The sequence below is a fragment of the Komagataeibacter oboediens genome, assembly GCF_003207815.1.
Classification (GTDB): domain Bacteria; phylum Pseudomonadota; class Alphaproteobacteria; order Acetobacterales; family Acetobacteraceae; genus Komagataeibacter; species Komagataeibacter oboediens.
This window is the reverse complement of sequence record NZ_NKTX01000003.1, coordinates 115,167-172,837: the sequence shown is the minus strand read 5'-3', so window position 1 is coordinate 172,837 and position 57,671 is coordinate 115,167. Positions and strand designations below refer to the sequence as shown.

Here is a 57,671-nt window from a genome sequence, read left to right as displayed (position 1 = left end):
CGGCGGCTGGAAATCACCCGCGCCATCGAATGTCAGGTGTGTCTTGGTGGATGGCGACAGGTCGGCCGAACCGCCGATCATCCACGGATAGTTCTTCGCGATTTCGTTCAGGACCTTGCCCGAACTTGCGCGTGAGGCGACACCCTTGGCATCCGCGTCGAATACCGGGATGTCCTTGTCCCATCCTTCGGGCAGCGTCCCCGCGAAGATGTGATCCAGCTGTGCGGCCTCGGCCGGATATTTGGCGCGGTAGGCGGCGAACAGTTCGTCCCACGCCTTCGACGCGGCAGCGCCACGGGTGGCGATGCCCGCCTGGAAATGTTCGGCCACGCCATCGGGCACGTAGAAGTCCCTGTCTTCCGGCCAGCCATAGAATTTCTTGGTCTCGCGGATTTCCTCGACACCCAGCGGGGAACCGTGCGCTTCCGCCGTCCCGGCAAGGTGCGGCGCGCCCCAGCCGATGATGGAATGGACGATGATCAGCGTAGGCCGTGACGTTTCGGCCTTCGCTTCGGCCAGCAGGCGACGGAAATCGCCCGTATCGTTGGCGTCCTTGAGTTCCAGCACATGCCAGCCATAGGCCTCGAAGCGCTTGTGCACGCTTTCGGTAAAGGCGATCCGGGTCGAGCCTTCGATGGAGATATGATTGCTGTCATAGATCCATGTCAAGTTGCCCAGCTTCAGGTGGCCCGCAATGGACGCGGCCTCGCTGGCGACGCCTTCCATGTTGTCGCCATCACCGCACATTGTATAGATATGGTGATCGAACAGCTTGAATCCGGGCCGGTTATAGTGCTCGGCCAGCCATTTTTCCGCGATCGCCATGCCAACGGAATTGCCGCAGCCCTGACCCAGCGGGCCGGTCGTGGTCTCGACACCTGCGGTATGATGGTATTCGGGGTGGCCGGGGGTGAGCGAGTCCAGCTGGCGGAACTGCTCGATATCCTCCAGCGTCAGCGCGGGACGGTCATTGCTGACCCCACCAGGGCGTATGTCGCGGATGCCGGCCAGATAGATCAGCGAATACAGCAGCATGGACGCGTGGCCGATCGACAGCACGAAACGGTCGCGGTTGGGCCATAGCGGATTGGCCGGGTCGTAGTTCAGCACATCGCGCCACAGCGTATAGCCGACGGGAGCAAGCGCCATGGGGGTGCCGGGGTGGCCGGAATTGGCTTTCTGCACCGCGTCCATGGACAGTGTGCGGATTGTGTTGATGCACAGCGTATCGATATTGGTGGGCATTGCGCCACCTCCTTCAGGTGCCATCAGGGGGGATGTAGTCAGGGAACGCATGAGAGACCGGCCTCCTTACAGCCATGGTCGTTGTCCTGATCGGGCCGGGCCTGATGCCTGAACACGACAACCTTTCTTGTTTTTCTTTCCACACCACCAGCATCCGGGCCACCCGGCGGCGGACAGCGCGGGACGCAGGGAAAAAGGCTTTTTACGGCACGCACCTTCTCACGACCTTCGGGACGGAACAAGCCATCTCATCAAGCCGTTACCACGTCCCGGCCGGCAGGGGGCCGCGCCTTGCCATTGCCCTATAGCAGCGCGTGGCATCCCGCACGGTTGCCCCCCGTCACACATACGGGCGGAATTTGACATGCCGCCCGACCTTCCCCACCAGATCAGGGGTCGTGCCCGTCGGCCGATGGAGACCACGCATGCCCCAGCTACCCGCCAGCGACCACACGGATGGCACCCGCTTTTTCAATCCCCCCGCCATCCGCCCCGACGCCACGCCGCCGGGGCGGATGCGCCGCCTGTCCATCCTGAAATGGCAGTGGAACCGACCGAAATCGGACTGGCCCAAATGGATCGGGAACCCGCCGCCCAAAGGCGACCCGCATGCCCCGTCTGCGGCGGCAACGGTACAGGTGACATTTATCGGGCACAGCACGTTCCTGATCCGCCTGCCCCGCCCCGACGGCACGGCGTTGAGCATCCTGACCGATCCCATCTTCTCCATGCGCTGCTCGCCCTTTTCCTTCATGGGGCCAAAACGTGTGCGCGCGCCGGGACGGGGGCTGGCCGACCTGCCGCGCATTGACGTGGCGCTGGTATCCCATGCGCATTACGATCACATGGACCTGCCCACCCTGCGCGCGCTGGCGCGGCGGGGGGATGACCCGCTGGTGGTCACCCCGCTGTGCAACGCCCGCTTCATGCGCGGGACCGGGCTGCGGCGCATCATGGAACTGGACTGGTGGCAGTCCGTGGCCATACCGGGCCTGCAGGTGACCTGCACCCCCGCCCGTCACGGCGCGGCCCGCACTCCCTTCGATCGCAACAAAAGCCTGTGGGGCGGGTTCATGCTGCATGACGGGGCGGGGCACCGGCTGTTCTTTGCTGGCGACACCGCGCACGGACGGCACTGGAGGCTGATCCGCGAACGGCTGGGGGCGCCGGACATCGCGCTTCTGCCCATCGGGGCGTATGACCCGCGCGCACTCATGGCAGGCGTGCATGCCACCCCCGAGGAAGCGCTGACAGGCCTGCGCCAGCTTGGGGCGAAGCATGGCATTGGCATGCATTTCGGCACGTTCCGCCTGACGGATGAACCCATGGATGAACCCGTGCACAGGCTGGCCCGCGCCGTGCAGGAGGCCGGCCTGCCCCCCGATACGATGGGCGTCATGGACCATGGGGAATGCCGCGACATTGCATGGCGGCAACCCGATGATGCGTGATTGCCCGATGTTCTTTTCAGCCGAACCGTCCTATGATCCGCCGCATCTGACGGGACCGGCCCCCGCCCCCGTTTTCCGCAACCCGACCCGCGAGGCAGGCATATGAGCAAGACAATCGCCAGCGGCGACCCCGCCGCCGCCGCACCCGAATCCTTCAGCAACGCGGAAATCGAGACCCTGTTCCTGTCCGCCGCCCGTGATGGACAGACAGACCTGGTCAGCGAATTCCTGAATGCGGGCATTAACCCCGATACCCGCAATGACAAAGGTTACACCGCGCTGATCCTGGCGGCCTATAACGGCCATGCCAAGACCGTGCACGCCCTGCTGGCGGGTGGGGCCAACCCCAACCTGCAGGACGCCAAGGGGGCGACCGCGCTGGCCGGTGTGGCGTTCAAGGGCGACCTGCCCTGCGCACGCGTGCTGGTGGAACATGGGGCCGCGATTGACGTGCCCAATTTTGTCGGCCGCACGCCGCTGATCTTTGCGGTCATGTTCAACCGGGACCCCATGGTGACCTTCCTGCTGGATCATGGCGCCAACCCTGACCTGCGTGATGGCGAGGGGATCAGCGCGCGCATCTTTGCCACCCGCCAGGGCAATACCGCCCTGCTGTCCGCCATGAACCGCCCGGCGCCTGCCGGGGCCTGATACCCTTCTTTTCCTTACTCCCGCGCGCCCGTGCCCACACCGGGGATGGGCGCGCGCCTGTTTTCATGACCCTGACAATCTGGATTTCACCCTGATGAGCCGTTTCTGGAGCCCTGTCGTCCATACCCTGACCCCCTACGTGCCGGGGGAACAGCCCAGACTGGCCAACCTGATCAAGCTGAATACCAACGAATGCCCGTATGGCCCGTCGCCAAAGGTGCTGGAGGCCATTCGCGCCGCCACCAACGACACGCTGCGCCTGTATCCCGACCCCACGGCGCAGGCGCTGTGTGCCGCGATCGCGCGCGCGCATGATGTCCCGGTTGACCACGTTTTCGTGGGCAATGGATCGGACGAAGTGCTGGCCCATACCTTTCAGGGGCTGCTCAACCACGAAGACCCCCTGCTGTTTCCCGATATTACCTACAGCTTCTATCCTGTGTACTGCGGACTGTATGGCATAAGGCATGAGATGGTGGCGCTGGATGACGCCATGCGCATCGATACCGCCGCCTATCGCAGGCCGTGTGGTGGCATCATCATCCCCAACCCCAACGCCCCCACCGGAATCGCGCTGGGGCTGGACGCCATCCGCACCGTGCTGGAGGACCACCCCGACGCGGTGGTAGTCGTGGATGAAGCCTATGTCGACTTCGGCGCGGAGACGGCGATTGCGCTGGTGGCGCAGTACCCCAACCTGCTGGTCGTGCGTACCCTGTCCAAGTCCAGCGCGCTGGCGGGACTGCGGGTTGGATACGCCATCGGGCAGCCCGACCTGATTGCGGCCCTGACCCGCGTGAAGGACAGTTTCAATTCCTATCCGCTGGACCGTCTGGCGCAGGCAGGCGCCATCGCCGCGATCGAGGATCGGGAATGGCTTGCAAACACCCGTGAGAAAATCATAAACTCCCGGAACAGGCTGACCGACAGCCTGGGAAAGATGGGGTTCGAGATCCTGCCATCACAGGCAAATTTCATATTTGCCCGGCACCCGGACCGTGACGCCGCGTATCTTGCCGCCGCCCTGAGGGAACGGGCGATCATCGTGCGTCATTTCCGGACCCCGCGCATTGCACAGTGGCTACGCATCACAATTGGTACCGATGCTGAATGTCAGGCCCTGATATCGGGACTGGCCGATGTGCTTGCGCTGAACGGGGGTTAGGTCCCCCGGTTCATCACGTACCTGCGCCTGCTCAACCTGCCATGACCGCAGGCAGGGGTCAGTGCGTGCTGTCCGTCTTTCCACACCCCGGTTAACAACCCATTTCCTGGACCCGAGGTCCACAGGACACTTATCATGCGCGCATTCCACGGACAGATGTCCGACAACCAGCCGATCCGCCGCACGCTTGCTGAAAAACAGAAACAGCTGCGCGACCTGCGTGAAACGCTGGCCACCATGAAATCGCACACTTCTCCTGCCTTGCGCGAAAGCGTGCAGAAACGCATCCGCCAGCTGGAAAGCGAAGTCAGCGCCGCCCCCGCCCTGAAAACAAACGAACGACGCACCACAGGCAGCCCGAATGGCACGGATCGCCCACGCAGCCCGCGCCGTCGTCCCGAACGCAGTATCTGACAGAATGAAAAAGGCCGGCCCCATCGGGTGCCGGCCTTTTTCATATCATGCCGCCTGTCTGACAGACCCTAAGGCCCCGTGCTGTCAGGATAGGGTTTCATGGATGCTGCCTTTTTCAGAAGGGCGCTTCCTGAAGCTTTTTGAAAATAGCTTCACCAAAAACTTTTACTCTTTTCCCGCAGCAATCATCGGTCATTTCCTCTTCGGACCATAAAAAACGGGCCTGCTTTGCAGCAGGCCCGCTCTCCACCCGTCCTGAAACAACGGGACTGATAACCGATGGGGCAGGATCAGTGACCGAGCGTCACTTCTTCCGCCACGTCACCGCGCGCCGCAGCCGCATCGATGTAACGACGGGCTTCAGGTGAAACGGTCAGCACCAGCGTCATCAGGGCCGAAGCGACATACAGGCCGGAGAAGATCCAGATGATCCCCTCGATCCCGCGCCAGTTTTCAAACCACGTCACGATGGCCGGGCCAACCCACGTGCTAGCGCCAGCACCCAAGCCAAGGGCAGACAGGGCAGCTGCCTTTTCCTTCGGGCAGATCTGCGGCACCAGGCCGGACAGCGGCACGAAGGCAGCAATCGTCGCGCCATACAGCGCACCCATGGCGGCAGCGATGGGGAAGTTGCCAGGGAACATCTGCGGCACGTAGTAGAACAGCGGCACCGTAATCGCGGCACCAACACAACCGAACAGGGCGACAACCGTACGGTGACCCAGACGGTCAGCCGTGATGCCGGACACCAGGTTCACCAGGATGTTCGACAGGAAGATGATCGAAAGGAGCTGCAGCCACTGCGACAGCGAGAAACCGATGATCTTGGTGAAGAACGCCGGCATGATGACCAGGAACGCATATTCGGACGACGTGTTGATGGTCCGCACGATCATGGCGATGAACGTCTTGGGCTCACGCCACAGGATGCTGATCGAACTGAAGAAGATCGTGGCCGGCGGCGTACCGGGGGCCGCAAGGCGCCTGGAACCGATCGGTTCACGCGTCATCAGCAGGGCCAGCAGGCCACCGAACATGACCAGCGCCAGCGAGGACCAGAACGTCGCCATCTCACCGATCAGAGGGATGGAGAAGCTGGCGAACAGCGAACCCAGCGTGGGCAGCCCGCCGGAGAAGGCGAACCAGAACCAGCCTGCGGCCGAACCCAGCTGACGCGGCGGGGTCGCGGCGGCAATCCATACAAGGAAGCCATAGGTGAACAGCGGATAGCCAAAGCCACGCATGGTGTAGGCTGCCAGCATGATGGGATAGCTGTTGACCGCCACGCCAAAGGTCAGGAACAGGACCTCGAACACACCCCAGATGGCGAGGCCGATCCACATGACCCGCTTGGGGCCCCACAGGTCGGACAGCGGTCCCGATGCCCATGAGGACAGCGAGACGGTCACACCATAAATGGTAAACAGCAGCGCGGTATTACGCGACGAAATGCCCTGCCCCTCCAGATAGGGGGCCAGGTAGCCGGCCTCGACACCATCACCGATCATGAAGAACAGCAGGCCGACAAACCCCCAGAACAGGGGCGCCGGGATGCCAAGCCTATCAGCTATGGACGTTGATTCGGACAGATTGTCTGTCTGTTTCAAGGGGAGATACTCCTCTTTCACAGGCAGCCGACACGAAGATGAGGGGCTCCACCTCATTGTGGAGCGTCGATGCAGGCTGCGTCCACACCGTCCGGTTTTCCGGAAACACCAGTGCGGAACCTCAGTTTCACAAGTTCGGGTGTGCAATCACCCGGACCGGCTACAGCAATGCGGGAACAGAAGAACGGCGCCAGCGCCAAAACGCCAGCGCATCATGCCTGGCAAACCTGCTTCCCCATACATATCACCGGCCAAAAGTCGTCAATCCAGCAGGAAAACGCGCCTGACGGCACGAGTTGCATAACAATACCAATGAAAAAACACCCGGCCCTACCCAAAAAAGGGCACAACCACGTGATCTCCCATCACCGGAAAGACCAAGAATTGGCTGGATATACGAAATCGTTGCAGTTCCGAACGATTTCACAGTGATCCGATAGTCTTCAACCTCCGAACGGATACAAAAAATATATTCAGTGATGGCAATCTATACTAAAAAACTCTCGAGAATGTAAGGGAAATCTCGAATTTTTGCCGCGATTCGGATTTTTCCCTTATTATATCAAGAGATTTCAGGTCATATTTTTATGCATACAGTATATGCATCACGCCCGGGCGCCATCTTTCGCCATGGGTGGGTTCCTGCCATAGTCGGCCTTTCACCTGCCCATACGGGCGGGGCCGCACCCCGGTGCGGTACAGGCACTGCCTGCTGCATCCTTTCATGCCGGGGCATGGACAGACGGAAACGGTTACGGTGAACATCAATTCCATACGCCTTGCCGCATTGCCGGTTGCTTTGCTGCTTTCCCCCGCGCTGGTCTGCGCGTCCGCCCATGGCCAGAGCCTGGCCACGCAGAAGGTACAGCGCGCGATGGAAGTCCTGCGCCTGAAGCCGGATCTGGCCAGCAAGGCATGCCTCGACAAGCTCGAGGACCTGCACAAAATGGAAAAGGTCATCGAGGAAGCCAGCGAAAGCGCACACAACCCCAACCTTTCGCTGGCCCACGATGTCATGGAATCCGATTACGAGGACGCAACCGAATCCTGCGTGCCTGATGCGGCCAAACTGTGTGCCAACCCGGGCAAACTGGCCAGCGCGAACCAGCAGAAGCTGTGTGAATCGCTGGATGCGATCATGTCGGTCGATGGATCTGATGAAGGCGAGGAAATCGCCACCCCGCCCGAAGGCACATCCTCCGACTGAAGGACGTGCCCTGATGGGGGATCAGGAAAGCTGCGCCAGCAGGTGCAGCCCTTCCGCATTGCCCAGAACGGCTGATTTCTCGGCCCGGTTCAGTTCCCGCATGGCGGTGGCCAGATCGGGGGCCTCACGCAGTTTCAGCAGCCCCACCAGCAATGCCGAATTGATCGGGTCGCCCGGCCTGCGGGGTGGCGGCAGCATGATTTCGTGCACCTTGAGCAGCCCGGCCCGCGCCCGCAGCGCCATCACCGCGTCCTGCACCGGGCGCCCGGCCATCTGCACCATATAGGTCAGCGCCGCCTGCAGGACCGGCGGTGGTGCAGTTTCCTCGGGAATCAGCAGCAGATGGGCGCGCCGGAAAGCCTGCCCAACCGCCGCACTGCCCGTCAGCACCGCCAGCGGTATGGCGCAGACCAGCCCCAGCGTGACCGGCAGCATCCACAGGAACAGCGGCAGGGAGACACTCCACGCCGCCACCGCCAGCGCAATGCCCAGTATGGTATGGACAGCATACAGCCGGGCGTTCTGCATGATCTGCAGCCCGCCCGCGTCACGCCGCTGCGCATTCCAGCCCGAGTCGCGACCCAGCAGGATGGACATGACCCCTGCCGTCTGGATGATCATGGCGATAGGGGCCACCAGCCCCCCTACCACCGTTTCCACCACGATGGACGCCGCCGCGGCGAACGCGCCACCACAGCCGCGCCGCAGTGGCCCGTCAATCAGCAGCAGCAGGTAGGCCAGTATCTTGGGCGCCAGCAGCACGCCCATGGTGCCGATGAACATGTATTCCGCCTGAACCGGGTCAACATGCGGCCAGTGGGGGTACAGCAGCTTGGTATCGCCAAAATATTCCGGCTTGTAGAAACGGTTCTGCAGCGAAACCACAATCCCCACCAGCAGGAAGACCAGCCAAAGCGGCGACGTGACATACGACCCGATGCCCATGAGCATATGCATCCGGCTGATCCAGTGCAGGCCCCGCGCGGACACCACCTTGGCATGCTGCAGGTTGCCCTGGCACCACCGCCGGTCGCGAATGGCGATATCGGTCAGGGACGGGGGGCTTTCCTCATACGATCCGGCCAGGGCCGGAACCATGTGGATGGCCCATCCGCCCCGGCGCATCAGCGCAGCCTCCACGAAGTCGTGGCTCATGATCGCGCCGCCAAAGGGCTTGCGCCCCGGCAGGTGCGGCAGACCTGCCTGCTCGGCAAAGGCGCGGGTGCGGATTACCGCGTTATGGCCCCAGTAATTGCCTTCCGATCCATGCCACCAGGCAATACCGTGGGCGATCAGCGGACCGTACACCCTTCCCGCGAACTGCTGCATGCGGGCAAACAGCGTCTGCCCGTTGACAATAACCGGCAGGGACTGGATCAGCGCGACACCGGGATTGCGTTCCATGGCCGCCGTCAGCCGCACGATCACGTCGCCCGACATGACGCTGTCGGCATCCAGCGTGATCATCTGCTGGTAGGCCGCGCCATAGGTGCGCACCCATTCGCCGATATTGCCTGCCTTGCGGTCCGTATTGACCGCACGCCGGCGGTAGAACAGCCGCCCGCCCCAGCCGGTGGCGCGGCACAGGGCCATGTAGGCCGCCTCCTCCGCTACCCAGACATCCGGGTCGGTCGTGTCCGACAGGATGAACACATCAAACGCCCGTTCCTGCAGGGTTGCAGAAAGGCTGTCTATGGTGGCGCGCAGGCCCGCCATGACACGGCCCGGGTCCTCATTATAGGTCGGCATGAGCAGCGCGGTGCGGGTGGTCAGGCGCGGCAGCGGACCGCTGCGTTCAATCCCCAGCCCCAGACCGCCATGCGTCAGCATTGACGCAAACCCGGCAAGGGCTGAGGTAAAGGCCAGCGCGATCCACAGGAACAGCATCACGAACAGCACCAGCATCACCATACCGGCCACGGAACGCTGCACGGCATTGAACACCAGATCCATTTCGTAACCGGCCAGCCCCGTCATGGCGACCGCGCCACCAATCACCAGCAGGCGACGCAGGTGAATCAGCCGCCATTCGGTGGGCGGCGTCGGGCTGCGTCCGTGCAGGTCGGGCGTTGCCGCCAGCGGATGGACCGGCATCTCCAGCGGGGCCGCGGGCGGCAGGGCACACCAGCCCTGCGGCAGCAGCGGCGCGGACTGGCCCGCCGCCGGACCGGGTGGCGCGTTTGCGGCTAGGGTGTCCATCGATAGACCCATTCTTCCGACACAGGACCATTATCATCGGCCAGCACGCAGTTCAGTTCCGCCACCTTCGCATCACCAGGCGCGAATTCGAACGTGCTGCGCCAGCCATGGATGGGGGGAACGGGTTCGACCACCACATTGCGGATCTCCCCTGCCGAGGTACGGCACTGCAGGTGGAAATGCGGCTTTTCGGGCAGATTCTCAAAAGGCGTGCCGACAAAATCGAGGTCAAAGAACCGGGTATGCGAATCATCCGTCGCATCCCCCACACGCGTTGCGGAAATACGTGCCAGCTTCGTGGGCCACGGCGTATCCCACCCCCAGTACATCCGGTAGGTGAACACATATTCACGCCCCGGCGCCAGCGCATCCTGCGGCCGCCAGAAGGCGACGATATTATCGTTCACTTCATTGGGTGTCGGGATTTCCACCAGGTCCACGGCGCCCGCGCCCCAGTCCCCGATCGGCTCGATCCACAGCGAGGGACGCTTTTCATAATTCAGCGACACGTCCTCGAAATCGGTAAAGGCGCGCTTGCGCTGCATCAGGCCAAAACCATGCGGGCGCACGTCACTGAAGGCCGAGAACTGCAGGTCACGCGGGTTGCGCAGCGGACGCCACAACTGCTGGCCACTGCCCGTCCACATGGACAGGCCTTCGCTGTCATGGGCCGCAGGCCGCCAGTCATCAACGCGCGTCCGGTCATTCGCATCAAAATAGAACATGCCCGTCAGCGGCGCGATTCCGGATTCCGCAATGGCCTTGCGGGGATAGAGATAGGACTGGACATCAAAGACCGTCGTCTCGCCGGGACGGATGGTAAAGCGGAACGCCCCCACCAGAGACGGACTGTCCAGCAGTGCATGGATGACCACGCTATCCACGCCAGCCTTGGGCTTTTCCAGCCAGAAGGCGCGAAACAGTGCGAATTCCTCCCCCTTCGGGTCACCGGTCCCGTTGGCGAACCCGCGCGCGGACAGGCCGTAATTCTGCCCCTTCGCCACGGCACGGAAATACGACGCGCCGAGGAAGACGCAGAATTCTTCCATCACGCCCGGCGTATTGATCGGCGCGCGCAGCCGCAGTCCGGCAAAGCCGATATCGTCATTCACCCGCAGGGCAGGATCGTTATAGGTGAACATGTCGGGATTGAAGGCGATGGGACGTGACTGACCATCAATGACTTCATTCATGTCGATGCGCGGTGCATACAGGTAACCACGCGGAAAGAATTCGACATCGAAACCCAGGTTCTCACCATGCCACAGGGCCTGTTCCGAACGGAACGCGATGGAATTGTACTGGTCAAAATTCAGGTTACGCAGCGCAGGGGGCAACGACTGGGACGGGGCCTGATATGCCTGCTGCGACAGCTGGTGCGCCAGCGTGCGCACGGTCGTGGAATCGAAATTGCCGCTCTGGGTGGCGCGGGCACGCGGCGCCACGGCCATACCCGCCACGGTCATGGCGGACAGGGCGGTTCCCGCTTTCATGAAATCACGTCGTAACACTGAGTTTAACTCCAGTTCATTTTTCTTGATTTACTGTCGTGCCACATATTCACGCTCATTAGCGTAAAAGAATGCCGGAACGTTCGTGATCGGGGCAGCCTATGGCTTTTTCACGGCGGGGGCGAACACATGGCGGCCAATGTTTCCAGCTGTCCCTGCACGGCGTCCCGCCCCGCTTTCTCGATATCACGGTACAGCCGCACCACGGCTTCCCCCTCGGGCGAAAGGCCCGCCCCGCCGCCGCCGCCGGGGCGGGCGGCCACCAGCGGGCGCACGAAGGTCGTGTTCATCGCTTCGACCAGCAGCCACGCACGGCGATAGGACATGCCCATGGCCCGGGCGGCTGCCGAAATGGACCCCGTCTGGCCAATCTGTTCCAGAAGCTTGATCTTGCCATGCCCCAGCAGGGGCGAGCCGTTCGCGTCCACGCGTAACGTCAGGCGCATTTCTGTCATGGTTTCCAAACTCCCGGACTCAGCTATATCATTGCCCCTTCTACCGGAAACGACTGCACCTGAAACGGATTTTTCCCGCCCATGTCCCTGCCCACTTCCCCTCCCGGGTCGCCAGCAGGCCCATGGCGGCCCATGCAGGCGCACGATCTGCCCGCCGTCATGGCGCTGGCGACCGCCATGCACCCCGGCTGCCCTGAACGGGCGGACGTTCTGGATGAACGCCGCAGGCTATGCCCGTCGGGCTGCCTCATCCTGCCCGACGCACAGGGACGCCCGGGCGGTTATGTCCTGAGCCACCCCTGGCGGGCAGCCTGCCCACCCGCGCTGGACACCTACCTTCACCGCCTGCCCGGACAGGCAGACTGCTGGTACCTGCACGACATCGCCATCACCCCGTCCCTGCGCGGGCATGGCGCGATGCATGCGGCGCTGCGCATCCTGACCCGGCACGCCCTCAATCATGGCATGAACCAGATAACGCTGATGGCGGCAGAAGGCGCGCGCCCGGTCTGGACGCATATGGGGTTTACCCCCATGCACGGCATCCCGCCGGACATCACCGCAACCTACGGAGCCGATGCCTGCCCCATGCACCGTGCCATTCCCGGAACGATACAGGCATAAAAGCCATTTCCGGCTGTCTGAACAGCCCACTGATGCAACAGTCCACAGGTTCTTAAAGGTGGTTCTGGTAAAGAATTGCCTAAAACACCCTCGAAAATGCCGCCTTTTTTGAAAAAAGGCGGCACCCGAAGACTTTTATTATTTTTTATTACTCAACTGTTCCGGGACAGTTTCTTATACAGGCAGACTGGCCCGCACGCCGCGATCCCGAATGGCCCTGCGCGCGGCAACAACTGCCGCATCCAGCGCGGTGGTGTCCATGTCCCGCCAGCCATCAAAGGCCGGCAGCCTCAGGCCCGCCTCAAGGTCGCGATCATTGACCAGCGCGATCTGGTCCGCATCCAGCGTGGGTTCGATGGGCGTATAGGTCTGTCCCTTTTCATCCTGCCCACGCAGCATTTCCAGATAGGCGGCAATACCGAATGCAATCCGGTCAAGGTCACGCCCGCTGTCCAGTGAGCGACGCACGGTATCGGTCCAGAACACACGCACCTTGGATGCGCCATCGCTACAGATCCGCAGCAGCGTATCGGCCACGGCGCGATTGGAAAACCGGCTGAGCAGGCGCTTGCGGTACGCATCCAGATCCACGCCTTCCGGGGCGACGATCTGCGGCATCGCGTCCTTCGTCCAGTAGGCGTTGGCCAGACGGGCCAGATCGGCATCCTCCACCGTTTCATGCGCGTAGCGGTGGCCCAGCAGCAGCCCCGTCGAGCCCAGCAGCAGATGGGCGGCGTTGAGCATGCGCACCTTTACCTGTTCATACCCCGCCACATCGTCCACGAACTCGACACCCACCTGTTCCAGCGCGGGGCGACCGTTGCAGAACCTGTCCTCCAGCACCCACTGGCTGAAATCCTCCGCCAGCACCGGCAGGTCATCATCCAGCCCGCTGGCCGCATTCAGTGCGTCGCGTGTGGCACTGTCCACGCCAGGCGTGATGCGGTCGACCATGGAACACGGGAAGGTCACATTGGCATCGATCCATTCAGCAAGATCCGGATCCAGCGCGCGGGCATAGCCCACGAATGCCTCATGCGCGACATGGCCGTTACTGCGCAGGTTGTCACATGACAGGACGGTAAATGGTCCGGTCCCCGCTGCGCGCCTGCGGCGCAGGCCCTCCACCACGTAACCGAACACGGTCGCGGGGCGGCGGGGGTTCTTCAGGTCAGCCTGCACGGCGGGGGTATCAAGGCGGAACTGCCCGGTTTCCTCATTGATGTTATAACCGCCCTCGGTGATCGTCATGCTGACGATACGGGTCTGCGGGTCCGCAAGGCGGGCCAGCACGGCTTCGGGATCAGCAGGGGCAAGCAGGTACTCACGCAGCGCGCCAATGATGGATACCGTACGCACGCCACTGGCCGCGACTTCCGTCAGGGAATACAGGCAGTCCTGCTGCCTGAAGGCATGGGCCTTGGCTTCGCCACGCGGACCACCGCCCAGTCCCACGCCCACGATCCCCCACTGTGCCTGTCCCGGCAGGGCGAGGCATTTGTTGACGTACCATGCCTCATGCGCGCGAAAGAAGTTGCCGACACCAAAATGAACGATCCCTCGTCCCACGTCCTCCCGTTTGTAACGCAGCGGCTGGACGCTGGCGGGAAGGTGATTCAGGGTTTTTTCATTCAGCATGGTGTCTGTTGCACTCCTTGATTGTGTCTTCGCGCGCCCGTCCTATTGCTTTGCAACCGCGTTGGTTGAAACAGGATCAAACGCCGTCTCGGCCACGAACGGATGCCCCGACAGGGGGAACGGACCACCATCGGTCCGCCCGTCCGACCAGATATTGCGCACGGCCAGCCGCATGTCGGCATGCAGCAGCCCGATGGCGAAACGCATGACAGGGGTCCAGTGTTCCCCCTGCTGATCTTGCTGGTCCAGCTGGTCCAGAATATCGCGCATTCCCTCATCAGGCAGCGCGTGCCCCCGGCGGGACGCGGCCATCGCATCGCAGCGGTCGGCCATCTGGCCCAGCATCCGTGCCAGCATGTCACGCTCATGCTGCAGGACATCGCCCGTCCGGGCTGTTTCCCCTTCCACGGCGGCGCGCGAAATAAAGATAGCATCCGAACGGATTCGACGCAAAAGTCCCGGCAGGCGCACCACCAGCGGGTCGTGGCGTGTCAGTGACCCGGGGTGTTCGACCTCGGCCTCCTGCACGCCGTCATTTATGTCCTGCAGCAGGGAACGGCACATGACATCCACCGTGGCCAGCGCGTCATGGTCGGGATGCTGGTGCAGCGCGGTGCCCAGCAGGTCCGACAGGCGACGCAGCAGGCTTGCGGCATTGCGCAGCACTTCACGCCGCGCCTCGTTCCGCAATACGAAAAACGATACCGCGAACGACACCACGACACCCGTCATGATCGAGGCGATTCGCTGCAGCGGTCTTGAAAAGGGCTCCCCCGTGGCGGGAAACAGCAGCACGACCATCAACGTGACAATGGCCACCCGCATCTTGGGCCGCAACGCCACCAGCACCGCCAGCGGCATGAGCATGACCCAGAACACCATGCCCACCGACAACGCGCACCACTGCTCCAGCGCAATGGCCGACATGCCCGCCGCTGCCCCGATCAGGGTGCCCACGATCTGTTCACGCCCGGTGGACAGCGTCTGGGTCAGGCGTGTCTGGGTAATGACGATGACCGAGGTGATCAGCGCCCAGACCGGTTCATCCAGATGGATGATGGTGGCGACAATGCCCGACAGGATGAGCGAGACGTTCATCCGCACGACCTGCCGCCACGTTCCCCGCCGCATGATGGACAGGAAAAGGTTCTTCAGGCGTTCATACATACGGCTCAGTGCCCGGTGCCATCCGGCAGGGGAAAGGGCACCCAGCGCAGGCCGTCTGAATTCTGTACCAGGAACAGCACGGTCTTGCGGTGCTGGGCACGGGCCGCGTCAAGCTGGCGGCGCAGGTCGGCCGGCGTGTTCACGGCCGACTGCTGCACTTCGGTCACCACGTCGCCGGGGCGCAGGCCACGCTCGGCAGCGGGGCTGTCATCGGTCACGCCAGTGACCAGCACGCCCTTCTGCCCTTCCGCCATGTTGTACTTCTGGCGTGCGATGTCATCGATCTCGCCCACCGTGAAGCCCATGCCCGTAATCGCCATGCTGCCCTGTGCCGGTTTTTTGGCGGGTGCCGCGGCGCCATCGGCCTTATCGGTCTTTTCCTCGGGCAGGGCGCCAATGGTGATCGCCACATTCATCTGCTGGCCCTTCCGCCATATCCCCAGATGCGCGACACTGCCACCCGCCAGTTCCGCCACAAGGCGCGGCAGGGCGCGACCATCGATATCCTTGCCATTCAGGCTCTGGATCACGTCGCCGGTCTGCAGGTGGGCCATTGCTGCGGGCCCCTTCGGCTCGACCCCCGCGATCAGCGCGCCATGGGGGCTTTTCAGACCCAGCCCATCAGCGATTTCCTGCGTCACGTCCTGAATGCGCACGCCAATCCACCCACGCGTGACACGGCCATGGTGACGAAGCTGGTCGATGATACCCTGCGCCTCGGCCGAGGGAATGGAAAAGCCGATCCCGATCGACCCGCCCGAAGGTGAGAAGATGGCGGTATTGATGCCGATCACCTCCCCGTTCAGGTTGAACAGGGGGCCACCGGAATTGCCCTTGTTGATCGGGGCATCGGTCTGGATGAAATCGTCATACGGACCCTGTTCGATATTGCGCCCGCGTGACGAGACGATGCCCGCCGTCACCGTGCCCGACAGGCCGAACGGATTGCCGATCGCCAGCACCCAGTCCCCCACACGGGCATGGTCGCTGTCGCCAAAGGGCACGGCAGGCAGCGGTTTCGGGCTGTCCACCTTCAGCACCGCAAGGTCGGTGCGGTCGTCATGGCCCAGCAGCCGTGCCTTCAGCACGGTGTTGTCCTGCAATGTAATGGTGATCTGGTCGGCATGGCGCACGACGTGGTTGTTGGTCACGATCACGCCCGAGGGGTCGATGATGAAGCCCGAACCCAGCGCCTGCATCTTGCGCGGCGGTGCGTTGGGGGTGTCCTGGCGGTTCATGAAATCGTGGAAGAATTTCTCGAACGGCGAGCCTTCGGGAAAATTGGGCACCTGTGGCGTGCTGTCGCCATCATCGCCATCATCATCGTCCTCGCCGGGGCGCACCATCTCGGTGGTGGACACGTTGACGACGGCGGGCAGCAGCTTCGCCGCAAGGTCGGCAAAACTGTCGGGCATGTTGCGCCCCTCGCCCGGCAGGCGCAGGGGGGCGGTGGATGCGGCGGCCGGAACAGGGGCCGGGGCGGGATCAGCCGCCTGCGCGGCATGCCCCCCAAGGGCCGTCACCAGCCCCATGGCAAGGCAGGATCGGGAAAAGGCAGCGGCGCGAAAGGACATGGGACTCATATATCCTGCTGAACTGGATCGGACGCAGCACCTATATCACGCCCTTCACGCGCGCGGAAACCATGGCCTCAGTTCCGGCATAACGGCGCATGCGCGGGCAGGCCACCCGACGCGGGGGGCGCGGCCCTGCGGGCACGGGCCAGCGCACGGGCGCGTTCGCGGTTGCGCGCCACCCACAGCAGCACCACAAACCCCGCGACATTCACCACCACCTGCATGATCCAGCCCGCGCCAAAACTGGTCAGCAGCAACCGGGCATACAGATCCACCAGCGTCCCCGCCGTGAAGATCTCAAGCGAATGCCGCCCGAACAGCGCCATAAGCTGGCCACCACGCGTTGCAGCCAGCGTGGTCGCCCCGGGCGAAGACTGCACCAGATAGAACAGCGCCAGCACATCCAGCAGCCGCCATGGGGCCAGGATCATCTTGTCCGGGACCGCCATGCTGACGGGCCGCAGGTCGGCAAGGCCCCAGTCCATCCACGGAAACGACTGCACGAAGGAAAAGACCAGATACAGCCCGCAGGCCGCAGCCAGCACGCGCGAACGCGGCAGGCTACCATCATGCCGTCCCGCCAGCCGCGCCCCGCATACCCCCAGTATGAACAGGAACTGCCACGCCAGCGGGTCGAAATACCACCCGTCAGGGTCCAGCCAGTTGGGAAAGTTCAGGCGCGGATCAAGATTGACCAGCAGCCACACGGCGGCACTTACCCCCAGCACAACCGGCGTCCCCACCCCGCGCAGCAGCGCGTACAGCGGCGCAAACCCCAGCAGCAGCACAATATAAAGCGGCAGGATGTTCAGGTTGCCCGGCAGGGCCTGCAGGGACAGCACCCGCCATGCCGAATCCAGCCCGTGCGCCAGTTCTGGTTCCAGGAAATCAACCGGCACCGGCCAGAAATGCCGCCATATGCGGATGGTGGAAATACACACCACCACCATCACCATCTGGAAAACATAAAGCTGCCAGCACCGCCGCCCGATACGCGCCAGCACCGACATAACCGGCTGTTTTCTGTCAAACGCACGGCCATAGGCCAGCCACGAGGCATAACCCGCCAGCAGCACGAACACCTCCGCCGCATCGGCAAACCCGACATTGCGCATGGTGAACCGGTTCAGCACGTCCTGCGGGATATGGTCGATACACATCATGAGCAGCGCAACCCCGCGCAGCGCGTCAATGCGATGATCGCGCCGGTGGGGCGTTGCTGCGTGCGAAGGGGAAGCGCCCATCGTATTTCCTGTCAGCCCGAACGGTGCACAAGATGGCTGCAACCATCATGGCGCAGCGAGCGTAAAGCAGCAAACCGCGCCGCGTGCCATTCCCGCCATGGCAGGGATGCCACGCATGCCGGACATGGCACGCGGATGCAGTGCGGACAGAGGCTGCCCACCGTTTCATGACTCGACCATCACGGGCCGCCCCTTCTATACCCGCACGGGTCACACAGCCGCCAGCAGGGAGCGCACAACCATGACCAGTCCCGACCGGACAACCATCGAGACCGTGCTACACCGCGTGCGCACCGCGGATCATGCCACCAGTGTTGCGGATATGGGCAGTCTGGACGCCTTCATGATGCGTGATGGTGTCCTGCATGTCGCCATCGCGACCGACCGCACGCGGGCGGGATCATTGCAGCCACTGCTGCCTGAACTCGAACGTGCCCTTGTCTCGGCAGTTCCCGGCTGCACGGGGGCCAGCGTCATCCTGACCGCGCACCGTCCGGTATCGGCACCGCCCGCGCCACAGCCCGCCCCCGCAGGCGGGGGGCACCGCCCCCTCAACCTTGGGGGGGACAGGGCGTCCCGTCCGGCCACCGGCCCGCTGCCGCCGGGCGTGGGCGTGGTCATTGCCGTGGCGTCGGGCAAGGGTGGCGTGGGCAAATCCACCACGGCCGTCAACCTTGCCGTCGGGCTGGGGCTGGAGGGACTGAAGGTCGGCCTGCTGGATGCGGACGTGCATGGCCCTTCCCTGCCGCGCATGATGGGTGTTGGCGACCAGCCCGAAGTCCGCGATGGCCGACTGATCCCGCCGCACAAATGGGGCATCAGCGCCATGTCGATCGGCATGCTGGTGGATGAAAGCAAGGCCATGATCTGGCGCGGGCCGATGGTCATGGGCGCGATCGGGCAGTTGCTGGGCGATGTGGAATGGGGCGCGCTGGACGTTCTGGTGGTGGACATGCCGCCCGGCACGGGGGATGCGCAGCTGACACTGGCGCAGAAAACCGCGCTGGCTGGCGCCGTGATCGTCTCCACCCCGCAGGACATCGCCCTGCTGGACGCCCGGCGCGGCGTGGCCATGTTCGAGAAGATGAACGTGCCGGTGCTGGGGGTTGTGGAAAACATGTCCTATTTCTGCTGTCCCAACTGCAACCACCGCACCGACCTGTTCGGCCATGGCGGCGCACGGGCGGAAGCGGAAAAAATGGGCGTGCCGTTCCTGGGGGAAATCCCGCTGCTGGCCGATATCCGCGCCAGCGCGGACAATGGCGCGCCAATCGTCATCGCTGCGCCGGACAGCCCGGCGGGACAGGCCTATCGCGCCCTGGCCCACACGGTCGGGGGCGCACTGCGCCGGCTGCTGGAACAGAAGGGAAAAGCCGCGCGCTGATCGGGGTAGTACGTGTTACGACATAGGGCGACAGTCTCTTTTTTCAGTCGCCCCACCCCCATTGGCCTGATCCATGATCGGGCCGGGTGCGCTGCATGAGACACCGTGATTGATCAAATAACAAAGGTTTTCCGGGTACCGCCTTTTTTCAAAAAGGCGGCGTCTCCCGCAGCTTTTTAAAAAATCTTCACCAGAACTTTTGATTTCCAGGATGATCCGCAGGCAGGTTTTTACAGCCTGCGGTCGCGCTTGATCCGGTCCCATGCCGCATTGATCTGGGCAATACGGGCAGCCCCCTGTGCCTGCTGTGCGGGGGTTGCGCCACGCGCGGTCATGATATCGGGATGATGTTCGCGCACCAGCCTGCGCCAGACCACGCGCACTTCCTCATCGCTGGCATCGCGGGAAACGCCAAGCACGGCATAGGCATCGACCTCGCTCACGCCCGGACGCGCACCGCCGTCACGCGCGCGGTCCCATGCGCCGGGGCTGAGACCGAACGCCTTGTGCACCCCGCGCAGGAAGGCTTCCTCACGCGTATTGACCTCCCCATCCGCGCGCGCGATCACGAACAGGGATGCCAGCGCCTCTTCCAGCATGCCGGTCTTGTTGGCAAAGGCACGGCCCAGTTCGGTGGCGAAGGCGCGGTAGTCATCCGTGCGCTGGCGCGCGCTGTCGAACAGGCGGCCGACTTCCTTCATGTTTTCGGGTGGCAGGTGGAAACGGCGCTTGAAGGCATCGATTTCGGCCCGGTTCACCGGCCCGTCGCACTTCGCCATCTTGGCGGACAGGATGATGATGACCAGACCATACATCTGGTCACGCTTGCCCATTACCGCCGCCATCTTGGCCGCCATGAAGGTCGCGGCCCCGTTCGGGTCCGCGTTCAGCCGGGGGCCCCAGCGGTCGGTCCATCCCCCCACCGGGGTTTCCAGCAGGGAACCGTTATCCGCCGCATGGCCCAACGCCGTGCCGACGACAGCGCCCATGGGGCCGCCAACCGCGAACCCCGCAACGCCACCAAAAAGTTTTCCCCAGATTGCCATGCCCCAAGGCTAGCACGGATGCCCGGTCAACCCAACTGATCTTCCCTGTCCGTACCAGCAATTTCCGGCAATGCAGGCATCCATTCCCGCAATGCCTCCACCCGTAGTGCGGACGCCAGCGGGCGGTCCGGCGGGCGCCCCGCGTCAATCCGGCCCACCAGGGCGGCAAGGGCCAGGCCGCGCTTCTGCGCGATCAGGTGCAGGGCGTGCCAGAACTCCGGCTCCAGCGCCACACTGGTACGGTGCCCCGACAGGTTGATGCTCCGCTTGCGCAACAGGCGCGCGCCGCGTTGCGCGGGCAGGGGCATGCCCATGTGGTCCGTCACTGCGGCAGCCTCAGCGTGGCCCAGCGCGCGGCATCCGCCACCACCGGGTCGGGGTCCGCGCATAATGCCGCAACACTGGGGCGCAGGGCGGCCTGTCCGCTATTGCCGATGGCCACTGCCACATTGCGCACGAAGCGGCCCCGGCCGATCCGCTTGACGGGGGAACCCGAAAACCGCGCGCGGAAGCGCGCATCATCCAGCGTGGCAAGTTCCCGCAGCGCCGGTGCGCGCAAATCATCGCGCGCGGCCAGCTTCATGTGATGCGTGGCCGTGGCGAAGCGGTTCCACGGACACACGGCCAGACAGTCATCACATCCGTAAATGCGGTTGCCCATGGCGGGGCGCAAAGCCTCGGGAATCGGGTCGCGGTTTTCAATGGTAAGATAGGAAATGCACCGTCGCGCATCCATTACGCCGGGGGCCGGAAACGCATCCGTCGGGCATGCCACCAGGCAGCGCGTGCAACTGCCGCACCCCCCGCCCGAAGAGGCCGATTGCGGCAGGTCCAGCGTGGTATAGACCTCGCCCAGGAACAGCCAGCTGCCATGACGGCGCGAGACAAGGCTGGTGTGCTTGCCCTGCCAGCCAAGGCCCGCGTTCTGCGCCAGCGGTTTTTCCATGACCGGGGCGGTATCGACAAAGACCTTCACCTGCGTGCCGTCCATGCCCTGCCGCCGCCCCTCGTTCACCACGAACTGGGCAAGGTGCTTGAGCATGCCCTTGACCACGTCATGATAGTCCCGGTTACGGGCATAGACGGAGATATTGCCCGCATCCGGCATACGGGTTGTGGCCAGCGCGTCCCCTTCGGGCGCGTAATTCAGGCCAAGGGCGATGACGCTGCGCACTTCGGGCCACAGCATGCGCGGGTCGCCACGCTGTTCCATCCGCTGCGCCATCCAGCCCATGCTGCCCGCGAATCCGTTTTCCACGAACATGGCCAGGCGCGCACGCGCCGCCTCATCCAGACGGGCTGGCGCGAACCCCACCGCGTCAAACCCCAGATCGCGCGCATGGTCGGCAATCCGCGCCGCCATCCGCACGGGATCAGGGCCGGATGACGCGCCCGCCATCAGGCCACCGGGGGGATGTCGGGAAAGGGCATTTCATCACCACTCCAGTCATCCATCGCCCACTGCGCGCGCAGGTGGTCGGCATGGGCGCCAAACGCGCCATCGACAATCGCCGCCCGCATGCCGCGCATCAGACGCTGGTAATAGGCAAGGTTATGCCATGTCAGCAGCATCGGCCCGAGGATTTCATTGGCCCGGAACAGGTGATGCAGGTAGGCGCGGCTATGCCGCGAACAGGCCAGACAGTCACAATGCGGCGAAATGGGCCGCGAATCGGTGGCATGCCGTGCGTTGCGCAGGTTCAGCGTGCCACGTTCGGTATAGGCGCGCGCCGTACGCCCCGCGCGCGTGGGCATGACGCAGTCGAACATGTCCACGCCCCGTTCCACGGAACCGAGCAGGTCATCGGGCGTGCCCACACCCATGAGGTAGCGCGGGCTGGCATCGGGGATCAGCGGCACGGTGGATTCAAGGGTCGAGAACATCAGTTCCTGCCCCTCCCCCACCGCAAGGCCACCAATGGCGTATCCTTCAAACCCGATTCCCGTCAGCGCCCTGACGCTTTCGGCCCGCAGTTCCGGCTCGGTCCCGCCCTGGATGATGCCGTACTGTGCGTAGCCGGGACGCTGGATGAACACGGTGCGGCACCGCTCGGCCCAGCGCATGGACATGCGCATGGATTTTGCGATTACCTCGGGGGCAGCGGGCAGCGCAGGACATTCGTCAAAGCACATGGTGATGGTGGCATCGAGCGCGTGCTGGATGTCGGTCGAGCGTTCGGGCGTCAGCCGGTGCTTTGACCCGTCAATATGCGAACGGAACGTCACCCCGTCCTGATCCAGCTTACGCAGCGGCCCCAGCGACATGACCTGAAACCCGCCCGAATCGGTCAGGATCGGCCCCGGCCAGTCCATGAACCGGTGCAGCCCGCCCAGTTCACGCACCCGTTCGGCCCCGGGCCGCAGCATGAGGTGATAGGTATTGCCCAGCACGATGCCCGCCCCCGTGGAGCGCACGCTGTCCATCGTCATGGCCTTGACGGTGCCGACGGTGCCAACTGGCATGAAGGTGGGCGTGGGCACACTGCCATGGGCGGTGTCCAGCCAGCCGGCACGGGCGTGGCCCGCGCGGGCTTCGGGCCGCCAGCGGAATGTGGTCATGGCAGGTCTCCTTCGGTGCGGTGCAGCAGGCAGGCATCGCCATAGGAATAGAAGCGGTAGCCGCTGGCGATGGCATGGGCGTACGCAGCCTTCATGCGGTGATAGCCGCCAAAGGCGCAGACCAGCATGAACAGCGTCGAACGCGGCAGGTGAAAATTGGTCAGCAGCATGTCCACCGCGCGGAAGCGGTAGCCAGGGCGGATGAAGATGGCGGTCTCCCCATGGAAGGGATGGACGATACCGTTTTCATCCGTCGCACTTTCCAGAAGCCGCAGCGAGGTGGTGCCAACCGCCACGATCCGTCCGCCCGCCGCACGGGCTGCGTTGATGCGGGCTGCGGCATGGGGGGAAATCGTGCCGCGTTCGGCATGCATGCGGTGGGCGGAAATCTGTTCGCTGCGCATGGGCAGGAACGTACCCGCGCCCACATGCAGCGTCAGCGTCTGGCGGATCACGCCCGCCGCATCCAGCCCCGCCAGCAGACCGGGCGTGAAATGCAGCCCCGCCGTGGGGGCCGCCACCGCGCCACGATGCTGTGCGAATATGGTGCTGTAGTCCTTGCGGTCCTCGTCCGTGGGGCCTTCGGGCCGGGCGATATAGGGTGGCAGCGCCAGATGGCCCACATCATACAGGAACTGGTCGAACGCCGCCCCTTCCGCGCTGAAGCGCAGCGTCACGTCACCGCCCTCCCCGCGCGACACCACCTGCGCCGTGACGGGGGACGCGCCGAAGGTCAGCGTATCGCCGGGACGCAGGCGGCGGGCGTTGCGCGCCAGCACGTGCCATGTGCCATCGGGCAGGATACGGTCCAGCGTGATGCCGATTTTCGCATCCCCCCGCATGGCCGACAGCTGTGCCGGGATCACCGCCGTGTCATTTGCCACCAGGATGTCACCCGCGCGCAGGCAGCCCGGCAGGTCGCGCACATGGCGGTCCCTGAAGGGGCCATCCACCGGCACGTCCAGCAGTCGCGCGCTGTCACGCGGGCGGGCGGGATGGTCGGCAATGTTTCCGGGCGGAAGCGTGAAGTCGAAATCAGAAACCAGGTCCGTCATGCGGCCCCCTTTACGGAATCCGCACCATACTTGCCAGCCCGAACTGTCACCTTCGCAACAAAGCGCCCGGTCATATGCCCCATGCATGCCGGTGTTGGACAGACGCAGCCGGGGAAGCCAGAATGAGACAGCGATTCCCGCATGGGAATTCCCGTGCCCGGTCCAGGCCGGGCCAGTAAACAGATGGAGAATGAAGCCCCATGTCCTATGCCCAGCTTGATGCCGCCCGCATTACCCGCGCCTGCCACACCGCGCTGCAGGTGCTGGAATCGGTCGAGGAAAAGGACCGCAACGAAACCTACCAGCGCAAGACACTGATGATCCAGCGCATCGAGGCGCTGGCCCGTGCCGCCGCCGAAAGCAAGAACGGCGATCAGGTTATTACCCTGACATCGGAAGAATTCTGGCTGATCAGCCAGAACTGGTAAACTTCACCCGATACCCGGCCTACGTTGACCCCGATCCGCGCGGCCCGCCGCGCGGAAAGCAGGAAACCGACATGACCTTTACACTGACAAGCCGTTCCTTCCGCGATGGCGACCGCCTGCCTGCGGCACAGGTATTCGACGGGATGGGCTATTCCGGTGGCAACATCTCGCCGCCGCTGGCATGGCAGGATCCGCCTGCCGGCACCAAGAGCTTTGCCATCACCATGTACGACCCCGATGCGCCCACGGGTTCGGGCTGGTGGCACTGGGTTGTCATCAATATCCCCGCCAGCGTGTCCTCGCTGCCCGCGGGGGCCGGGTCGGGCGACAACAGCCTGCCCGAACCGGCGGAAATGACGCGCACCGATTTCGGCGGCAATGTCTATGGCGGCGCCGCTCCCCCGCCGGGACCGGATCACCATTACATTTTCACCATCCATGCACTCGATATCGAACGTATCGAACTGCCCAATGATGCATCGGGCGCCATGGTCGGATTTGTCATCAACCAGCACAGCCTCGGTTCAGCCAAACTGACCGCCGTGTTCGGCAAGCAGCCGAAATAATGATTCCGCGCCGCGCGTGAATGCGCGGCAGCAGGAAAGGCACGCGTTCATGATTGCCCCGCATGGGCGGCGCGTGCCACCAGCACCCTGATCCGGCCAGCCAGTCCGACCTGATCAGGACATTGGTGCGCCTCCCGCCTGCATGGGCACGACCATGCCCTGTTCATGCCCGGCGTGCGCACCAGCGGCCGGTTGGGCCGACATCTGGCCAACTACCGATCGGGTCGCCGGCGCGGATGCAGGCGGCGCGGTCACAAACCAGCCGCCATGCGGCCCTAGCCCTGATAGGATGCAATTTCGATCAGGTTGCCATCGGGATCGTGACAATAGACAGAGGTCACCGGTCCCAGCGCACCCAGACGGGCTACCGGCCCCTCGGTCACGTGCACGCCGCATTTTTCCAGATGTTCAATGACATCGACACTGTTCAGGGCGGTGGTGAAACATAGGTCGTTGGTACCAGGCAGCGCGTCTTCCGCCGTGGTCCAGCCTTCCGCGCCATGGGGGCGCAGGTTGATCTTCTGACCGCCGAATTTCAGGGCCGTACGGTTGTTGCGCCCGTATTCCTCCCGCTCCATGCCCAGCACGCGCTGGTACCACGAGGCCGAGACCTCCAGGTCACGGACACTCACCACAAGGTGGTCAAGACGATCGACGGTAAAACGCATGGCGCTCACTAACCTCCGGTTGTCCGGCCCGACAGGCGGGCCGGACGCACCGCAGGGATACGTTCAGCCGGTCAGGCCATCATAAAAATCATTACCCTTGTCGTCGATTACGATAAAGGCCGGAAAATTCTCGACCTCGATCTTCCACACCGCTTCCATGCCCAGTTCGGGATATTCCAGCACCTCGACCTTGCGGATGCAGTCCTGCGCCAGACGGGCGGCCGGGCCACCGACGGACCCGAGGTAGAAGCCCCCATACTCCTTGCACGCGTCGCGCACGGCCTTCGAACGGTTGCCCTTGGCCAACATGACATACGAGCCGCCAGCCTTCTGCAGCATGGCCACATAGCTGTCCATGCGCCCCGCCGTGGTGGGCCCGAACGAACCGGTGGGCATGCCTTCGGGCGTCTTGGCCGGGCCTGCATAATAGACGGGATGATCCTTGAGGTACTGGGGCAGGCCCTCACCCTTTTCCAGCCGTTCGCGGAACTTGGCATGGGCAATGTCACGCGCCACCACCATCGTGCCGGTCAGCGACAGGCGGGTGCGCACGGGATACTGCGACAGTTTGCGGCGGATCTCGTCCATCGGCTGGTTCAGATCGATCTGCACCGCCTCCCCATCCAGATCGTCATCCGTGGTTTCGGGCAGGAAACGGGCGGGATCGGTCTCAAGCTGTTCCAGAAAGACGCCATCGGCCGTGATCCGCGCCTTGACCTGACGATCCGCCGAGCATGACACGCCAATGCCCACCGGCAGCGACGCGCCATGGCGCGGCAGGCGCACCACGCGCACGTCATGGCAGAAATACTTGCCGCCAAACTGCGCGCCAATGCCCAGGCGCTGGGTCAGTTTGTGGATTTCCTCTTCCATCTCCAGATCGCGGAAGGCATGGCCATGCGCGCTGCCTTCGGTCGGCAGGCTGTCCAGCCAGCGGGTGGAGGCCAGCTTCACGGTCTCAAGGTTCTGTTCAGCCGACATGCCGCCAATCACCACGGCAAGGTGGTACGGCGGGCAGGCCGAGGTACCCAGCGTGCGGATCTTGCCGTCCAGCCATTTCAGCAGGTGTTCCTTACTGGACAGCAGGGCGCGGGTCTCCTGAAACAGGAACGTCTTGTTGGCCGACCCGCCGCCCTTGGCGATGAACATGAGGTCCATCTGCTCGGCATGGTAATCACCTGGCGTTGCCGAGATATGGAACTGCACCGGCAGGTTGGTGCCGGTGTTCACTTCCTCGAACATCGAGACGGGCGCCATCTGGGAATAGCGCAGCGACGTGCCGGTATAGGTATCGTATACCCCGCGGGAGAAGGCCTCTTCCTCATTGCCATCCACCCACACGCGCTGGCCCTTCTTGCCATACACGATGGCGGTGCCGGTATCCTGACACATGGGCAGCACGCCACCGGCCGCGATACAGGCGTTCTTGAGCAGGTCCAGCGCCACGAAGCGGTCGTTTTCCGACGCTTCGGGGTCCTTCAGGATTTTGGCAAGCTGCGCCAGGTGCCCGGGGCGCAGCAGGTGCGCCACGTCATTGAAGGCCCGGGCGGCCAGCGCGGTCAGGGCTTCGGGCCGGACATGGACCACCGTGCGGCCACCGAGGACCGAGGTGGTTATCCCCTCGATCTCCAGTTTCTTCCACGGTGTGTCATCATCATGCAGCGGGAAAAGCGGGCCATAGACAAATGGCTTGCGCGTGGGTGCGGATACATTCAACGGACGGTCTCCTGCCTTTTCTCCCCCGGATTGGTTCCGGGTGGCGGCGTTCAGGTTCAGGGCGCGCCCGGCGCATCCGGCGCGCCCGGATGGTAGATGTGGCTCAGCCCGGTCCCCCCGGTCCCCGCTTGCGGAAGGCGGCGAGACTGACAACCTGCGAGCCCTCGTCCTTCTCCGCATCCTTTCCGGTCGGTTCGGCGGCCGTCCCGGCCTTTTCCACCGTGTCCGCTGCTGCGGCGGGCTGCACCGGCACCACGTTGGGTGCATCGGTCGCCACCGGCGGCTGTTCGGGAACGGTAAAACGCAGGGCCAGGCGGATATGCGGGTCGGCAAAGGCGGATACGGCCGCCACCGGAATCACCAGCGTGGAGGGAATCCCCCCGAACGACAGCCCGACCGATATGATCTGGTGCACGCGGTCAACCTTCAGGTCCCAGAACTGGTGCTGAAGGACAATGGTGATTTCATGCGGGTACTGGGCGCGCAGGCGGTCGGGCATTTCCACACCCGGCCAGTCAGTCCGGAATGTCAGGTAGAAATGATGATCACCCGGCAGGCCATTTCCCGCGGCGTAATCCAGCGCGCGCAGCATGACCTGGCGGTAGGCATCCTCGATCCAGGAATCATAGGGCATGAGGCTGTCGGGAATGGCGGCATCAAAACCGTTTTCCTCGTCATGATCATCGGACATTTCGGACTTCTCCGTACATCCGCCCGGACGGTTTCCCCGCCGGACCGGATTTTTGCAGACATGCGGGTTCGGGCCACGCCGTGCCACAGCTTCAAGCTGTGCGTCAAACTTCAGGGCATGGCAAGCCGCTGGGGTCGGGCATCCCTTCACGAAGCGGATACCGCGCCATCAATGTAACATGAACGGAAGAAAAGGTGGGAGGGCTTCTGTTGCCCGGTGCCCTCCCGAACCGCGCTTATCGCTTATGCAGCGACAGCGAGCACCTCAGTGTTATCATTGGCACTTGTAATTTAGCCCGATAACGGTGGTACAATGCCGGGCAAAAGGCGGGTCTTTACCATGCGTGTCGAGCCTGTTTCGTCCCCATGTTCCCCCGGAGGGAGAAAATTGGTGGAGACGCCGGGTACCGCCCCCGGGTCCACAACACTTATTCCACGCGCCGTTTATCGCCATAGCCAAGGGGCAAGCCCCTCCGGCACTTTCGGATATAGGGACTGGCCGTGCATCTGACAAGAGGCCACGCAGTGAGCCATGGACGTCTCCGACGGAATTTCCGCCGCCTGCCACCGGACTGATATTTTTTTTGTATCCACGGCACCGACCCATCCGACCGGATGCAGAAAAAATATCCTGGTCCCGTGGCCCGGCTGCATGGACGCCGAACGCTCAGCGGGCCGTATTTTTTTCATTGCCGCCAATGGTCTTGCCGTATCCGGCCCGCGCCATGATGCAGCCGCAAAGACGGCCCACAGCGACATGAGCAGATCAGGCCACGCGGGCTGATGGGGTGGGCCAGCGTCTTTATGTGCAATGACCCATATGATATGCCCCGCGTCCTCATGCTATGATCGATACAGACGGGACGGGACGGCACATGTTTTCCACTGAGCAGAAATCGGCAATCGACGCAGCCCGCGCCGGATGGGCGCAGACCCGCCGCCTTGTCGTGCCCGCGGTGGAAGACGTGCTGTATTCCCCCATTCCGGTACTGGAGACGGGCTTTGTCCGCGCGGTGGACTACATGGGCGGCGATAGCGGCATCGTGCAGGGCGCGCGCGTATCCTACGGCAAAGGCACGCGCAGCACGTCCGACGACCGGGGGCTGATCCGCTACCTCATGCGGCACCGCCACACCAGCCCGTTCGAACTTGCGGTGCTGAAACTGCATGTGCGCGCACCCATTTTCGTCACCCGGCAGTGGTTCCGTCACCGCACCGCCAGCATCAACGAATATTCGGCCCGCTATTCGGTGCTGGAGAAGGAATTCTACTTCCCCCGCCCCGAGGACATCGCCGCCCAGTCCACGAACAACAAACAGGGCCGCGCCGACACCCTGCCGCCCGAGCAGGCGCAGCAGGTCCTTGATATCCTGCGCGATGACGCATCACGCTGCTACGATCATTACCTCGACCTGCTCAACGAGGACGAAAACGGCGAAAAGCGCGATCCCGACCGTCCGGCCATCGCGCGCGAACTGGCGCGCATGAACCTGCCGGTCAACATCATGACCCAGTTCTACTGGCAGATTAACCTGTGGAACCTGCTGCACTTCCTGCGCCTGCGCGCGGACAGCCACGCGCAGTACGAAATCCGCGCCTATGCCGACGCCATCCTGCAGATCGTGCAGAAATGGGCGCCGCTGACATTCGAGGCCTTTACCGATTACATGCGCGACGCGGTCCTGCTGTCCGGTCCGGCGCTGAAGGTGCTGCGCGCGGCCATGGGGGGCCAGCAGGTCGATCCGGCGCAGGCCGGCCTGTCGAAGCGCGAGATCCGTGAACTGGCGGAGATGTTTCCCGAAATCGCGCCGAAGCTGGTGCGCTGACCCCGGCGCGACAGTCAACAAATCGTGATACGGTGCCACCGCGCCTGTGTCCTGACGTTGAAGACATTGTGGATTTTACGTCACACTCAGCGCGGCAATTCTGCCAGCATCCCCTTTCATATGGCCGGTTCAGGGCTGGCTTTGTCCCATGTGTCCCATGCAGGGCAGACACAATATGCCCTCATCCCGTGGCAAGCGGATTGCACAACAGCAATCCCATGCTAGAGAGTGACGCAAGAAAGGGGCGTCATTGCCCGGTTCGGGATTCTTGCAAACGCATTGGGCCATCCCGCCATGCCAGCATGGGGGGCAAGCGAATACAGAGGGAAGCGGAAACGAGTATGCGCGCAGAGACAGGATCGAATTCTTGGTCGTCCCGCCCGTTCCCGTCCCCGCGTCGCTCGACGCTTCGCGTCGCGGGGATGGCACTTGGACTGCTCGGGCTTGCCTCATGCGCGACGCCGCCGCCCAAGGACCCGGACGCACTGGCTGAATACAAGGAAGCCAACGACAAGTACGAAAAGCTGAACCGCAAGAATTTCGACCTGACCATGTGGGCCAACAAATACACCCTGCGCCCGGTGGCAAAGGCGTATATCTGGGCCGTGCCGCGCCCACTGCGCAATTCGATCGGCGGCCTGTACCAGACCATGAACGAACCCGTTGTATTCTTTAACGACGTGGGCGCAGGCAAGCCCCGCCGTGCGGGTGACGCATTCGTGCGGTGGTGCATCAACATGACGGTGGGCATTGGTGGGCTGATCGATGTCGCCAATTATGCCGGCTACAGGCACCACGACAACGATGCCGGCCTGACGCTGGCGACGTGGGGCGTGCCATCCGGTCCCTACCTGTTCCTGCCGGTGCTGGGTCCGTCCTCGTTCCGTGACGGTGTCGGCTATGGCATCGACGTCGGGCTGTCACCGTGGAACTATGTGCCCCGTGGCTATGGGCTGCTGACCTTCAACTGGGCCTATAACATCATGGGCACCATCAACGGCATGGCCACCAATGTTGATGCGCTTGATCAGGTCATGAAGGATTCGCTTGATCCCTACGCCACCATCCGCAGCGCCTACCAGCAGCAGCGCAAGGCCATGGCGGAAAACATAAAGAACGACCATCGGGCCACCGTGCCCGACTGGTACCACAACAGATAACCAAAAGGGACATAGCGATGCAGACATCCTTCCCCCGTCGCCACGCACTGGCTCTGCTGGCAGCGACCGCCGCCGCCATGCCTGTTGCTTCAGCATGGGCGGTTGATGCCGGCGCGCAGGCCCGTTCCTTCGTCACCATGTTTGGCAGCAAGCTGGTTGCCATCGTCAACAGCGGTGCGCCACTGGACAGGAAAAAGCAGGATATCCTGCCGCTTCTGGAACAGTATGTGGATGTGGACGCCATCGCACGCTACTGCCTGGGCCGTTACTGGCGCACCGCCACGCCAGACCAGCAGGCACGCTACATCAAGCTGTTCCATCAGGTGCTGGTCAACGCCATTACCGACAAGATCGGGGATTATCGCGGCGTGACCTTCGTGGTCGGTTCCAGCGCACCATCGGGAGATGACACGGCGGTTTCCACCGTCATCAACCGCCCCGGCCAGCCGGGGGCCGATACCCAGTGGATCATCAGCACCGCCAGCGGCAGCCCGAAGGTCGTCGACGTGGTAGGCGAAGGCGCCAGCCTGCGCCTGACGCAGCGGCAGGACTATGGTTCCTTCATCGCGCGCAATGGTGGCAACGTGGATGCCCTGCTGCATGCGCTGGACAAGCAGATCGCCAACCATCACTGACCACCAGGGGTGCCTTCCACTGCGGGCATCATGGAAACGTGATCTGAGGGCAGGATAAAAGTTTTGGGCGTCGCCTTTATTCAGGAAGGCGACGTCTCCCGAAGCTGTTTGAAAAAGCTTCCCCAGAACCTTTTGTGTTCCCTATCAAGATGCAACGAGACATGAAAAAAGCCGGCCCATGGAGGCCGGCTTTTTCAATGCATCCCGGCAGTTCCCATGCCGGGACGCATGCTGTGATACAGCAGGATATCCGCACTACAGGATGCAGGCCGCGCGTCACAGACGCTCATGCCGGCCCCACCGAAAACCTGTCGGCCCACGATATCGTTTTCCCGGACATAGGAAATGACACGCCCGACCCCGCCTGCGTGGGCAAAGGCCAGCGCCATGCTGGTCGCTTCACGCGACAGGGCGGTATCACGGGCATGAGGCAGGATGGCAAACTGCAGTTCGTGGCATTCAGGTTCGGTGCTGGAGGGCTGCACGCCCGCAAGGCCGATAAAGTGGCCCTGCTGGCGGACGGCAAACATGCCCACTCCTTCACGGCCCCATGTCATGAGATCGGTCATCATGTCCTGCTCGCTCAGGACACGGTTACATATCCCGCCTGCCAGCCGTCCGGTCACACTGGCGCTGGCCTTGAGCCGGACAACATCTTCCAGATCGGCCCATGAGACCGGATCAAGCTGCAGGCGTGCTGTCTGTATGCTGTTTCGACATCCCATAACTGCCTCCGTCGCGGCAGGTGCAAAGACCTGCCGTTATTGACGCAGATAATATTGCGGATGGCAAATGGAATCAGCGTTCGATGGGGCGGTACTTGATCCGGCTCGGCTCGGTCGCATCGGGGCCAAGACGGCGGCGCTTGTCTTCCTCGTAGGCCTGGAAGTTCCCTTCGAACCACTCAACGTGGCTGTCCCCCTCAAAGGCGAGGATATGGGTCGCCAGACGGTCAAGGAACCAGCGGTCATGGCTGATGATGACCGCACAGCCCGCGAATTCGGCCAGGGCCTCTTCCAGTGCGCGCAGGGTATCAACGTCAAGGTCGTTGGTCGGCTCATCGAGCAGGATGACATTGCTTTCCTGCCGCAGCATCTTGGCAAGGTGGACACGGTTGCGCTCACCACCCGACAGGACGCCCACCTTCTTCTGCTGGTCCGGCCCCTTGAAGTTGAAGGCGCCGACATAGGCGCGCGACGGCACGGCCCGCTTGCCCAGGTAGATGACATCGGTCCCGCCAGAGATTTCCTCCCACACGGTTTTGTTGTCATCCAGACTGAAGCGCGACTGGTCCACATAGCCCAGCTTCACGGTCTCACCGATGGTCAGCTTGCCGCTATCGGGTGTCTCCTGCCCCATGATCATCTTGAACAGGGTGGACTTGCCCGCGCCGTTCGGCCCGATCACGCCCACGATGCCGCCGGGCGGCAGCTTGAAGCTGAGGTCATCGATCAGCAGGCGGTTGCCAAAGCCCTTGCGCAGGTCCTCGGCCTCGATCACCGTGCCACCAAGACGGGGTCCGGGCGGGATGATGATGTCGGCAACGCCACCACCCTTTTCGTTGTTCTGCGCCAGCATTTCCTCATATCGCGCGATACGGGACTTGCTCTTGGCCTGACGGGCCTTGGGGGAGGAACCGATCCACTCCTGTTCGGCCGCAAGGGCGCGCTGGCGGGCGCTTTCCTCTTTTTCCTCCTGCGCCAGACGCTTGCGCTTCTGTTCCAGCCACGAGGAGTAGTTGCCTTCGAACGGATAGCCACGGCCACGTTCGAGTTCAAGGATCCAGTTGGTGACGTTGTCGAGGAAGTACCGGTCATGGGTAATGACCATCACGGTGCCTTCATAATCACGCAGCGTCTTTTCCAGCCAGGACACGCTTTCCGCGTCAAGATGGTTGGTCGGCTCATCGAGCAGCAGCAGGTCGGGCTTTTCAAGCAGCAGGCGGCACAGCGCCACGCGGCGGCGCTCACCACCCGACAGCTTGTCCACCGGACTGTCGGCAGGCGGGCAGCGCAGCGCCTCGAGGGCGATTTCCAGCTTGCGGTCCAGTTCCCAGCCATCGCCCGCGTCGATCACTTCCTGCAGTTCGGCCTGTTCGGCCAGCAGGGTGTTCATTTCATCATCGGACATGGGTTCGGCGAACTTCATCGAAATCTCGTTGAAGCGGTCCACGGCCTTTTTCAGGTCGCCGAAGCCCAGCGCCACGTTTTCGCCAACCGTCAGGCTTTCATCCAGCTTGGGCTCCTGCTCCAGATAGCCCACGCGTGCGCCTTCGGCGGCCCATGCCTCGCCACCGAATTCCTTCTCGACGCCCGCCATGATCTTGAGCAGCGTGGACTTACCCGCGCCGTTAACGCCCAGCACGCCAATCTTGACGCCCGGCAGGAAGGACAGCGTAATCCCCTTGAAGACTTCACGCCCACCCGGATACGCCTTGGTCAGGTCCTTCATCACATAGACATATTGCGTGGCGGCCATGACGGTCGGCTCCTGATAACTGAAAGAAAAAACGGCAGGTCACCTGCCCGGCGCGGACAGGCGCGCGGCCGGTTGCGCAGTGCTGCAGGCAATGGAAAAGCCTGCGCCCGGCAGGACTTGAACCCGCAACCAAGCCGTTATGAGCGGCCCGCTCTAACCAATTGAGCTACGGGCGCGCAGGCAGTCCCTGATCTCGCGCATGTGGAGGGATTTGGCAAGATCAACGTGCCTTTTTCCACGTAATTTTTTCCACTCCCGCGGCGACCACGCCATAAAAAAAACAACTTCATGATCTGGCTCATGGCCGGGACGTCTGCCACACAACATGACTTGCACAGGAAACGGTGGGAGATATACCGTCATCCCCCGTTAATTCATGCCGCCGCGCAATGGGGCGGCCCTAACGCACCAACAGGCAGCAGGAGGCCTGAACAGCAATGGACGTATCAAAGATTTCACCCGGCAAGGACGTACCGAACGACATCAACGTCGTGATCGAGATCCCGCAGGGGTCCGGCGTGAAATACGAAATCGACAAGGACAGCGGTGCGCTGGTCGTGGACCGCATCCTGTTCACGCCCATGGTCTATCCCGCAGCCTACGGCTTCATTCCCAACACGCTGGCCGCTGATGGCGACCCGACCGATGCGCTGGTGCTGATGCCGGCCGCCGTGGTGCCGGGCGTCGTGGTGCGCGCGCGTCCCATCGGCATGCTGAAGATGGAAGACGAAAGCGGGCAGGATGAAAAGATCATCTGCGTCCCGCATGACAAGGTGCATCCCTACTACTCCAAGGTGGAGAAGCTGGAAGACCTGCCCGAAATCGTGCTGAAGGAAATCGAGCACTTTTTCACCCGCTACAAGGACCTGGAAAAGGGCAAGTGGGTCAAGGTTTCCGGCTGGGCCGACAAGAAGGCCGCTGGCGAAGCCATTCTTGAATCCGTCAAGGCAGTGGCTGGCAAGTAAGCCGTTCCCTGCCGGCTGCCGGGCCACGTCGGCCCGGCGGTCACGCGGCACCGGTCAGCCTGTCCGGGCATGCGCCCGCGACAAGCTGGCCGATCAGCCGATGATAGCGCGCCATGTAGGCGTGCATGTCCAGCGTGCGTTCCGCCTGCGCACGGACACTGGCCCGCAGCCTGCGCGCCAGCCGCCCGTCTTCCAGCAGTTCCACCACGCCGTCGGCAATGCGCCGGGGGTCAAGGAATGGCACCAGCCGCGCCGTCCTGCCATCATGCAGGAATTCCGCAACCGGGGGCGTCCGGCTGCCCACGATGGCGCAGCCACTGGCCATCGCCTCCCGCAGCGACCATGACACCACGAACGGGTATGTCAGATAGACATGCACGTCAGAACGTTGCAGCAGGCGGCAGAAATCACCATACCCGACCCTGCCGGCAAAATGGACGCGCTCCGTATCCAGCGTGCCCCCCAGTTCCGCCAGCATGTGCTGCCGCCATGTCCGGCCATCCGGCGCACGACCGCCATAGCTGACGCCATCGCCCCCCACCACGATCACCCGCACATCGCCGCGGGCGCGCAGGATATGCGGCAGCGCGCGCATGAAGACGTGGAACCCGCGATATGGCTCCAGATCGCGGGCAATGTAGGTCACCAGTTTTTCGCCTGCCGCCACATGGATGTCCCCCAGCACGAAGGGGCGCATGCCAGCCTGCGGGTCGGGGGCGCATCGATCCAGATCCACCCCTTCGGGCAGAAGGGTAATGCGCGTGCGCGCCCAGTCGGGATAGGTGTCGCGCTGGAAACGGGTCGGCGAATGTCCCCAGCCCGACCCGGCAAGGGCCAACAGGTTCAGCGTATTGCGTGCCCGCACCAGCGGAGCGACGCCGGACGCCGGGGCGAATTCCGGGTCAAAGCCGACATCCAGCCCGGTGGGGTGATAGAAGAATTCGTAATATCCCAGCATCGGCACGTCAGGATAGACATCGGCAAGTTCCAGCATCTCACCCCAGCCGTGATGACCGATGATGATATCGGGCACATAGCCCAGCCCCCGCAGGGTGCGGGCCGCGCGCGCCACCTCCGCCGCGCGCTGCATGGCGCGGGCCAGTTCCGCCACCGGGGCGGAGGCATCAACCCGCGCAGGCGGCGGCAGACGATAGGATACCCGCCGCACGCCGGGTATCTGCATCCGGCCCGTTTCACTTATGAAAACGATCTCGTTCCCGCCGCGCGCCTGCAGGTCGCGCAGCAGGTGCACGAACTGGCCAGGAAAATTCTGGTGCACGAACAGGTATTTCATATCCCGCCGTCCCGGCCTTTCCCCCCGATGGTCACGACTGCGCCACGGTGCGCGTCCTGCGGTCCGTCCTGCGGCTTCGCCCCCGCGTGGATGGATCGAGGGGGGCCGCAACCGGCTTTTCGGGCCTGCGATGCCACCACGGCACGGGTTTATCCTCTTCGGCACCCGACCGGGCGGGCGGTTCGGCCGCCACGCGCGGGGGCACGACACGCCTGCTCCGCCGCACGCGGGGGACGGGACGTGCCGGCTGGTCAGCGGGGGGCATGGTGGCAGGCCCAGCCTTCCCGGCCGTATCTTCCGGGGCCGGGTCGGATAATGTCGCCGCCTGACGGGGCAGGATTTCGATACGGAAGGCCTCAAGTGGCGCCTGCGTGGACGCCATGACCGGCGCATCCTCCAGCGGGCCAAGGTGGGTGCCGTCGGTAAAGCTGGCCTCGATCCGACAGACGAACTGCCGCGCGGCCTCCCCTTTCAGTCGCACCCGCAGGCCCAGCAGCGGCAGCGCCATGCCCCGGCTGCCACAATAGGCGCCACCATCCACCCAGGGCGAAAACCAGTCCGCGCCCAGAATGGCCTGATATTCCATATCCCCCGCCGCAAGACCGGGGACAGGCTGGATGGCGAACCCTTCCATCCACTGCCGACCGCCCCTTTTGCCCATCCACGTCCCGAGTGCCGCGCTGACATCACCTCGTCCCTGAATATGGGCGATCATGCCACCTGCCCTGGTATTATCCCCTGCCGCCGCCTGTGCGGATGATGGTACGGCCGCAGCGGCGGTAGCCACCGATGGCCCGGACAGCCTGACCACCTGCAACCCCGGCAGGGCCGCCCCGTCACGCGCCGGGTCGCGATAGGTGGTGACCAGTACCGCCCCACCGCCATCGGGCATGCGCACGAGGGCCGCGCCCCCTTTCGCACCCATCCAGCCATCCGCGTCAAACGTGCTGACCCGCACCGCATCCATGCCGGGCGGCACGGTCACGCGCATGCCCGACAGTGGGGCGAACCCCGCACCCGCCGGGACGGCGGCGTGGAAAATGCAGTACGTTCCGGCCTCCAGCCGCATAAGCTGTGCGCTGGCCTGCACATCTCCCGCCTGCGGGACGGCGCGTGCGGCCTCCATCACCAACGTCCCGCCACAGGACGGCACAACATCGCGCGCATATGGGCTGGGGCAATAACGATCAAGACGGACCTCTTTCGCTTACATCATGAATGGACTGAGCCGTGACGGGGTGCCCGGCCCGGGCATAAGACAGCAAAAACGTATTCAATTGGTGAACGGGCAGCCCCGGTGGCACGCACGTCCCACGCCCCGTCGTCCGGATACGCTCAGACACCGCGCCAAGGTCGAACGCCACGCAGCGCAGCCCCGCGCGCCATAACTGGGTCAGGGTAAAGCACCATGTCTCGGGACAGACGGAGGGCACGAACCCCATATCCCCCCGCGCACCACGCAGCAGGGACACGGCGTCTTCCCCGTCATAGGGACCGGTAATGAAGACGCGTCCGGTGTCCAGCAGGGGCGCGTCATCGGATGTATGCCCCACCACAATGAATTCCAGCGCAAGGTCGCGCGCACGTGCATCCCGTGCCGCCGCCAGCAAGATCCCGTGTCCCTTGTCCGGCCCGATCCCGCCCGCCACCACAACCCGGCATCGGCCGGTCCGGGGCGGCAGGCCCGGGGCGGGCCGGTCCGCACAACCTGCCGCGAACTGCTGCAGGGACAGGTCCGGACTGTCATTTTCCAGCACTGATATTTCACATGAAACATCCGGAACGTGGCGCATCAGCCTGCGGGCCACATCCGCCGACGGCACGACCACACGCCGCGCACCCGCCAGTTCACGGGCCGTGTCGCGCCGCAGGCGGGCCACATCCACTTCCCCCACCAGCGAACCAAGTACCTGGACACAGGCCCGGCATCCCGCCATGTCCGGTTCCCCGCAATATCGCCCGGCCGGTCCCACCAGCGTAATGCGCGGGCAGATCCCGGCATAATCATGCACATGCCGGTCATAAGGCACGTCCAGCAGCGCACACAGTTCACGCACCCGCGTGCCGTGCCCCAGATGGTGATGCACCTCGATCAGCCGCAGCCCGAACGCACGCAGCAGGCCAGTCAGGTCATCCGCCTGCTCCGGCCATGCAAACCGCACGACCGGACATGTGCCCCCCGCCCTGCCGTCACGCAGCATGAACCCATCCGCAGCCGGTTCCAGCACAAGCGGGAACCGACCCGTTTCCGCCCATTGCAGCGCACGCCCGGCCACCACGCGGGCGACGCCGCCTGCCCCGTCATGGGTCACCAGCAGCACCGCGCCATCACCCGCCGTCTGGCACGCGACACGCTGCCACACCAGAAGCGACAGCCGCTGGCGTGCCGCCGCCAGAGGGTCGGCCGCGACATGCGCCTGCACCAATGCATCATAGCCGGGAAACAGCCGGTTCAGTATCCACAGATTGCGTTGCTGCAACGCCCTGCGCTGCGCGCCGAAGGACACGCCCCCCACATGTCCCACGAACACACCAGCCGCCGCCCGGTGTCGCCACCCGGCCAGCCGGGCACGCATGGAAAAATCATTTTCCTCCCCATACCCCCGGCCATACAGTTCGGAGCGGAACGGGCCCGTCTGGCGCAGGCAGTCATGGCGGATCAGCATGCAGAAGCCGTGGGCAGTGGGAATTTCCACATCCCGCCCCCCATTGGCCCGCAGGCTGGCCGCCATAAGCTGGCGGACTTCATCCATATCGCACGATCGGGGCAGTACCGGATCCGGGTCGGGCCATGTCAGGATGGACGCATCATTGGACAAGGGAGAAACCGTGCCGGTATCAATCCGCGCATAAGCCACGCGCAGCATTTCATCCAGCCAGCCGGGGGCGACCAGCGTGTCGCTGTTCAGCAGCACGACATCCATGCCATCCGCATCGGACAGGCCGGTATTGACCGCCGCCGGATAGCCCTGATTGGCGTCATGCCGCCGCAGGCTGATCCTGCCTGCTGCCGCCAGCGTGTCCAGCGCGATGGCCAGCGTGGGATCCGGTGTTGCGTCATCCACCACCATGATCTCCACTGCCGGAGCATCGGGCCGCCGTGCCAGTGTCTCGGTCACGCTGTCAAGACAGGCCAGCGTGCGCGCCCGGTCCGCATAAACCGGAACAACCACCCGGCAGCGTACCGCCCGCCGGGGCATATGGTCGGGGGGCCGCACCCGCCGCCGCATGGTGGGAAACACCTGTCGCGCCCGTGGCAGACGCACCGGCAGGGGGGAACCGATCAGTTGTCGCCCACCGGGCATGGCGATATGCACCGTGCCGTGCAACGCCAGGTCGGACCATGCCATGCCAAACCCCCATACCGGCATGGTGGGACCGGCACCGTTTTCCCATCCCGCCCCCCACTGACGCGACAGGACGGGGGCACGCCTGCCATGGGCATCATCGGATACGGACAGTTCAGGTGGATGGTCCGGCTGCGCCGGCATGAAGGCCCAGCCCGTCATGCCCTGCGCATCCAGCATGACGGCACCGGTCACATGGCACAGGGCCTGCCGGTCCGGCCGCGCACCCAGCAGGGGCGTGCCGTCATACTGCACCACAATCTCATGGGCCTGCCGCCAGTACCGGGGCAGATGCACGCGCTGCCCGTCATGCTGCCGGGGAATCCATGCCTGTCCATCCAGTATTACGTCTGGCGCGCAGCCCGCGGGCAGGCCGCCCCAGTGCAGCACACCACCGGGGTCCAGCGCGCACCAGCCACGCAACGCCATATACTTGCAGACCAGTCCCGCCGGAACACGCAATGCGGGGTCAAAGCCATAACAGGTGAAAAACCGCCCAAGCGCCCGCGCGGCCTGTGGCCATGCACGCTCCACACAACGGGCAAGGACCAGCAGGCGCAGTCCGGCCCGGAATTCCCCCTGCTCCATGACCGTCTCGAGCGCACGCGCCGCACTGTTCCCGTGCCCCGCGCCCAGACGGGCAGCGGCCAGCGCGTACAGCACGCCCATATCCCCTGGCGCCAGCCGGGCCGCACGTTCCATCCACGCCAGCGCCAGCCCATGCTGCCCCCGCCCGGCCAGATGGCGCGCATGGCGCACGGCCCCCCCGACATCCGCATCCGGCCCCGCCGTCCCGTCCATGTCATGACCCGGCATGTTCATCCGCACGGGTCATGTGGTCCAGTTCATCACGCGCACCACGTACGCCATGCGCCGCAGCCTGTTCCAGCCAGTACCGCGCCCGGACACGGTCCACCGGCCCCGCCAGTCCCTTCGCCAGATACCGGCCCAGCATGAACTGCGACAGGGCATTGCCCGCTTCCGCGCCGCGCATGAACCAGTGTAGCGCCAGTGCCCGGTCAGGCGGCAGGTCGTGGCCCCCGCCATACAGGGCCCCAAGGGAAAACATGGCCTCGGCCCGGCCCATATGGGCGGCGTGCTGGTACAGCGCCAGTGCGCCCGCATGATCACGGGGACCGCCCTTCCCTTCCAGCCGGAGCTGCGCCGCAACCACGCAGGCATCAGCCAGCCCATGCCCGGCGGCGCGTTCCAGCCAGTGACGGGCGTGTGCCACATCCATCGGCACTCCGTCCCCTTCCAGCAGCATGCGCCCGTACCAGTATTCGGCATTGACCACGCCCGCGCGGGCGGCACGCCTCATCCATGATGCCGCCTGCACCGGATCGGCCACCATGCCCACCCCGTCATGCAGGCTGACCGCAAGATTGAAGGCCGCGACCGGGTCCCCCGCCTGTGCCGCGGGCATGAAATCCGGCAGCGGCGTATCCGGGGTTGACCGTGCATCCTGCCCCTGCGCCACCAGCGCTGCGGCAAGGTCCGTCATGGCCGCGACATCACCCAGTTCCGCCGCCCGTTTCAGCCAGTGCCGGGCCTGTCCGGCATCGGCAGCAACCCCGCGTCCATGCCGGTACAGCAGCGCCAGCATGCGACACGCCACCGCATGGTCCTGGTCCGCCGCGCGACGGTACCACATCACGGCTTCATGGTCGCCGGGCAGGGCCGCCTCGCCGCGCGCATGCAGGTCACCCAGCAGGGCAGCCGCCTCCCGATCCCCTGCCAGACCCGCGCGACGCAGCCATGTCTCGGCCGTCATGACATTGCGTGGCCTGTCCGCTCCGTCCTCCAGCAGCAACGCGCCATACCGCGCCTGCGCGGGGCGCACGCCCTGGGCTGCGGCGCGGGCATACCACCGTTCGGCCTGCGCCCTGTCCGCTGGCAGGCCCCAGCCCCGTTCATGCAGCAGGCCCAGCATGTACTGCGCGGTGGGCAATCCGCTATCCGCCGCGCGTATCAGGGCGGCCACCGCGTCGGGATCCGTGCCGGGCAACTGGTCCGGGGCCGAAAGATGGGTCACCGCCAGCCCCAGATCCCCCTGCGGACAGCCGGCCCGTGCCGCGCGTTCGCACCACATCCGCGCGGCCTGCGGGTCACGTACGGGTTGCGGCCCGGTGGCCAGCAGGTAACCATACAGGGCCTGCGCATCAGGCAGGCCACCTTCCGCCGCGCGCCGTGCCCATTGCGTAGCCGCCACCGGATCAGGCCACCGGTCGATGCCCTCGGGCAGCGCCACGGGCAGCAGGCCATCGGCCCCCCTGTGGTCCGGCGGGTCAACCAGCAGCATCAGCGCAAGGGAAAAGCAGCCTTCGACATGACCCGCGCGGGCGGCCATGTGCATCCAGTGCACGCCCTCGACAGGGCTGCGCGGGACGCCGTTGCCGTCAAGATAGGCCCGCGCCACCTGATATTGCGCCGCCACCATGCCGCCGCGCGCAAGGCGGCCCAGCAGGGCAAACCCCTGCGCCGAGCGCCCTTCGTGTTCCAGCAGGCGGCACGCATGGCGGAAACGGGCCGTGGGGGACACTGTCCCCAGCAGGCCGGACAGGAACGTACGCACTACCGGATCAGGGTTCACGCATGCCGTCGGTCACGGCGGGCAGCAGGCGGTTTAGCAGGTACTGCATCATGGTCCGCCGTCCGACATGGATATCCGCCTCGACCGGCATGCCCGGCTGGGGGCGGAAAAAGGACGGCACGCCATGCAGGGTGTACCGGTCGATCGACAGGCGCACCCGGTAATAGGCATTCATCATGTCGCCCACATCGGTGCCCTGTTCGGCGCTGGCGCCGGGCTTTGCGGCAGACGTGGAAAACGCATCGGGGCTGATGACGCGCACCGTCGCCTCGCCCCCGCCGTACTGGGTATAGGGAAAGGCCGCGAATTTCAGCAGCGCATGATCGCCTGTGCGCACATAGCCCGCGTCCACGCCACGCAGCGTGGCCTCCACGTCCAGATGGCTGCCCATCGGCACCAGCGTCAGCAGCGGGGTCGCGGCCTGGATGACCGAACCTGCGGACAGATGAGCGATACTCAGCACCACCGCGTCGCGGTCGGCGCGCATGACGATCAGATCATGGTGCAGCACCGCCTTGCTGTAGCTGCCATCGGCATCCGCCAGATGGTGCTGCGCAAGGGCAAGGTCCTGATACACCGTGGCGTGCCAGTTGCTGGCGTACCCGTCGCGCTGGGCCTTCATCGCATCAAGACGGGCGCGGGTGCTGTCGGCCGCATGCCGGGCGGATACCTGCGAGCGCGTCACCTCCATAAGCGTATCCTGCGCCGCCAGCGTGGACAGGCGGCTGCCCACCTGTTCATGCTGCAGGCGCACGCGCATGTCCTGCACGTCGCGCGCGACACGGGCGCGGGCGGCATACATGGCGGCACTGGCCTCATATCCCTGCAGTTCGCTTTCCAGTCCCGCCACCTGCCGGTCGTAATTCGACATCTGGGCCGTGTATTCCGCCTGCCGGCGCAGATAGGCGGCGGCTTCCTGCACGGACGCGGGATCGTTCATGTCCGCCGTGTAGGGACGGCCCTCGGCCTCTGCCGTGCGGCGGGCGACCTCCGCCCGGTAGGCTGCGACCTGACGGCGCAGGTTGGTGACATCCGCATCCGTCACCGTGGGGTCCAGCCGGGCCAGCACCTGTCCCTTGCGGACGGTATCGCCCTCATGCACTTCCACCGTGCGGATGATGGAGGTTTCGAGTGGCTGCAGCACCATCGTGTCGTCAAACGGGGTCAGGCGGCCATTCACGCTGACCACCCGGTCCAGCGGAAAGAACGTCATGATCATCAGCCCCGCCCCGGCCAGCGCCGCGACCAGCCAGATGACATAACGCGCCGCGTCCGACGGCGGCAGGTCCACCAGCGCCGCGCTGGGGGAATAGAACGTCAGCAGCGCGGGCGGCAGGCCGGTGGGAATATCCGCCGCAGGCGGCGGCAGGACCGACAGAAGCCCGGCATCATTCCCTTCATCGGGCGTGGAAGGCACAAGGTCATGGCCGCTCATGCCGCATCTCCATGCATGTGGGAGACGGAGGGCGGCCCCCCGTCATTGCCACCGGCGGGCTGGTTCTGCTGTGTCCACAAGGTGCGGTAGATGTCGCACCGCGCCAGCAGATCCTCATGCGGCCCGATATCGACCACATGCCCGTGGTCCATGACGCAGATCTGATGACACGCCACCAGCGAGGCAAGGCGGTGCGAGACAATCACCATGGTCCGCCCGCGCGCAAGGTGGCGCAGGTTGGCGTTGACCACCGCCTCGCTTTCCGGGTCGAGGGCGGAGGTCGCCTCATCAAGGATCATGAGCCTGGGGTCCGAAATCACGGCGCGCGCGATGGCAAGGCGCTGGCGCTGGCCGCCGGATATGTTGGTGGACCCTTCCTCGATCCATGTATCGAACCCGGCGGGCATGCGTTCGATGAATTCTTCCGCCCCTGCCAGACGCGCGGCCCGCACCACGTCTTCCAGCGTCAGGCCGGGACGGCCTGCGATGATGTTGTCGCGGATGGTGCCGCGAAACAGGAAGTTGTCCTGCAGCACCACCCCGCATGACCGGCGCAGATAGGTCAGGTTGATTTCACGCAGTTCGATGCCATCCAGCCGCAGTTGCCCGGTATAGCTGCGGCTGACGCCCTGCAGCAGGCGCGTGATGGTGGACTTGCCCGACCCGCTGCGCCCGACCAGCCCCAGCATGGTGCCCGCAGGCACGCTGAACGTCACGTCCGACAGGGCGGGGGTGGACGCGCCGGGATAGGTAAAGGACACACCCGAAAACGCCAGTGCGCCATGGACGGGCGGCCGCAGCCCAGTGGTCAGCGCACGCGTCTCGGTCGGACGGTTGAGGACGGACCCCGCTTCCGCCAGCGCGCTGCGCACCTCGTTCAGGTCATCGATCAGCCGCGCCATGCCCACCAGCGGGGAGGCAACCCGGCCACCCAACATCATGAACGCCATGAGGGCGCCTGCCTCCATGCCCGAGGTGGTGGAGGTAATGGCCAGATAGGCCCCGATCAGGATGATGCCCCGATTGATGAACAGGTCGAGCGGCATGACCGCCGTCGCGACCCAGTTGCTCATGCGTCCGGCATCAAGGGACGCGCTGACCACGTCAGCGGTCTTTTCATCCCACACCTCGCGCCGCACCGGTTCCAGCGCCAGCGTCTTGACGGTGCGGATACCGGCCACCGTTTCATACAGTGCGCCGCTGCGCTCCATTTCCGCGCGGATCTGCCGCCCGACCAGCCGCCCCACCGTCGGCATGGCAAGCAGGATGATCCCGCCGATCAGGGCCGCGGCAACCACCGTCAGGCAGGCAAGCGTCGTGCTGAGCCAGAACAGGAACGGCAGCACGACCAGCAGGGTGAACATATCCAGGAACGTGCCCAGCAGCCGCCCGGTCATGAACTGCCGCACCTTGTAGATCGCGCTGACGCGGCCGATCACGTTGCCCGCCTGCTCACGCTCGAAGAATTCCAGCGGCAGGGCGAGCAGGCGGTCGAACACCGCCAGCGAGATACGCGTATCCAGCCGCGTGGTCATGACCAGCGTGATCTCGCGCCGGGCATAGGACAGCAGGACTTCGTAGAACGCCATCACGCCCACCAGTCCCGTCAGGGACACCAGCGTGGACATGGAATGGAAGTTCACCACCCGGTCAATGACCTGCATGACGATCAGTGGCGGGAAGATCGCCAGCACGCTCATGACCATGGAGGCGATGACCACGTCACGCAGCAGCACCCGTTCGCCCAGCACCATGCGCCGCAGCCATGCGAAATTGACCGCGTCTTCCTTCCGCCCGCCATCGTGCCGGCCGCGCACCAGCAGCACGTCACCGGTCCACACGCCCTCCAGCCGCAGTTCATCCACCGCCACAGGCGGGGTGTCGGGACTGGCGAAGGGGTCAACCAGCCAGATCACGCCATTGGTGTCATCCGCGCCCACCATGAGGCCGGCCGATCCGTCGGCAAACATCAGCGCGACCGGCGGCACGTCACGCAGGCGCACAAGGTCGCGCCATTGCAGGCGCATGCCCTGCGCGGTGCCGCCATTTTCCTCCACCCACCGCGCAAGGGCGGGGATGGAGGGCACGGTCTGGCCCGCTTCGTCCGCGAAATCACGCACGTCAAGGTCAATGCCGTGAAAGCGGGCCGCGCGCAGCACGGCCTGCAGGCGGATCAGTTCCGGTGCGTGGCGTGTATCCGCCTGTCCGCTGCCGGTCGGGTCCGCTGATTGGTCTGGATGGCCCACGGCACCCCTTCTGCTTTACGCGCTCTGTCCGTTCACGCGCCCAAACCTAGGGGCAGAAAGCAAAGGGTTCCTTAACGGGACCGTTTTTCAGGCCGCCCCCGTGCACGGGGGCCGCACGGCAAAGCGCGCGCTGACCAGGACATCCGCGGACAGCGCGGCCCGCCAGGCCGCTTCGTGCCCGCGTGGCGGCAGCACGGCCACGCGGTCGAACCATTTCAGGGCACCCGTGGCGCGCCTGCGGAACACATCCCCCAGCACGGCGGCCAGCCCGCCCCCGCGTCCCGTGCAGCACGCGCACCCCGCCGCGTGCGCAAACGGGGAGATGGCAGCCTGATCCACCGTGACAACTGCCGCCCATGCGGCGGGCTGCGGCGGCATGTCACCATCACCCACAACCAGCAGCGTATCGGGACACGGCGGAATGGCTGCGGGACCGTTCATGAATTCCAGCGCGATGCGCCCGTCACCGCTCATGGTGTTCTCCATTCATCCATACAGGCCCGTGAACAGTCCCCGTTTGAGGCAATGGTTCTGGACACCAGCCGAAAGTTAAGGAAATAAAGGGCATCGGACATAACTTTATGCAAGGCAGTGCCGGATACCAGGCCGGAAAATCTTCCCGCGCCATGTCCCCTGCCATGAGACCTCAGGATAACAATGACCACTCGTCCCCATCTTCTCGATGCCCTTCGCGACCAGGTCCTGCTGTGTGATGGCGGCATGGGTTCGCGCGTACAGCTTCTGGACCTTGAGGTCGAGCGCGATTACTGGGGGCAGGAAAACTGCACCGAAATCCTGAACCTGTCCCGTCCCGAGCTGGTGCGCGAAATCCATCGCGGGTATTTCGAAGCCGGGGCCGACATGGTGGAAACCAACAGCTTTGGCGGCTCGCCCATCACGCTGGCCGAATTCGGGCTGGCGGACCGCGCGCGCGAAATCAACCGCACCGCAGCCCACCTGGCGCGTGAAGCCGCCGAGACCTTTGCCGATGGCCGCCACCGCTATGTTGTCGGCTCCATCGGACCGGGGACCAAGCTGCCCTCGCTGGGCAATATCGATTACGACACGCTGGAAGCGGGCCTGACCGAACAGTGCCGGGGCCTGATCGAAGGGGGTGTGGACTGCTTCCTGATCGAGACCTGCCAGGACACGCTGCAGATCAAGGCCGCCGTCAATGGCGCCAAGATCGCGCGCGCCGAAATGGGCGTGGATACCCCCATTTTCGTGCAGGTCACGGTGGAAACCACCGGCACGCTGCTGGTCGGTCCCGACATTGCGGCAGCCGCCACGGTCATCAACGCGCTGGATGTGCCGCTGATGGGCCTGAACTGCGCCACCGGACCGCAGGAAATGGCGGAACATGTGCGCTGGCTGTCCGAAAACTGGCCCGGCCTGATTTCGGTCCAGCCCAATGCGGGCCTGCCCGAACTGGTCAATGGCACGACACATTACCCGCTGACGCCCGCCGAAATGGCAAGCTGGGTCGACCGCTTCATTACCGAAGACGGGCTGAACCTGATCGGCGGGTGCTGCGGCACGTCCACACCGCATACGCAGGCACTCGACCAGATGCTGCGAAAGCGCGCCGAGGGCACCGGCCGCATCCGTCCCGCCCCCGTGCCGCGCAAACCGGTATGGATTCCGTCGGTCGCCAGCCTGTATTCGCAGGTGCCGCTGCGGCAGGAAAACAGCTATTTCTCGATTGGTGAGCGCTGCAACGCCAACGGATCGAAAAAATGGCGGCAGTTGCAGGAAGCGGGCGACTGGGACGGCTGCGTGGCCCTGGGCCGCGAACAGGTGGCCGAAGGCTCGAACGCGCTGGATATCTGCACCGCCTTCGTCGGCCGTGACGAAATGCGCGAAATGAACGCGGTCGTCACCCGCTTCACCTCCTCGGTCAATGCGCCGCTGGTCATTGATTCCACCGAAACACCGGTGATCGAGGCCGCACTGAAGCTGCATGGCGGCAAGCCGATCATCAACTCCATCAATTTCGAGGATGGGGAGGCGATCGCCAACGAACGCATGCTGCTGGCACGCAAGTTCGGCGCATCCGTCATCGCCCTGACCATTGATGAAGTGGGCATGGCCAAGACGGCGGAAGACAAGCTGCGCATCGCGACACGGCTGGTCGAATTCGCATGTGAAAAGCATGGCCTGCCGCAATCCGACCTGATGATCGACCCGCTGACATTCACCATCGGCACCGGCACGGAAGATGACCGCAAGCTGGGTGAATGGACGCTGGAGGGCATCCGCCTGATCCGCGAACGCTTCCCCGATATCCAGATCGTGCTGGGGCTGTCCAACATCTCGTTCGGGTTGAACCCTGCGGCGCGCGCGGTGCTGAATTCCGTGTTCCTTGACCACGCGGTGCGCGCGGGCATGACAGCGGCGATCGTGCATGTGTCGAAAATCCGTCCGCTGCACCTGATCGCGAAGGAAGAGGTCAAGGTTGCCGAGGACCTGATCTTTGACCGCCGCAGCGAAGGCTACGACCCGCTGCAGCGCATGCTGGAAATCTTTGCCGACCGCAAGGCCGCCGACGCGGTGAAGAAGGCCCGGGCCGAAACCGCGCCCGAACGCCTGAAGGACCGCATTGTCGATGGCGACCGCAAGGGTCTGGAGGAAGACCTCAACGAGGCCATGCAGGACATGGCGCCGCTCGACATCATCAATACCGTGCTGCTTGATGGCATGAAGGTGGTGGGCGAACTGTTTGGCGCGGGCAAGATGCAGCTGCCCTTCGTGCTGCAGTCAGCCGAGACCATGAAAGCGGCCGTGGCCTGGCTTGAACCCCACATGGAACGCACCGAGGGGCAGACCCGCGGCACCATGGTGCTGGCCACGGTCAAGGGCGACGTGCATGACATCGGCAAGAACCTTGTCGACATCATTCTGACCAATAACGGCTACCGGGTCATCAACCTTGGCATCAAGGTGCCAGTGGCCGACATGATCGCGGCAGCACGTGAGCACAAGGCCGATGCCATCGGCATGTCGGGCCTGCTGGTCAAGTCCACCGTCATCATGCGCGAAAATCTGGAGGAAATGAACCGGCAGGGCGTTGACGTGCCGGTCATGCTGGGTGGTGCCGCGCTGACCCGCAATTATGTGGAAGAGGACTGCACCGCCGCCTATGGCGAAGGCGGACGCGTGGCCTATGCGCGTGACGCGTTCGATGGCCTGTCGCTTATGGACAAGGTGGCGCAGGGTGAATTCGACACCTACCTTGCCGCCATCCAGTCCCGTCGCGCGGGCAAGGCCACGCGCACCAACCGCACGCAGGATATCGAAGCCGCCGAAACCCGTGGCTTCGGTCCGGTGGACATGGCGGCGGCCCGTGCGCGGCGCGAACGACTGACGGCGGATGAACCCGTGCTGACCCCGCCCTTCTGGGGCCCGCGCGTGCTGGAGGCGACACCGGAGGCGGTGCTGCCGTTCCTCAATGAACGTTCGCTGTACCAGTTCCAGTGGGGCTTCCGTAAGCAGGGCCGCTCACTGGAAGATTTCATGGTCTGGGCGCGAAAGGAGCTGCGTCCCGTGCTGCGCCACATGCTGGCCCTGTGCGCGGAGCAGGACATCCTGCACCCCAAGGCCAGCTACGGCTACTGGAAGGCGGCGGGCGAAGGCAATGATCTGGTGCTGTTTGGCGAGGACGGCATGACCGAGGTCGCCCGCTTCACGCTACCCCGCCAGCCACGCGCGGACGGGGCCTGCATTGCCGATTTCGTGCGCGACATTGACGACAGGCAGCGCGACGTGATCGGCCTGCAGGTCGTGACCGTGGGGCAGGACGCATCGGACAGGGCACGTGAATGGTTCGAGGCGGACCGTTACAAGGATTATCTGTACCTGCATGGCCTGTCGGTGGAGATGGCGGAAGCCATGGCGGAATACACCCACAAGCGCATCCGCGCCGAGATGGGCTTCGCCGCCGAGGACGACCGTGACATGGCGAAACTGCTGCAGCAGGGGTATCGCGGGTCGCGCTATTCCTTCGGCTATCCCGCCTGTCCCCGGCTGGAGGAGCAGGAGCCGATCCTGAAACTGCTGGATGCGGAAAAGATCGGCGTCTCGCTGACCGATGGTTTCCAGCTGCACCCAGAGCAGTCGACCTCCGCGCTGGTCATTTTCAACCCGCAGGCGAAGTATTTCTCGATCTGAAAACGCATTGGGGCCATCCGGCGGGACTTGTTGACCGGTGGGCGGAATAATGTCCATCATCGCCCGATGTCCCGTTCCCGCACCCCGTCCGCCCCGCCACCAGACCGGCCCGTCGCCGACCATGCGCTTGGCCGGCTGCAGGCGCGTCTGGATGCGGCCCGCCCCCCCGATGACAGGCCCCGCAATACCCGTGTCACGCGTGAGGCAGGCCGCGCCTTCACCTGTTCAGCCGAACAGTGCGTGATGGACCTCATGACACTCGATCACGCGGGCCTTGTCGAACACAGCGCCGATGTACTGGCCCACCTGCTGGAAATCTGGACCGCGGAAGGGGTCGAGCCCGAGGATGTATGGATCGAACTTGACCGCCGTACCCGCATGGGCAACCTGCTGCTGGCGCTGAATATGGCCGAACGCACGTCCGTCTCCACCGCCGCGCGCCGGCGGCCATGGAACATCCGTACCACCAAGCTGCCCTGACCGCCTGCGCGGGCCGGGAATCGCGCGGGGCCATTTTTGGCCTATGCGTTGCGGCATGCCGGTGGCATAAGCTGGCCACAGGCGGAACAGCAGGAAATGTCTTGATATATGGACCAGGTCCATGCCTGTTACCTGCCGGCGGGTCATCCCCCGGTCCGGCACGCATGAACTGGATTGACGCAACAGGCATCGCCATTGTCGCCCTGTCGGCTCTGGTCGGTGCAGTCCGCGGCTTTTCACGCGAAGTCCTGGGGCTTGCCGCCTGGGTCATGGCCATCATCATGGCCGTGGCATGGTACGGGGCGCTCATGCCTTATGCCACGCAGTGGATCAGCAATCACACGCTGGCGTCCCTTGCGTCCTTCGCCGTCCTGTTCCTTGTCCTTCTTGTCATTTTCACCACGACTGCCCATCTGTCGGGTCGGGCGGTGCAGGGATCGATCCTGTCGGGAATCGACCGTGCGCTGGGCCTGATATTCGGGCTGGCGCGCGGGTATGTCTGTCTGGTGCTGCTATATGCGGGCATTACCGCCCTTGTTCCCGCAGCCGAATGGCCCGATGTCATGCGATCGAGCCGTATCGTCCCCCTTGTTGGCGACAGCATGACGTACCTGAACGCCTATACGCCCGATAACTTTCATGCGCACCTTGCGCAACCCGCCGGGACGCGGCATGACGCGCCCATCTGAACCTTCTGTCGGTACCCTCCGCCCCCGTCCGTCAAGGAAAGATCGCTGACCATGTCCCGTCCCTGCTTCCATGCTGTTTCCGGCAATCCGACAACACAGCACGAACGCGATGATATCGCCGCCCAGTGGCGGCATGATGATGACAAGCCGCATGAAGAATGCGGGGTTTTTGGCGTATGGAACACCAAGGATGCCGCCGCCCTGACGGCGCTGGGGCTGCATGCCCTGCAGCATCGCGGGCAGGAAGCCTCCGGCATCGTGTCCTATGATGGCGAACGCTTCCATACCCACAAGGGACTTGGGCTGGTTGGCGACGTGTTTGGCGATGCCCGCGTCATGGCGACACTACCGGGGCACTGCGCCGTGGGCCACAACCGGTACGCCACAACCGGGGCCACACTGATCCGTAACGTGCAGCCGCTATTTGCCGATTTTGAATTCGGTGGCCTGGCGGTGGCCCATAACGGCAACCTGACCAATGCCGAAACCCTGCGCAAGGCACTGGTGCGGCGGGGATGCATCTTCCAGTCCACCACGGACAGCGAGGTATTCATCCACCTGATCGCCATATCGCTGTATTCCAACGTGGTGGACCGGCTGATTGACGCGCTCAAGCAGGTGCTGGGCGCGTATTCCCTGATCGTGCTGTCACGCAATGAACTGATTGGCGTACGCGACCCGCTGGGCGTGCGTCCGCTTATCCTTGGTCGCCTGCGCGAAGAAGATGGCTCGGAGGGCAAATGGGTTCTGGCCAGTGAGACCTGTGCGCTGGACATTGTCGGCGCGGAGTTCGTGCGCGACGTGGAACCGGGCGAAATCGTGATCATCAATGACGATGGCATCCGTTCCCTCAAGCCGTTCGACAGCAAGCAGTCGCGCTTCTGCGTGTTCGAATACATCTATTTCGCCCGGCCCGATTCCGTCATGGATGGCAAGGCCGTCTATGACACCCGCAAGCAGATTGGCGTGGAACTGGCCCGCGAAAGCGCCGTGGACGCAGACGTGATCGTGCCAGTGCCCGATTCCGGCGTGCCGTCGGCCATGGGGTTCGCAGCCGAAAGCGGCATCCCGTTCGAACTGGGCATCATCCGCAACCATTACGTGGGCCGGACCTTTATCGAGCCGACCGACCAGATCCGCAATCTGGGCGTGAAAATGAAACATTCCACCAACCGCCCCGTGCTGGATGGCAAGCGCGTGGTGCTGGTCGATGACTCCATCGTGCGCGGCACCACATCGCGCAAGATCGTGGACATGGTCCGCGCGGCAGGCGCCAGGGAAGTGCATATGCGCATTTCCTCTCCGCCGACCACGCATTCATGTTTCTATGGCATCGACACGCCCGAACGCAGCCAGCTTCTTGCCGCCCAGCACAATATCGAGGAAATGGCCAAGCTGATCGGCGTGGACAGCCTTGCCTTCATTTCCTTTGACGGGCTGTACCGCGCGCTGGGCTACAAGGACCGCAAGAGCGCGGCCAACCGCTACTGCGACGCCTGCTTTACCGGCGACTATCCGATTGAACTGGTGGATTACGAGGCCGAACACCACCCCGAACCTGCATGACGGGTTCCGTGACCGATCTGACCGGACGGGTCGCCCTGATTACCGGCGCCAGCCGGGGGATCGGGCGCGCGGTCGCCGTGGCGCTGGCGCAGGCGGGTGCACAGTGCATCCTGACCGCACGCGCGCAGGGTGGGCTGGAACACACGGATGACCTGGTCCGCCAGCACACCGGGCAGAACGCTACCCTGCTGCCACTTGACCTGCTGGACGGGGAAAAGCTGGACACGCTGGGCCCGTCCATCGCGGCCCGGATCGGCAGGCTGGACTGTGTGGTCCATTGCGCAGGGGAACTCGGCCTGCTCTCTCCCCTCTCCCACATGCAGCCCGGAGACTGGGAACGGGGGCTGCAGGCCGGTCCCCTGACCACATGGCGGCTGATCCGCACGCTGGGTCCACTGCTGGAGCACAGCCCGGCCGGACGCGCCGTCTTCCTGACCGACCACCATGCGCAGGTGCCGGAGCCGTTCTGGGGACTGGTGGCAGCAACGCGCGCAGCACAGGACGCCATTGTACGGACATGGGTACGTGAAATGCCACAGGGCAGCCCGCTGCGCATCAACCTGTTTGAACCCGGCATGGTCGCGACCCGGCTGCGTCGGCTGGCCATGCCCGCACTGGACCAGAAAAGCCTGATGCCGCCCGAAGCCATCGCCCCCCGGATTGTCAGCCTGTGCCTGCCCGGTCCCCAGCCGCAGGGTGGCTGCATACGTTTCGATATGGAAACGTAAAAGATTGTCTCCAGATAAATATAATAAACGTTTTTGAGTGCCATCTTTTTTCACAGAAGGTGGCGGTCGCGGAGCTTTTTGAAAAAAGCTTCACCAAAAAATTTTATTCTTTATGACCAGTAACGTCTTCTGAAATGGTCTTCAGGATAAAGAAGGGAAGCATGAGCAGGGCAACACCCGCCACGGCGGCATTGGAAAAAGCTGGCGTGGCCTTCACCGTCATTGAATATGACTATGATCCCGGCGCGGGACAGACTGGCAACCATGCCGCCGCATCGATCGGGGAAGACCCCGCACGCGTGTTCAAGACACTGATGGTCATGGTGGACGCACGCCCGGCCTGTGTCGTGGTGCCGGTCGCGGCGACGCTGAGCATGAAGAAAGTCGCTGCAGCCTTTGGCGGCAAGTCAGCCGAAATGATGCCACCGCCCACCGCCGAACGCAGCACGGGTTTCCGCGTGGGCGGGATCAGCCCGTTCGGGCAGCGTCGGCGCGTGCCGACAGCACTGGCGCAAGACGCGCTGGCACAGCCTTATGTGGTCATAAACGGGGGAAAACGTGGCTATCTGGTCCGGCTGTCGCCTGCCGACGCCGTGGCGGCGACAGACGCGATTACAGCCGACCTGCTAGCCTGATCCGGTCCGCTCACCCCTGCATATGCAGGGGCCTGTTGCGGGACGGGTTCATGCGTGGGTGATTATTCTCCACCACCATCAGAGGGCTGGAACGGCATGACCGGGTATTTGCCGCTCTTGGCGATTTCCTCAGGGTCTTCCGTGGGACCGGGCAGGTACACCGACGGCAGCGCCTGATTGAGGTAGGTCACGACCTGATCGCTGATATCCAGACTGTTGTCATGCAGGGCGGCGGTGCCAGCCTGCAGCACCATGGTCATGCCGCGCGCGGAAGCGATGGCGCTGACGATCTGCTGCATTTCACGCTGCACCTGGTTCAGGGCAACCTGCGCGTCTTCTTCCAGAATCCGGTTACGGTTACCAAACTTGGTGCGGTCGGCGTTCACGCGCTTCTGCAGCTCCTGCTGCTGTTCCGGCGTGGGTGCCTTGCCTGCCTTGATGATGGACTGGCGCACGGCCTGAAGCTGCGCATCCTCGGCGCGCACGTCGCGCACCAGCGCCTCGCGGCGGGCGCCCAGTTCGGTCTGCAGTTTCTGCACGGCGGTGGACTGCGCCATGATCTGCTGGGTATTAAAAATGCCGATGACAGGCGCGGCAGGCTTCGTGCCCGCGGGCAGCGGCTTGAATTCAGGCACGGGCGGCATGGGCAGTATGGGTGCCTGCTGCTGACCGCCACCAGCGTCCTGCGCCATGGCAAGGACAGGGGTCAGGGCAAGTGCCGCCCCACAAAGTGCGCCACACAGCCGCGCGTATCCGGTCCGGGCCATAGTGCTGCTGCGCATACCTGTCATTATCCGATCCATTATTGTTCCGCTATCGTGGTTTCTGCGTAGCGGATCGTATGTCGAAAGAACATACCCGCACAGGCAAAAAAACGCATTTTCACCGAAATGCCCGCCGCATCACCCTACAGCCGCCAGATCAGCGGCGTATGGGACAGGAAAATCAGGCACAGCCCGCCAAGGAACAGGACACGGAACCCCCGGTTGGCCCCTTTTTCCAGCAGTTCGTCACGGGTGACGATCTGCATGAAGGAATCGGATATGCCGCCCCGTGCCTCTTCTGGCAGGGCGGCCAGCCTGCCGCGCCATTCATTACGGTGTCGTGCCTGTTCGGTATGGGAAATGTTGGCGCGGCGGTACAGGCCGTCCACATAATCGTCCAGATCCTCGATCCGGAACATCACCCCGTTCTTGCTGCGCATGGCGGCGTGGGGGCCTGCGTTCACAAGACGCAGGCTACGCAGCCGCAGCAGCGTGATACCGACATATTCCGCGGCCTCGCGCAGCGACAGCATGCGCTTGAGGGGGAACATGTGTACCGTGGCCTGCGGGTCACCTATGCTGCCGGATGAAGGGGGGAGGCTCATGGAAGGTGAGGGTCAACCATCCATCCGGACCAAGTCAATCGGAATATGGTTTCCGCCTGCCCACGCGCGGCATATGACCCATGCAGCATATGCGGCCGGGCCGCTAGCGGCAGACCCGGCGGCTGCCGTCAGCGGCGATATAGGTGCCGGTCTGCGCATCGAAACACGCATTGGCGGCGCAGCTGCTGGCGGTGGGGGTGATATCGGGGTGAACGGCGGCCCCTATGGCGTTCGCCTCCCGCGCGGCATGGCCACACAGGGGCGTATCCGCTGGCGCGGAGGGATCATTTGTCAGGACGACACCCTGTGGTGGCGCACCTTCCTCCCCCGTCAGGCCGGGGGCGAAATCCTGCGGGGGGATATGCCCCGACGACGCCGGAGCCACGGCGGGGCGCGACGCTGTCCGGGGCGCACCGTGTCCCGCGCATCCCGCCAGCAGCACGACCGCGCCCATAGCGCACAACCACGGCGAAAGTGTCCTGTTACGTGCGTGTATATGCATTACAGATCCAAATGCCCCTGTTCCGTTTCCCCCGATCTTAGGGGACGGGCCACAACCTTGCCATCGGCGAAGGTCATGGTCACCTGTGTCGCCCGCCGGGCCTGTGCCGCATGCGCCAGAGGCCGGCCCGCCCTGTCGGTCACCAGCACATAGCCGCGTTCCAGCACGGCCTGCGGGGACAGCGAATCCAGCTGTCCCCCCGCCCCGGCAAGGCGGCTGGTGCTGGCGCGCAGCTGTGACACCAGAATGGCGGGCGGCACGCGCAGGCCGCGCAGCGTGGACACCCGGCGGTGCAGGAAACCGGCCATGGCCTGCTGGCTAGCCGCGTCAATGCGTGCAAGATCCGCACGGCGCAGGGCAAGGACCATCTGCGGGGCGGGCAGCCGGTCGGATGCGTTGCGCAGGCGACTGCGCAACTGCTCCATACGGGTCGGCAGTGCCAGATCCAGCCGATAGGCGCGATCATCCAGCCGCCGCCGGGCATTTTCAACCACGGCGGGCAGGTCAGGCAGCCCCGCCGCCGCCCGGTCCAGCCGCGCGCGCGCCAGCTGCAGCGTACGCTCAAGGCCACCACGCAGGCGTGCGTCACGCTGCGCAAGGGCCGCCTCCAGCTCGGCCCGTACAGGTACAGCCATTTCAGCCGCCGCCGTGGGCGTAGGTGCCCGGCGGTCGGACACGAAATCGATCAGTGTCGTATCCGTTTCATGCCCCACGGCAGAAATCACCGGAATGCGGCATGCCGCCACCGCGCGGAGCACGGCTTCGTCATTGAAGGCCATCAGGTCCTCAAGCGATCCGCCACCGCGCGCGACAATCAGCACATCGGGACGCGGCACGCCGCCATGGCCTTCAGTCGCATCGAATCCCGCAACCGCCTGCGCAATCCGTTCGGCCGCGCCCTCCCCCTGCACCGGCACCGGCCAGACGAGGACCGGATGGGGAAACCGGCGGGCAATGGTGGTGCGGATGTCATGCAGCACGGCCCCCTGCGCCGACGTGACCACCCCGATCACGCGCGGCAGGAAGGGCAATGGCCGCTTGCGCTCCGCATCGAACAGGCCGTCCGCCGCAAGGCGCAGACGCAGGCGTTCAATCCGGGCCAGCAGTGCGCCTTCGCCCGCATATTCCAGCCGGTCGATCACCATCTGGTAGGAAGATCGTTCGCCGTAGGATGAAATCTTGCCCGTGGCGATGACTTCAACACCGTTTTCGGGTTTCAGCCCCAGCCGGGACACCGTGCCCCGCCATACGACGGAGGACAGCTTGCCCCCTTCATCCTTGAGCGAGAA

General features: G+C 64.3%; 49 protein-coding genes, 1 tRNA gene and 1 other RNA gene (2 of these 51 cut by a window edge). 19 read left to right on the top strand and 32 right to left on the bottom strand.

The window, feature by feature from the left end:
* A protein-coding gene (gene tkt / locus CFR80_RS03685) for a transketolase (RefSeq protein ID WP_029329421.1) crosses the window boundary here: on the bottom strand, window positions 1–1,296 show its 5' portion. Its footprint begins 816 nt before the window's first position; the window shows 1,296 of its 2,112 coding nt (coding positions 1–1,296); its start codon is at window positions 1,294–1,296; its stop codon lies beyond the left edge, outside the window.
* A gap of 374 nt (window positions 1,297–1,670) precedes the next feature.
* Here tkt and CFR80_RS03675 point away from each other — a divergent pair, with 374 nt between their 5' ends.
* The 4 genes from CFR80_RS03675 (at window position 1,671) to CFR80_RS03660 (ending at window position 4,926) form a co-directional block, all read left to right on the top strand.
* Window positions 1,671–2,696: an MBL fold metallo-hydrolase gene (locus CFR80_RS03675; RefSeq protein ID WP_010514132.1), complete on the top strand. Its 1,026-nt coding sequence runs from the start codon at window positions 1,671–1,673 to the stop codon at window positions 2,694–2,696.
* 102 nt (window positions 2,697–2,798) lie between these two features.
* Window positions 2,799–3,347 carry an ankyrin repeat domain-containing protein gene (locus CFR80_RS03670; protein WP_010514133.1) on the top strand — a complete coding sequence of 183 codons (549 nt, stop codon included), beginning with the start codon at window positions 2,799–2,801 and terminating at the stop codon, window positions 3,345–3,347.
* A 94-nt stretch (window positions 3,348–3,441) separates the two neighbouring features.
* Window positions 3,442–4,512 carry a histidinol-phosphate transaminase gene (hisC, locus tag CFR80_RS03665; RefSeq protein ID WP_010514134.1) on the top strand — a complete coding sequence of 357 codons (1,071 nt, stop codon included), beginning with the start codon at window positions 3,442–3,444 and terminating at the stop codon, window positions 4,510–4,512.
* Between the two features lie 135 nt (window positions 4,513–4,647).
* Complete coding sequence (locus CFR80_RS03660; RefSeq protein ID WP_010514135.1) at window positions 4,648–4,926, top strand: hypothetical protein; 279 nt, start codon at window positions 4,648–4,650, stop codon at window positions 4,924–4,926.
* A 290-nt stretch (window positions 4,927–5,216) separates the two neighbouring features.
* On the opposite strand, the gene CFR80_RS03655 is transcribed toward CFR80_RS03660, so the two are convergent.
* Entirely contained in the window at window positions 5,217–6,533 is a 1,317-nt protein-coding gene (locus CFR80_RS03655) for an MFS transporter (RefSeq protein ID WP_010514136.1), read from the bottom strand.
* 757 nt (window positions 6,534–7,290) lie between these two features.
* Here CFR80_RS03655 and CFR80_RS03650 point away from each other — a divergent pair.
* A complete protein-coding gene (locus CFR80_RS03650) occupies window positions 7,291–7,740 on the top strand; it encodes a hypothetical protein (protein ID WP_029329423.1) in 450 nt (149 codons plus the stop codon).
* A gap of 21 nt (window positions 7,741–7,761) precedes the next feature.
* Here the strand turns inward: CFR80_RS03650 and mdoH are convergent, their stop codons facing one another.
* The 3 genes from mdoH to CFR80_RS03635 all read right to left on the bottom strand — a co-directional run bounded on the left by mdoH (window position 7,762) and on the right by CFR80_RS03635 (window position 11,905).
* Window positions 7,762–9,939 carry a glucans biosynthesis glucosyltransferase MdoH gene (gene mdoH, locus CFR80_RS03645; RefSeq protein WP_010514138.1) on the bottom strand — a complete coding sequence of 726 codons (2,178 nt, stop codon included), beginning with the start codon at window positions 9,937–9,939 and terminating at the stop codon, window positions 7,762–7,764.
* A complete protein-coding gene (locus CFR80_RS03640) occupies window positions 9,927–11,432 on the bottom strand; it encodes a glucan biosynthesis protein (RefSeq protein WP_048855514.1) in 1,506 nt (501 codons plus the stop codon). The genes mdoH and CFR80_RS03640 overlap by 13 nt, the downstream gene beginning before the upstream one ends.
* Window positions 11,433–11,560: 128 nt before the next feature.
* Window positions 11,561–11,905: a winged helix-turn-helix domain-containing protein gene (locus CFR80_RS03635; RefSeq protein WP_010514140.1), complete on the bottom strand. Its 345-nt coding sequence runs from the start codon at window positions 11,903–11,905 to the stop codon at window positions 11,561–11,563.
* Window positions 11,906–11,986: 81 nt separating this feature from the next.
* On the opposite strand from CFR80_RS03635, the gene CFR80_RS03630 reads away from it, so the two are divergent.
* Window positions 11,987–12,529, top strand: a complete 543-nt coding sequence (locus CFR80_RS03630) for a GNAT family N-acetyltransferase (protein WP_029329424.1) — start codon at window positions 11,987–11,989, stop codon at window positions 12,527–12,529.
* A 174-nt stretch (window positions 12,530–12,703) separates the two neighbouring features.
* Here CFR80_RS03630 and CFR80_RS03625 read toward each other — a convergent pair whose 3' ends face one another.
* The 4 genes from CFR80_RS03625 to CFR80_RS03610 form a co-directional block, all read right to left on the bottom strand.
* On the bottom strand, window positions 12,704–14,167 hold the full coding sequence (locus tag CFR80_RS03625; RefSeq protein WP_010514142.1) for a mannitol dehydrogenase family protein: 1,464 nt from the start codon (window positions 14,165–14,167) through the stop codon (window positions 12,704–12,706).
* 42 nt (window positions 14,168–14,209) lie between these two features.
* On the bottom strand, window positions 14,210–15,334 hold the full coding sequence (locus tag CFR80_RS03620; RefSeq protein ID WP_110507096.1) for an FUSC family protein: 1,125 nt from the start codon (window positions 15,332–15,334) through the stop codon (window positions 14,210–14,212).
* Window positions 15,335–15,339: 5 nt separating this feature from the next.
* Entirely contained in the window at window positions 15,340–16,908 is a 1,569-nt protein-coding gene (locus CFR80_RS03615) for a DegQ family serine endoprotease (RefSeq protein WP_010514145.1), read from the bottom strand.
* Between the two features lie 77 nt (window positions 16,909–16,985).
* Complete coding sequence (locus CFR80_RS03610) at window positions 16,986–18,155, bottom strand: OpgC family protein (protein WP_010514146.1); 1,170 nt, start codon at window positions 18,153–18,155, stop codon at window positions 16,986–16,988.
* 106 nt (window positions 18,156–18,261) lie between these two features.
* On the opposite strand from CFR80_RS03610, the gene CFR80_RS03605 reads away from it, so the two are divergent.
* On the top strand, window positions 18,262–19,539 hold the full coding sequence (locus tag CFR80_RS03605) for an Mrp/NBP35 family ATP-binding protein (RefSeq protein ID WP_083819081.1): 1,278 nt from the start codon (window positions 18,262–18,264) through the stop codon (window positions 19,537–19,539).
* 230 nt (window positions 19,540–19,769) lie between these two features.
* On the opposite strand, the gene CFR80_RS03600 is transcribed toward CFR80_RS03605, so the two are convergent.
* From CFR80_RS03600 to queA, 5 genes are read right to left on the bottom strand one after another with little or no spacing between them, the layout of a single operon-like run.
* Window positions 19,770–20,585, bottom strand: a complete 816-nt coding sequence (locus CFR80_RS03600; protein WP_048855507.1) for a TerB family tellurite resistance protein — start codon at window positions 20,583–20,585, stop codon at window positions 19,770–19,772.
* A gap of 26 nt (window positions 20,586–20,611) precedes the next feature.
* Window positions 20,612–20,899 carry a ribbon-helix-helix domain-containing protein gene (locus CFR80_RS03595; protein WP_010514149.1) on the bottom strand — a complete coding sequence of 96 codons (288 nt, stop codon included), beginning with the start codon at window positions 20,897–20,899 and terminating at the stop codon, window positions 20,612–20,614.
* A gap of 8 nt (window positions 20,900–20,907) precedes the next feature.
* A complete protein-coding gene (queG, locus tag CFR80_RS03590) occupies window positions 20,908–21,984 on the bottom strand; it encodes a tRNA epoxyqueuosine(34) reductase QueG (RefSeq protein WP_010514150.1) in 1,077 nt (358 codons plus the stop codon).
* Window positions 21,984–23,144: a tRNA guanosine(34) transglycosylase Tgt gene (tgt, locus tag CFR80_RS03585; RefSeq protein ID WP_110507095.1), complete on the bottom strand. Its 1,161-nt coding sequence runs from the start codon at window positions 23,142–23,144 to the stop codon at window positions 21,984–21,986. The genes queG and tgt overlap by 1 nt, the downstream gene beginning before the upstream one ends.
* The gene (gene queA / locus CFR80_RS03580; protein ID WP_010514152.1) at window positions 23,141–24,199 is read right to left on the bottom strand and encodes a tRNA preQ1(34) S-adenosylmethionine ribosyltransferase-isomerase QueA; all 1,059 of its coding nucleotides are present in this window, start codon (window positions 24,197–24,199) and stop codon (window positions 23,141–23,143) included. The genes tgt and queA overlap by 4 nt, the downstream gene beginning before the upstream one ends.
* A 200-nt stretch (window positions 24,200–24,399) precedes the next feature.
* On the opposite strand from queA, the gene CFR80_RS03575 reads away from it, so the two are divergent.
* Together CFR80_RS03575 and CFR80_RS03570 are read left to right on the top strand one after the other, a co-directional pair.
* Window positions 24,400–24,627 carry a hypothetical protein gene (locus CFR80_RS03575; protein WP_039734481.1) on the top strand — a complete coding sequence of 76 codons (228 nt, stop codon included), beginning with the start codon at window positions 24,400–24,402 and terminating at the stop codon, window positions 24,625–24,627.
* Between the two features lie 71 nt (window positions 24,628–24,698).
* Window positions 24,699–25,193, top strand: coding sequence for a kinase inhibitor (locus CFR80_RS03570; RefSeq protein WP_010514154.1), 495 nt, complete (start codon window positions 24,699–24,701; stop codon window positions 25,191–25,193).
* A gap of 275 nt (window positions 25,194–25,468) precedes the next feature.
* Here the strand turns inward: CFR80_RS03570 and CFR80_RS03565 are convergent, their stop codons facing one another.
* The 4 genes from CFR80_RS03565 to ssrA all read right to left on the bottom strand — a co-directional run bounded on the left by CFR80_RS03565 (window position 25,469) and on the right by ssrA (window position 28,785).
* Window positions 25,469–25,861 carry a VOC family protein gene (locus CFR80_RS03565; protein ID WP_010514155.1) on the bottom strand — a complete coding sequence of 131 codons (393 nt, stop codon included), beginning with the start codon at window positions 25,859–25,861 and terminating at the stop codon, window positions 25,469–25,471.
* 63 nt (window positions 25,862–25,924) lie between these two features.
* Window positions 25,925–27,577, bottom strand: a complete 1,653-nt coding sequence (locus CFR80_RS03560) for a fumarate hydratase (protein ID WP_010514156.1) — start codon at window positions 27,575–27,577, stop codon at window positions 25,925–25,927.
* Window positions 27,578–27,680: 103 nt separating this feature from the next.
* A complete protein-coding gene (locus CFR80_RS03555) occupies window positions 27,681–28,268 on the bottom strand; it encodes an SspB family protein (protein ID WP_010514157.1) in 588 nt (195 codons plus the stop codon).
* A gap of 195 nt (window positions 28,269–28,463) precedes the next feature.
* Window positions 28,464–28,785, bottom strand: a transfer-messenger RNA (tmRNA) gene (gene ssrA / locus CFR80_RS03550).
* A gap of 357 nt (window positions 28,786–29,142) precedes the next feature.
* Between ssrA and thyX the strand changes: the two genes are divergently transcribed.
* The 3 genes from thyX (at window position 29,143) to CFR80_RS03530 (ending at window position 31,888) form a co-directional block, all read left to right on the top strand.
* Window positions 29,143–30,093: an FAD-dependent thymidylate synthase gene (thyX, locus tag CFR80_RS03540; RefSeq protein WP_010514159.1), complete on the top strand. Its 951-nt coding sequence runs from the start codon at window positions 29,143–29,145 to the stop codon at window positions 30,091–30,093.
* Window positions 30,094–30,515: 422 nt separating this feature from the next.
* The gene (locus CFR80_RS03535) at window positions 30,516–31,253 is read left to right on the top strand and encodes an MlaA family lipoprotein (protein WP_110507094.1); all 738 of its coding nucleotides are present in this window, start codon (window positions 30,516–30,518) and stop codon (window positions 31,251–31,253) included.
* 17 nt (window positions 31,254–31,270) lie between these two features.
* Window positions 31,271–31,888: an MlaC/ttg2D family ABC transporter substrate-binding protein gene (locus CFR80_RS03530; protein ID WP_010514161.1), complete on the top strand. Its 618-nt coding sequence runs from the start codon at window positions 31,271–31,273 to the stop codon at window positions 31,886–31,888.
* Between the two features lie 194 nt (window positions 31,889–32,082).
* Here CFR80_RS03530 and CFR80_RS03525 read toward each other — a convergent pair whose 3' ends face one another.
* From CFR80_RS03525 to CFR80_RS03515, 3 genes are all read right to left on the bottom strand, one after another.
* Complete coding sequence (locus tag CFR80_RS03525) at window positions 32,083–32,613, bottom strand: GNAT family N-acetyltransferase (RefSeq protein ID WP_110507093.1); 531 nt, start codon at window positions 32,611–32,613, stop codon at window positions 32,083–32,085.
* A gap of 73 nt (window positions 32,614–32,686) precedes the next feature.
* Window positions 32,687–34,366 (bottom strand): energy-dependent translational throttle protein EttA, encoded by a 1,680-nt coding sequence (gene ettA, locus CFR80_RS03520; RefSeq protein ID WP_010514164.1) that lies wholly within the window; start codon window positions 34,364–34,366, stop codon window positions 32,687–32,689.
* Between the two features lie 102 nt (window positions 34,367–34,468).
* A tRNA-Ile gene (locus CFR80_RS03515) sits at window positions 34,469–34,542 on the bottom strand.
* 261 nt (window positions 34,543–34,803) lie between these two features.
* Here CFR80_RS03515 and ppa point away from each other — a divergent pair.
* Complete coding sequence (gene ppa / locus CFR80_RS03510) at window positions 34,804–35,331, top strand: inorganic diphosphatase (RefSeq protein WP_010514165.1); 528 nt, start codon at window positions 34,804–34,806, stop codon at window positions 35,329–35,331.
* A 40-nt stretch (window positions 35,332–35,371) separates the two neighbouring features.
* Here ppa and CFR80_RS03505 read toward each other — a convergent pair whose 3' ends face one another.
* The 7 genes from CFR80_RS03505 to CFR80_RS03475 all read right to left on the bottom strand — a co-directional run bounded on the left by CFR80_RS03505 (window position 35,372) and on the right by CFR80_RS03475 (window position 46,720).
* Window positions 35,372–36,625, bottom strand: coding sequence for a glycosyltransferase family 4 protein (locus tag CFR80_RS03505; protein ID WP_110507092.1), 1,254 nt, complete (start codon window positions 36,623–36,625; stop codon window positions 35,372–35,374).
* A gap of 31 nt (window positions 36,626–36,656) precedes the next feature.
* Window positions 36,657–37,751, bottom strand: coding sequence for a hypothetical protein (locus CFR80_RS03500; protein ID WP_010514167.1), 1,095 nt, complete (start codon window positions 37,749–37,751; stop codon window positions 36,657–36,659).
* 61 nt (window positions 37,752–37,812) lie between these two features.
* Window positions 37,813–40,794 carry a glycosyltransferase gene (locus CFR80_RS03495; RefSeq protein ID WP_258367723.1) on the bottom strand — a complete coding sequence of 994 codons (2,982 nt, stop codon included), beginning with the start codon at window positions 40,792–40,794 and terminating at the stop codon, window positions 37,813–37,815.
* A complete protein-coding gene (locus CFR80_RS03490; RefSeq protein WP_050017559.1) occupies window positions 40,775–42,565 on the bottom strand; it encodes a tetratricopeptide repeat protein in 1,791 nt (596 codons plus the stop codon). The genes CFR80_RS03495 and CFR80_RS03490 overlap by 20 nt, the downstream gene beginning before the upstream one ends.
* Window positions 42,555–44,000 (bottom strand): HlyD family type I secretion periplasmic adaptor subunit, encoded by a 1,446-nt coding sequence (locus CFR80_RS03485; protein ID WP_110507091.1) that lies wholly within the window; start codon window positions 43,998–44,000, stop codon window positions 42,555–42,557. The genes CFR80_RS03490 and CFR80_RS03485 overlap by 11 nt, the downstream gene beginning before the upstream one ends.
* On the bottom strand, window positions 43,997–46,246 hold the full coding sequence (locus tag CFR80_RS03480; protein WP_110507090.1) for a peptidase domain-containing ABC transporter: 2,250 nt from the start codon (window positions 46,244–46,246) through the stop codon (window positions 43,997–43,999). Before CFR80_RS03480 ends, CFR80_RS03485 begins: the two co-directional genes overlap by 4 nt.
* An 87-nt stretch (window positions 46,247–46,333) precedes the next feature.
* Complete coding sequence (locus tag CFR80_RS03475) at window positions 46,334–46,720, bottom strand: hypothetical protein (protein WP_010514171.1); 387 nt, start codon at window positions 46,718–46,720, stop codon at window positions 46,334–46,336.
* A 183-nt stretch (window positions 46,721–46,903) separates the two neighbouring features.
* Between CFR80_RS03475 and metH the strand changes: the two genes are divergently transcribed.
* The 6 genes from metH (at window position 46,904) to ybaK (ending at window position 54,511) form a co-directional block, all read left to right on the top strand.
* Window positions 46,904–50,413: a methionine synthase gene (metH, locus tag CFR80_RS03470; RefSeq protein ID WP_010514172.1), complete on the top strand. Its 3,510-nt coding sequence runs from the start codon at window positions 46,904–46,906 to the stop codon at window positions 50,411–50,413.
* Between the two features lie 66 nt (window positions 50,414–50,479).
* Window positions 50,480–50,893, top strand: a complete 414-nt coding sequence (locus tag CFR80_RS03465) for a phosphoribosyl-ATP pyrophosphatase (protein WP_110507088.1) — start codon at window positions 50,480–50,482, stop codon at window positions 50,891–50,893.
* 164 nt (window positions 50,894–51,057) lie between these two features.
* Complete coding sequence (locus CFR80_RS03460) at window positions 51,058–51,582, top strand: CvpA family protein (protein ID WP_010514174.1); 525 nt, start codon at window positions 51,058–51,060, stop codon at window positions 51,580–51,582.
* A gap of 51 nt (window positions 51,583–51,633) precedes the next feature.
* Window positions 51,634–53,148, top strand: a complete 1,515-nt coding sequence (gene purF, locus CFR80_RS03455; protein WP_010514176.1) for an amidophosphoribosyltransferase — start codon at window positions 51,634–51,636, stop codon at window positions 53,146–53,148.
* On the top strand, window positions 53,145–53,876 hold the full coding sequence (locus CFR80_RS03450) for an SDR family NAD(P)-dependent oxidoreductase (protein WP_010514177.1): 732 nt from the start codon (window positions 53,145–53,147) through the stop codon (window positions 53,874–53,876). Before purF ends, CFR80_RS03450 begins: the two co-directional genes overlap by 4 nt.
* Before the next feature lie 161 nt (window positions 53,877–54,037).
* On the top strand, window positions 54,038–54,511 hold the full coding sequence (gene ybaK, locus CFR80_RS03445; RefSeq protein WP_010514178.1) for a Cys-tRNA(Pro) deacylase: 474 nt from the start codon (window positions 54,038–54,040) through the stop codon (window positions 54,509–54,511).
* A gap of 62 nt (window positions 54,512–54,573) precedes the next feature.
* Here the strand turns inward: ybaK and CFR80_RS03440 are convergent, their stop codons facing one another.
* From CFR80_RS03440 to xseA, 4 genes are all read right to left on the bottom strand, one after another.
* On the bottom strand, window positions 54,574–55,293 hold the full coding sequence (locus CFR80_RS03440; RefSeq protein WP_010514179.1) for an OmpH family outer membrane protein: 720 nt from the start codon (window positions 55,291–55,293) through the stop codon (window positions 54,574–54,576).
* 125 nt (window positions 55,294–55,418) lie between these two features.
* Complete coding sequence (locus tag CFR80_RS03435; protein WP_042658828.1) at window positions 55,419–55,826, bottom strand: hypothetical protein; 408 nt, start codon at window positions 55,824–55,826, stop codon at window positions 55,419–55,421.
* Between the two features lie 157 nt (window positions 55,827–55,983).
* Window positions 55,984–56,334, bottom strand: a complete 351-nt coding sequence (locus CFR80_RS03430; RefSeq protein WP_010514181.1) for a BA14K family protein — start codon at window positions 56,332–56,334, stop codon at window positions 55,984–55,986.
* A gap of 47 nt (window positions 56,335–56,381) precedes the next feature.
* Window positions 56,382–57,671, bottom strand: the 3' portion of a protein-coding gene (gene xseA, locus CFR80_RS03425; RefSeq protein ID WP_029329428.1) for an exodeoxyribonuclease VII large subunit. 171 nt of this gene lie beyond the right edge of the window; 1,290 of the gene's 1,461 nt are visible here — the last part of the coding sequence; its start codon lies off the right edge, out of view — the gene reads right to left on this strand; its stop codon occupies window positions 56,382–56,384.

Coding starts and splice junctions, on each gene's coding strand:
- CFR80_RS03675 (WP_010514132.1), top strand. CDS start 1,671: ATGCCCCAGCTACCCGCCAGCGACCACACGGATGGCACCCGCTTTTTC.
- CFR80_RS03670 (WP_010514133.1), top strand. CDS start 2,799: ATGAGCAAGACAATCGCCAGCGGCGACCCCGCCGCCGCCGCACCCGAA.
- hisC (WP_010514134.1), top strand. CDS start 3,442: ATGAGCCGTTTCTGGAGCCCTGTCGTCCATACCCTGACCCCCTACGTG.
- CFR80_RS03660 (WP_010514135.1), top strand. CDS start 4,648: ATGCGCGCATTCCACGGACAGATGTCCGACAACCAGCCGATCCGCCGC.
- mdoH (WP_010514138.1), bottom strand. CDS start 9,939: ATGGACACCCTAGCCGCAAACGCGCCACCCGGTCCGGCGGCGGGCCAG.
- CFR80_RS03640 (WP_048855514.1), bottom strand. CDS start 11,432: ATGAAAGCGGGAACCGCCCTGTCCGCCATGACCGTGGCGGGTATGGCC.
- CFR80_RS03635 (WP_010514140.1), bottom strand. CDS start 11,905: ATGACAGAAATGCGCCTGACGTTACGCGTGGACGCGAACGGCTCGCCC.
- CFR80_RS03630 (WP_029329424.1), top strand. CDS start 11,987: ATGTCCCTGCCCACTTCCCCTCCCGGGTCGCCAGCAGGCCCATGGCGG.
- CFR80_RS03625 (WP_010514142.1), bottom strand. CDS start 14,167: ATGCTGAATGAAAAAACCCTGAATCACCTTCCCGCCAGCGTCCAGCCG.
- CFR80_RS03620 (WP_110507096.1), bottom strand. CDS start 15,334: ATGTATGAACGCCTGAAGAACCTTTTCCTGTCCATCATGCGGCGGGGA.
- CFR80_RS03615 (WP_010514145.1), bottom strand. CDS start 16,908: ATGTCCTTTCGCGCCGCTGCCTTTTCCCGATCCTGCCTTGCCATGGGG.
- CFR80_RS03610 (WP_010514146.1), bottom strand. CDS start 18,155: ATGGGCGCTTCCCCTTCGCACGCAGCAACGCCCCACCGGCGCGATCAT.
- CFR80_RS03605 (WP_083819081.1), top strand. CDS start 18,262: ATGCCACGCATGCCGGACATGGCACGCGGATGCAGTGCGGACAGAGGC.
- CFR80_RS03600 (WP_048855507.1), bottom strand. CDS start 20,585: ATGGCAATCTGGGGAAAACTTTTTGGTGGCGTTGCGGGGTTCGCGGTT.
- CFR80_RS03595 (WP_010514149.1), bottom strand. CDS start 20,899: ATGGGCATGCCCCTGCCCGCGCAACGCGGCGCGCGCCTGTTGCGCAAG.
- queG (WP_010514150.1), bottom strand. CDS start 21,984: ATGGCGGGCGCGTCATCCGGCCCTGATCCCGTGCGGATGGCGGCGCGG.
- tgt (WP_110507095.1), bottom strand. CDS start 23,144: ATGACCACATTCCGCTGGCGGCCCGAAGCCCGCGCGGGCCACGCCCGT.
- queA (WP_010514152.1), bottom strand. CDS start 24,199: ATGACGGACCTGGTTTCTGATTTCGACTTCACGCTTCCGCCCGGAAAC.
- CFR80_RS03575 (WP_039734481.1), top strand. CDS start 24,400: ATGTCCTATGCCCAGCTTGATGCCGCCCGCATTACCCGCGCCTGCCAC.
- CFR80_RS03570 (WP_010514154.1), top strand. CDS start 24,699: ATGACCTTTACACTGACAAGCCGTTCCTTCCGCGATGGCGACCGCCTG.
- CFR80_RS03565 (WP_010514155.1), bottom strand. CDS start 25,861: ATGCGTTTTACCGTCGATCGTCTTGACCACCTTGTGGTGAGTGTCCGT.
- CFR80_RS03555 (WP_010514157.1), bottom strand. CDS start 28,268: ATGTCCGATGATCATGACGAGGAAAACGGTTTTGATGCCGCCATTCCC.
- thyX (WP_010514159.1), top strand. CDS start 29,143: ATGTTTTCCACTGAGCAGAAATCGGCAATCGACGCAGCCCGCGCCGGA.
- CFR80_RS03535 (WP_110507094.1), top strand. CDS start 30,516: ATGGCACTTGGACTGCTCGGGCTTGCCTCATGCGCGACGCCGCCGCCC.
- CFR80_RS03530 (WP_010514161.1), top strand. CDS start 31,271: ATGCAGACATCCTTCCCCCGTCGCCACGCACTGGCTCTGCTGGCAGCG.
- CFR80_RS03525 (WP_110507093.1), bottom strand. CDS start 32,613: ATGGGATGTCGAAACAGCATACAGACAGCACGCCTGCAGCTTGATCCG.
- ettA (WP_010514164.1), bottom strand. CDS start 34,366: ATGGCCGCCACGCAATATGTCTATGTGATGAAGGACCTGACCAAGGCG.
- ppa (WP_010514165.1), top strand. CDS start 34,804: ATGGACGTATCAAAGATTTCACCCGGCAAGGACGTACCGAACGACATC.
- CFR80_RS03505 (WP_110507092.1), bottom strand. CDS start 36,625: ATGAAATACCTGTTCGTGCACCAGAATTTTCCTGGCCAGTTCGTGCAC.
- CFR80_RS03500 (WP_010514167.1), bottom strand. CDS start 37,751: ATGGAGGCCGCACGCGCCGTCCCGCAGGCGGGAGATGTGCAGGCCAGC.
- CFR80_RS03495 (WP_258367723.1), bottom strand. CDS start 40,794: ATGAACATGCCGGGTCATGACATGGACGGGACGGCGGGGCCGGATGCG.
- CFR80_RS03485 (WP_110507091.1), bottom strand. CDS start 44,000: ATGAGCGGCCATGACCTTGTGCCTTCCACGCCCGATGAAGGGAATGAT.
- CFR80_RS03475 (WP_010514171.1), bottom strand. CDS start 46,720: ATGAGCGGTGACGGGCGCATCGCGCTGGAATTCATGAACGGTCCCGCA.
- metH (WP_010514172.1), top strand. CDS start 46,904: ATGACCACTCGTCCCCATCTTCTCGATGCCCTTCGCGACCAGGTCCTG.
- CFR80_RS03465 (WP_110507088.1), top strand. CDS start 50,480: ATGTCCCGTTCCCGCACCCCGTCCGCCCCGCCACCAGACCGGCCCGTC.
- CFR80_RS03460 (WP_010514174.1), top strand. CDS start 51,058: ATGAACTGGATTGACGCAACAGGCATCGCCATTGTCGCCCTGTCGGCT.
- purF (WP_010514176.1), top strand. CDS start 51,634: ATGTCCCGTCCCTGCTTCCATGCTGTTTCCGGCAATCCGACAACACAG.
- CFR80_RS03450 (WP_010514177.1), top strand. CDS start 53,145: ATGACGGGTTCCGTGACCGATCTGACCGGACGGGTCGCCCTGATTACC.
- ybaK (WP_010514178.1), top strand. CDS start 54,038: ATGAGCAGGGCAACACCCGCCACGGCGGCATTGGAAAAAGCTGGCGTG.
- CFR80_RS03440 (WP_010514179.1), bottom strand. CDS start 55,293: ATGCGCAGCAGCACTATGGCCCGGACCGGATACGCGCGGCTGTGTGGC.
- CFR80_RS03435 (WP_042658828.1), bottom strand. CDS start 55,826: ATGTTCCCCCTCAAGCGCATGCTGTCGCTGCGCGAGGCCGCGGAATAT.
- CFR80_RS03430 (WP_010514181.1), bottom strand. CDS start 56,334: ATGGGCGCGGTCGTGCTGCTGGCGGGATGCGCGGGACACGGTGCGCCC.